The organism is Hylemonella sp. GW821-FHT10B10, assembly GCF_059415585.1.
The window spans coordinates 221,356-277,852 of the sequence record NZ_JBWKNN010000003.1; the positions used below are offsets into that span (position 1 = coordinate 221,356).

Consider the following 56,497-nt stretch of genomic DNA (forward strand, 5'->3'; position numbering starts at 1 on the left):
CACCTTCTTCGCCGCTGCCTTTTTGGCGGCGGGCCCGGTCGTCTTGGCGGCTGCGCCGGTCGCAGTTTTGGCCGCGGTCTTGCGTGGCGGGAACTTGGACGGAGCGAACTCGAAGGCGACCTTGTTCTCCTCCGCGCTCCAGGCCAGGAAGGCCTTGAAGGGGCGGCGCGTGCGCATGGAGACAAACTTGTCGAGCAGATCGGTCTTGCCCGTGCTCAGCAGCTTGACCATCTGTTCGCGTTCGATGGGCTGTTGCAGGATGATTTGACCGCTCTTGAAGTCGCAGCTCGGCGTGGGCTGGGCCAGGGTAGGCACGGTCTTTTCACAGACGTAGTTCTTGCCATGCTCGTAAACAGCGCCGCCGCATTTGGGACAGGCGCCCAGAGATTCCTTGCCGGAGAAGTCCACCAGCTCGCCGGTTTCTTCGGCGTTGTCATTGCCGAAGTCGAACTCGAGCTTGTAGTTCTTGGTTTCTTCGTCGAACTTGATGACCATCTCGGCCGTGAAAGGCCAGCCCGCTTTGGAGCGGAAGCCGTCCAGCGGACCGATGCGCTTGTCGCGCAAAAACTGCTCGACTTCCGCGACCTCGAAGGTGCGGCCAGCCGGCGTCTTGCCGAAAGAGAAACCACAGCCTTCCGTGGCACCGCTCTTGCCGACGCAGGCATAACGGCGGTAGTTTTCCTTGACCACACCGCCACAGTTCGGGCAGGGCGTCGTCAGCGTCGCGTAGTCACCCGGGATGGTGTCCCGGTCGTATTCCTTGGCTTTCTTGACGATGTGCTCGGTCATGGCCGCAATCTCGCGCATGAACTCGGCGCGCGAAAGGCGACCATGCTCCATTTCCGAGAGCTTGTATTCCCACTCACCGGTCAGCTCGGGCTTGGAGAGTTCTTCCACACCCAGACCGCGCAGCAGCGTCATGAGCTGGAAGGCCTTGGCGGTTGGGATCAGCTCGCGGCCCTCGCGCAGCATGTACTTCTCGTTCAGCAGGCCTTCGATGATGGCCGCGCGTGTGGCCGGTGTGCCCAGACCTTTCTCGTTCATGGCCTCGCGCAGCTCGTCGTCCTCGATCAGCTTGCCCGCACCTTCCATGGCGGACAGCAGCGTGGCTTCCGAATAGCGGGCCGGTGGGCGGGTTTTGAGTCCCTTGGGATCGACCGCTTGAGTCTTCACATTTTCGCCGGCTTGCACAGGCACCAGGGTCTTGCTGCTGCCCTCACCCGGTGCCATCTCGTCATCGGCTTCCTTACCGTAGATGGCCAGCCAACCTGGCTTGACCAGCACCTTGCCCTCGCTCTTGAAATTGTGACCGGCGGCTGCGGTGATGCGGGTGGTGATCTGGTACTCGGCGCTGGGGAAAAAGATCGCCATGAAACGGCGTGCCACCAGGTCGTAAAGCTTCTGCTCGGCTTCGCTCAGGCCGCTGGGCGCCTGCAACGTGGGGATGATGGCAAAGTGGTCGCTGACCTTGGCGTTGTCGAAGATACGTTTGTTGGGCTTGACGTAGCCGCCTTTGAGCGCCGTGGCCGCGTGCGGGGCCAGGTGCTTCATGCCGGAATCGGCCAGCATGCCGAAGGTCTCCTTGGCCACGGCGAGGTAGTCCTCGGGCAGGTGGCGTGAATCGGTTCGCGGGTAGGTCAGGGCCTTGTGGCGCTCGTACAGGCTTTGCGCGATGGACAGCGTGGTTTTGGCGGAGAAGCCGAACTTGCCGTTGGCCTCGCGTTGCAGGCTGGTTAGGTCGAACAGCATGGGCGAGGCCTGGTTGCTGGGCTTGCTTTCTTCGCTCACCGTGGCGGTCTGGCCGCGCACGGCATCGGCAATGGCGGTGGCTTCCTTTTCGCTCCAGACGCGGTCGGCCCGCTTCTCGGCGTCGTCCTCGGTTTTTTTCCACTTGGGATCGAACCACTTGCCCGCGTACTCACCGGCCTGGGCACCGAAGCTGGCATGCACCTCCCAGTAGTTGCGGCTGATGAACTTGCGGATCTGCTCCTCGCGCTCAACGACCACGGCCAGGGTCGGCGTCTGCACGCGGCCCACGGTGGTGAGGAAGAAGCCGCCGTCGCGCGAGTTGAAGGCGGTCATGGCGCGCGTGCCGTTGATGCCCACCAGCCAGTCGGCCTCGGAGCGGCTGCGCGCGGCGTCGGCCAGGGGCAGCATCTGCTTGTCGCTGCGCAGCTTGTCGAAACCGTCGCGGATGGCCTGGGGCGTCATGCTTTGCAGCCAAAGGCGCGAGACCGGCTTGCCCAGGGGCTTGGCGCCGCCGGCATATTGCTCGATAAGGCGGAAGATCAGTTCACCCTCGCGGCCCGCGTCGCAGGCGTTGATGAGCTTGTCCACATCCTTGCGCTTGGCCAGCTTGACCACGGCGTTCAGGCGGGTCTTGGTCTTGTCGACCGGTTTCAGGTCGAAATGGGGCGGAATCACCGGCAGGTGGGCAAAGCTCCACTTGCCGCGTTTCACGTCGTACTGCTCCGGTGCCTGGATCTCGACCAGGTGGCCGACGGCGCTCGTGACGACATAGCTGTCGCTCTCGAAATGCTCGTCGTGTTTCTCGAACTTGCCGGCGGTGGGCGTGAGTGCCCGCACGATGTCTTGGGCGACCGAAGGCTTTTCTGCAATGACCAGGGTTTTCATCTGACTACAATCCAGTTTCTCGCGCGCGCATACGCGCACGCACACACGGGCACGCGCGCGCGCCCATACGAGTTCACCTTACCAAATTTTTCAGCAGTGTCCAAGAATTCCGTTTCCGAGCCCGGCCGCCGTATCCAAACCCGACGCTCCGGCGTACATGGCAAGGGGGTCTTTGCCGTCCAGGACATCCCCAAGGGCGAGATCATCATCGAGTACGTGGGCGAGATCATCAACTGGAAGGAGGCGCTGCGCCGCCACCCCCACGATCCCAAGGATCCCAACCACACCTTCTACTTTCACGTCGATGAAGACCATGTCATCGACGCCAAGGTCGGCGGCAATTCCTCGCGCTGGATCAACCATTCCTGTGCGCCGAATTGCGAGGCCGACGAGGAAGAAGGCCGGGTCTTCATCAAGTCCCTGCGCAAGATCAAGGCCGGCGAAGAGCTGAACTACGACTATGGCCTGATCATCGACGAACCCTACACCCCGAAACTCAAGGCCGAGTACCCCTGCTGGTGCGGCAGCAAGAACTGCCGCGGTACCCTGCTGGCCCCCAAACGCGGCAAGCGTTGAACCATGCTTCGGTGGCCGGCTGAAGCCATCTGGGAGGGCGTTGCGCCTGCCCTGCCCGGCTTCACAGTCGAGGTGCTGCCGCAGCTGGACTCCACCAACACCGAGCTGATGCGCCGTGCGCGCGCCGGCCGCCTGGAGCCCGTGCTGCTGGTGGCCGAGGAGCAGACCGCGGGTCGCGGCCGTCTGGGGCGGCAGTGGAGCAGCGGTGTGCGGCCCGGGGATGTGCTGATGTTCTCGCTGGGCCTGCCCCTGCAGATGGCCGACTGGTCGGGCCTGTCGCTCGCCGTAGGCCTGAGCGTGGTGCAGAGCCTGCACCCGGACCTGCAACTCAAGTGGCCCAATGATGTCTGGCTGGCCGACCGCAAGCTGGCCGGCATCCTGATCGAAACCACACAGATCCACGACGCACGTTACGCGGTGATCGGCGTGGGGATCAACATCACGCCGCGTGATGGTACCGGCCTGGCCACGCCACCGGCCTGGCTGCAGGAGCTCGAGCCGGGCATGACCGCGCCGCAGGCCCTGCAGCGTGTGGCCGCGGCGCTGGTGGCGGACGTTCAACGCTTTGAGGCCCAGGGCTGGGGGCCTTTCCAGCCAGCCTATGCCGCGCGCGATGCCCTGGCCGGACGCGAGGTGATCCTGAGCGATGGCACGACTGGCCACGCTCGGGGCGTGGACGGCGGCGGCGCCCTGCTGGTGCATACTTCCGGCGGGCTGAAGAAAATCTCCAGCGCCGAAGTCAGCGTCCGCCCCTCGAAGTGAAGCCCCATTCATGTTGCGCCTCCTCGTCCTGCTCCTGGTCCTGCTGAACGCCGCCTATTTCGCCTGGTCGCACGGCATGCTGCGCACTTACGGCTGGGCGCCGGCCGAACAGAGCGAGCCGCAGCGCCTGACCCAGCAGATTCGCCCCGAGGCGATCCGCATCCTGCCGACCGACGAAGGGCGCCGGGCCGAGCAGGTTGCGTTGACACCGCCCAAACCACCGGAATGCCTGCAGGCCGGCCTGTTCGACGAGGTCCAGACCGAAACCGTGCGCAAGGCGTTGGAAGCCTCCTTGCCTGCTGGTGCCTGGTCGCTGGAACTGCTGGTGGAGCCGGCACGCTGGATCGTCTACATGGGCAAGTTTCCCAACGCAGCAGCTCAGGATAAAAAGCGCGCAGAGTTGGAGAAGATGAAACTCAAGCTGCAGTCCCTGGACAACCCGGAATTGCAGCTAGGTCTTTCGTTGGGTCGTTTCGAGACCCAAGCCCAGGCCCAGGCCGAACTGGCGGCGCTGCAAAAGCGCGGCGTGCGGACCGCGCGCGTGGTGCAGGAGCGGCTCGAAATCCGGCAAAGCCAGCTGCGCATTCCCGCGGCCGACGAAGCGCTGCGGCCCAAGTTGGAAGAGCTCAAGTCCGCGCTGGGTGACAAGACGCTGCGCAGCTGCCGCTGAGAAGCACTCTACTCCGGCGTCAGGTCAAAGCGGACCGTGAAGCGTGCCCCGGGAGGGGTCTGGCCGGGACGCGTGTCCTCCACACTGATGCGGGCATGGTGCTGCTGCGCAATTTCCTGCGCGATGGGCAGGCCCAGGCCCGATCCGTCGACGTCATTGCCCAAGGCCCGGTAAAAGGGCTGGAACACCAGCTCGCGTTCCGCCAGCGCAATGCCCGGCCCGGAATCTTCCACCTGCAACACGATGATCTTGCCGAAAGGGTCGGCCAGCACACGCGCCGTGATGACGCCGGGCCTGTCCGCGCTGGAGGGCGTGTAGCTCAAGGCGTTGTCCAGCAGGTTGCGCACCAGTTCCTTGAGCAGGGTGGGATTGCCTTCGAGCATGACGCCGGGCATGCCGGGTTGGGCGCCTTCGTAACCCAGGTCGATGTGCTTGTCCATGGCGCGCGGCACGCAGTCCTGCACGACTTCCATGGTAAGCCGGGCCAGGTCACAGGGCTGACGGCTCATGGCCGTGGTGCCGGCCTCGGCGCGTGCCAGCGCCAGCAGCTGGTTGACGGTGTGGGTGGCGCGAACGCTGGCCCGGCCGATCTGGCGCAGCGAGACCTTGAGCTCCTCGGTGCTGGTGCCCTCGCGCTGGGCCAGGTCAGCCTGCATGCGCAGACCGGCCAGGGGTGTCTTTAGCTGGTGGGCGGCGTCGGCCAGGAAGCGTTTTTGCGCGCCGATCGAATCCTTGAGCCGCAGCAGCAGATCGTTGACCGAGGACACCAGGGGGGCCACTTCCAGCGGCACCGCCTGCGCGTCCAGCGGACTGAGGTCGTCGGGGCGGCGGGCGCGTATGCGTTCTTCCAGTCGGTTGAGCGGCTTGATCGCCTGCACCAGCGCCAGCCAGACCAGCAGCACGGCCAGCGGCAAAGTCACGAACTGGGGCAGCATCACGCCCTTGATGATCTCGGCCGCCAGCACCGAGCGCTTGTCCAGGGTCTCGGCCACCTGGACCAACACCGTGCGCTTGGCCTGCGTGTCCAGCGGCACCCACATATAGGCAACCCGGATGTCCTGGCCGTGAAAGGTGTCGTCCCGCAGGCGCACCTCGCCGGGTGTGACCGGCGCGTCTCCTGGGGGCAGCGGGAAGTCGTGCTCGCCGCTGAGGTATTCGCCGCGCGCGCCCAGGACCTGGTAGTAGACCGTGTCGATGTCGTCGGCGCGCAGCAGTTCCCGTGCCGGCAGAGGCAGGTTGAATTGCACGTGCTGCTGGTTGACCGTGACCAGCTGGGCCAGGGCGTTGACGTTGTATTCGAGCGTGCGGTCGAAAGGCTTGCCGGCGATGCCCTGCGCGACCAGCCAGGTCAGCACCAGGCTGATGGGCCACAGCAGCAGCAGGGGCGTGAGCATCCAGTCCAGGATCTCACCAAAAAGTGAGCGCTGCTCGCGTTGGAAGAGTTTCACGATGCAGCCGCTACTCTGGAAACGTCCCGGTCCGGCAGCTCAGCTGCTCTGGATCTTCTCAAGGCAGTAGCCCAGGCCGCGCACGGTGGCGATACGGATGGGCCCCTTCTCGATCTTCTTGCGCAAGCGATGGATGTAGACCTCGATGGCGTTGTTGCTGACCTCCTCGCCCCATTCGCACAGGCGTTCGACCAGCTGGTCCTTGCTGACCAGGCGGCCGGTACGCTGCAGCAGCACTTCCAGCAGACCGAGTTCGCGCGCGGAGAGTTCGACCATCTTGCCGTCGATGGTGGCCACGCGGCCGGCCTGGTCATAGACCAGGGGACCGTGCTTGATGTGGCTGCTGGCACCGCCCATGCCGCGGCGCACGAGGGCGCGCACGCGGGCTTCCAGCTCCTGCAGCGAAAAAGGCTTGGCCATGTAGTCGTCGGCGCCGTAGTCCAGACCTTTGACGCGCTCTTCCACGCTGTCCGCGGCAGTGAGGATGAGCACCGGCAGGCTGGAACCGCGCGCGCGCAGCTTTTTGAGCACTTCCAGGCCATGCATCTTGGGCAGACCCAGGTCCAGGATCAGCAAGTCGAACTCGGTGTTGGTCATGAGCGCGGCGTCGGCCTCGGTCCCGTTGGCCACGTGGTTTACCGCCGCGCCAGAACTGCGCAGGGTGCGCAACAAGCCGTCGGCCAGCACCTGGTCGTCTTCGGCGATCAATATCCGCATGCGTGTCTCCTGGGGCTTGCCGGCTGTGGGCGCCGGCTCGGCGTGGTGTGTCAGGACGATTCTAGGCGCTGGCGTAGGCCTCCAGGCCCAAGGCAATGACGGCCGCCACCTCGGGACTGACGGCCTGTTTCAACTCGGTTTCCGCCTGCACCACAGCCCGCTGGAAGCCGCGCAGCCAGTCCAGGCCTACCGGGGTGAAGCGCACCAGCCGGGCCCGGCCGTCGCGAGGATCGGCTTCACGTGTGACCAGCCCCCAGGCTTCGCACTGGTCGACCAGCTTGCCCATGGCCTGCTTGCTCATCCCTGCCAATGCCGCCAGTTCCTGGAGTCGGGCGCCATCCAGCGCCAGGTGGCGCGTGATGTGGATGTGGGCCGCGCTGATCTTGCCGCGCGCTGCCAGGTTGGACAGGCTCAGGGGGACTTCGGCGTCCTGTGCCATCAGGTGCAGCACGCGCTCGTCGAAACGCCGCATGGCATGGCCTAGCAGGCGGCCCAGGTGGGTCTGGCGCCAGCCGCCATCAATCGGTGCAGAAAGCGTCGTTGCCGGCATTGGCAGATAGTAAACCAAAATGACTAAATTGAAGCTTTACATGAAAGTACAACACGCATAAAGTACTGGTCAAGCATCCAGCCTGTAGTTAAAAACACTGGATGAAACAGTCAACCCAACAAGGAGAGCATCCATGGACGTATCCGGCAAATCCATCAGCGTCGCCAACAGCGAAAAAGCCAAGGCCCTGCAGGCCGCGCTGGCCCAGATCGAAAAGCAGTTCGGCAAGGGCACCATCATGCGTCTGGGTGAGGGCGAGGCGATCGAGGACATCCAGGTGGTCTCCACCGGCTCCCTGGGCCTGGACATCGCCCTGGGCGTGGGCGGCTTGCCGCGCGGCCGTGTGGTCGAGATCTACGGCCCGGAATCGTCGGGCAAGACCACGCTGACGCTGCAGGTCATTGCCGAGATGCAGAAGATCGGCGGTACCTGCGCCTTCGTGGATGCCGAACACGCCTTGGACGTGCAGTACGCGCAGAAACTGGGCGTCAACCTGCCCGACTTGCTGATCAGCCAGCCAGACACGGGGGAACAGGCCCTGGAGATCGTCGACAGCCTGGTGCGCTCCGGCGCCGTGGACCTGATCGTGATCGACTCGGTGGCGGCCCTGACCCCCAAGGCCGAGATCGAAGGCGAGATGGGTGATTCCCTGCCCGGTCTGCAGGCCCGCCTGATGAGCCAGGCCCTGCGCAAGCTCACTGCCACCATCAAGAAGACCAATTGCATGGTGATCTTCATCAACCAGATCCGCATGAAGATCGGCGTGATGTTCGGCAGCCCCGAAACCACGACAGGCGGTAACGCGCTGAAGTTCTACGCCTCGGTGCGCATTGACATCCGCCGCACCGGCACCATCAAGAAGGGCGAGGAGGCCATTGGTAACGAGACCAAGGTCAAGATCGTCAAGAACAAGGTGGCGCCACCCTTCAAGACCGCCGAATTCGACATCCTGTTCGGCGAGGGCATCAGCCGCGAGGGCGAGATCATCGATATGGGTGTCAACGCCAAGATCATCGAAAAATCCGGCGCCTGGTATGCCTACAACGGCGAAAAAATCGGCCAGGGCCGCGACAACGCACGCGAGTTCCTGCGCGAGAACACGGAGTTGGCGCACGAGATCGAAAACAAGGTGCGCGAGTCGCTGGGCATTCCCTTGCTCAACGAGGCCGCAGAACCCGTCGCTGAATAAAGCCGGCGGCCGGTAAGGAGGCGCGGACCATGGCCACTGCCCGGCGGCTGGCTTTCCAGCCCACGCTCAAAGGACGGGCGCTGCGCCTGCTGAGCCAGCGCGAACATTCGCGCCGCGAGCTCGAACGCAAGCTCCGGCCGTACGAAGAAGAACCCGGTACGCTGGCGCAGGCGCTGGACGAACTGCAGGCCCGTGGCTTCATCAGCGAGGAGCGGGTCGTGGAGTCGGTGTTGAACCGGCGTGCGAGCCGGCTGGGGGCGACACGCATACGCCAGGAGTTGCAGGACAAGGGGCTGGACAGCGAATTGATAGCGAACGCCCTGTCCGGCCTCAAGGACAGCGAACTTGCGCGTGCCCGGGAGGTCTGGCAAAGAAGGTTCGATGTTGCACCGCAGACGGCCCAGGAGCGGGCGCGGCAGACACGTTTTCTGCTCGCGCGCGGGTTTACTGGCGAAATAGTGCGCCGTGTGCTGGGCGGCGATCCCGGAGGCGAAGAGACCTGACTACAGGCCCAGCATCAACCTGAGGTTTTGCACCGCTGCTCCGCTGGCACCCTTGCCCAGATTGTCCAGGCGGGCGACGAGCACGGCTTGCCCCAGGCTGTCGTTTCCGTAGACGCTGAGCTCCATCTCGTTCGTGCCGTTGAGCGCGGTGGGCTCCAGACGACCGCCGGTTGCGGGCGCCACCACACTGACCCATTCGCTGCCGGCGTAATGCGCGCGCAGCGCATCTTCCAGCTGCTGGCTACGGTTGACGCCTTTCATCAGATCGAATTGCAGGCCGATCTGGTCAATCATCCCTGCGTAGAAATTGCCGACTGCGGGGACAAATATAGGCCGGCGGCTCAGGCCGCTGTAGTGTTGCAATTCGGGCAGGTGCTTGTGGGTCAGACTCAGACCATAGACCTCCAGCGGTGGGGCCGATTTCGTGACCTCATAGGCCTCGATCATTTGACGTCCGCCACCGGAATAGCCGGAATAGCCCGACATCACCACCGGATAGTCAGGTGGCAGCAGGCCGGCATCCACAAGCGGACGCAGCAGGGCGATGCCGCCGGTCGGGTAGCAGCCCGGATTGGCGACACGGCGTGCCTGCGCCACGGCCTGTGCCTGGCTGCGTGTGAGTTCCGGAAAGCCATAGACCCAGCCCGGGGCGACCCGGTGCGCGGTCGATGCGTCGATGATCTTGGGGCCAGGCCGGCCGGAGGTCTTTTCCAGCGCGTCGACCAGGGCCACGGTCTCAAGGGCAGCGTCGTCGTGAAGACAAAGGATGACCAGGTCCGTACCGGCCAGTAGTTCGCGCTTGGCGGCCGGGTCTTTGCGCCGGTCGGCGGCAATGCTCAGCAGCTCAATCTGAGGCATGGCTTGCAGGCGTTCGCGAATCTGCAGGCCGGTGGTGCCGGCTTCGCCGTCAATGAAGACTTTGTGTCGTGTCATGGTAAAGGCGGGGCTGATTGATCAACTCAATCAATATGATGGATGTCCAGCAAGTTTTGGTGCAGAGCAACATGATACATTCCAAGGCTGTGCTGAATCCAGCACCAGCCACGGGACACGCCGGTTCCGAGGTCGGACAGAAAATCATTTCCTGAGAGAGCCCTCATGAAGATCCACGAGTACCAAGGCAAGGAAATCTTGCGCCAGTTTGGTGTGCCGGTGCCCCGCGGCATCCCGGCCTTCACAGTCCAGGAGGCGGTTGAGGCCGCCCAGAAGCTTGGCGGTCCCGTCTGGGTCGTCAAGGCGCAAATCCATGCCGGTGGCCGTGGCAAGGGCGGTGGCGTCAAGGTGGCCAAGTCCATCGACGATGTCAAACGCCTGGCCGGTGACATCCTCGGCATGCAGCTCAAGACCCACCAGACCGGCCCCGAGGGCCAGAAGGTGCGTCGCCTCTACATCGAGGACGGTGCCGACATCCAGAAGGAATACTACCTGTCGGTCGTGACCGATCGCGCTACGCAGAAGGTGGCTTTCATCGCTTCCAGCGAAGGCGGCATGGACATCGAGGAAGTGGCTCATTCCACGCCCGAGAAGATCATCACGCTGTTCGTGGATCCGGCCACCGGCCTGACCCAGGCCCAAGGCCAGGAGTTGGCCAAGGGCGTGGGCATGCCCGCCGACTCGCAAGCCCAGTTCATCGACATCTGCCAGAAGCTCTACAAATGCTATATGGAGACCGATGCCTCGCTGGTCGAGATCAACCCCCTGAACCGCGACAGCAAGGGCAACGTCATTGCCCTGGACGCCAAGTTCAATTTCGATTCCAACGCACTGTTCCGTCACCCGGAAATCGTGGCCTACCGTGACTTGGATGAAGAAGATCCGGCAGAAATTGAAGCCTCCAAGTTCGATCTGGCCTATATCTCGCTGGACGGCAACATCGGCTGTCTGGTGAACGGTGCCGGTCTGGCCATGGCCACCATGGACACCATCAAGCTGTTCGGCGCCGAGCCGGCCAACTTCCTGGACGTGGGCGGTGGCGCCACCCCCGAGAAGGTCACGGAAGCCTTCAAGATCATGTTGAAGAACGACAAGGTCAAGGCCATTTTGGTCAATATCTTCGGCGGCATCATGAAGTGCGACACCATTGCCACGGGCGTCATCACTGCCTGCCGTGCCGTGAACCTGAGCGTGCCGCTGGTGGTGCGCATGAAGGGAACCAACGAAGAGTTGGGCAAGAAGATGCTGGCCGAATCCGGCCTGCCCATCATCAGTGCCGACACCATGGCCGAAGCCGCCCAGAAAGTGGTCGCTGCCGTCAAAGCCGCCAAGTAAAGCCAAGGAACAGTCATGTCGATCTACATCAACAAAGACACCAAAGTCATCACCCAGGGCATCACCGGCAAGACCGGCCAGTTCCATACGGAAAAGTGCCAGGAATACGCCAATGGCAAAAACTGCTTCGTGGCGGGCGTGAACCCCAAGAAGGCCGGCGAGTCCATCTTCAATATCCCGATCTACGCCTCCGTCAAGGAAGCGGCCAAGCAGACCGGGGCGACCGTTTCCGTGATCTATGTGCCGCCAGCCGGTGCTGCAGAAGCCATCTGGGAGGCTGTCGAAGCCGATCTGGACCTGGCGATCTGCATCACCGAAGGCATCCCGGTGCGCGACATGCTCATGGTGCGCAACAAGATGAAGGCCAAGGAGGCCGCTGGTGGCAAGAAGACCCTCCTGCTGGGCCCCAATTGCCCTGGCCTGATTACTCCGGACGAAATCAAGATCGGCATCATGCCCGGCCACATCCATCGCAAGGGCCGCATTGGCGTCGTGTCGCGCTCGGGCACCCTGACTTATGAAGCGGTGGCACAGCTGACCGAGATCGGCCTGGGCCAGTCCAGCGCTGTGGGCATCGGTGGCGACCCGATCAACGGTCTGAAGCACATCGACGTGATGCGGGCCTTCAACGACGATCCGGATACGGATGCCGTGATCATGATCGGTGAGATCGGTGGCCCGGACGAGGCGGAAGCAGCGCGCTGGTGCAAGACCAACATGAAGAAGCCCATTGTCGGCTTCATCGCTGGCGTGACGGCACCTCCCGGCAAGCGTATGGGCCATGCGGGCGCCCTGATTTCCGGCGGTGCTGATACAGCGGATGCCAAGCTTGCAGTGATGGAGGAGTGCGGCTTCAAGATCACGCGCAACCCGTCCGAAATGGGCAAGCTGTTGAAAGCATTGCTGTAAGCAAAAATACGAATCGATGAGTACCGGTACCTGCCGGTAAACTGGCCACATAGAAGCTAGGGAGCGCCCCAGACCTGCAGTCTGGGGCGCTTCTTGTTTAACGATAAGTAATAACAGGAGAACTTGGATGGAAATGCTTCAGGATGTCAATTTCTGGATCGGTCTGATGAAGATCATCTGGATCAATATCATTCTCTCGGGTGACAACGCCGTGGTGATTGCCCTGGCTGCCCGCTCACTACCGCCGCACCAGCAGAAGAAAGCCATTCTGTTCGGCTCTGCCGCCGCTGTGATACTGCGCATCATCCTGACCGTGGTGGCTGCTCATCTCCTGCAGCTGTCCTTCCTGCAGGTCGTGGGGGGCGTGTTGCTGCTCTACATCGGCGTGCAATTGCTTAGCGAGGACGATGACGAAGAAGAGGGCCACGGCAAGGAAGGCGGCGGCCTCATGGCTGCCGTGCGCACCATCCTGATTGCGGATCTGGTGATGAGTCTGGACAACGTGATTGCCGTGGCGGCCGCTGCCAAAGGCAACGATGTCCTGTTGCTGCTCGGTCTGGCGATCAGTATTCCACTGGTGATCTTCGGCAGTACCCTGATGATCAAGCTCATGGAACGTTTCCCCATCATCGTGACGCTGGGTGCAGCCCTGATCGGCTGGGTCGGTGGCGAAACCATTGTGAGCGATGTGGCGCTCAAGGAGATTGCCACGGCAAATCCTTGGCTGCATTACGCCGCTGCTGCCGCCGGGGCCGTCTTCGTGGTCTTGCTGGGGCGTGCTTTGCAAAAGCGTGGAAAATCGGCCGAAGGCTGACCTCGTTCCCCGCCGCAGAGCCGGTGTTGGCGTGAGGGCTTCTGCGGTGGTGCCATGGATCTTGAGCCATACTCGGTAAGGGGTGGCTCGGGATTTGCAAAAAAACGACAACTCCCCGTGCATTACTACCTTGTCGGCCGGGGGTTGCTCTGCTAAGGTCGGCAGCTTGTATGGCGTGCTGCTAGGTACGCTGGTTTCATGGTGGGCCACAGAAAACACTGGCATAAGCCCCACGGATCTGAACAGGCACGAATTGGCAACTTCATTCACAAGCAAAAGGCCTCTATCGGAATCGGGGCCCGCCTTTGTCGTGCTTTTGTGGGCAGCCCTGTCAATTGCAGCAAATGGGCGGGGCATGTCTTCATATCCCGTCTTGTCTGAGGCAAACCATTGAGCCATGACGACAGACGCCATGATTTACAGATTTTGTGCCCAAACCGACCCCGGGCTTGCCCGGCAAAACAACGAAGACGCCGTTGGTTTTGACGAGGGTACCGGGGTGGCCGTCCTGGCTGATGGTATGGGCGGCTATAACGCGGGTGAAGTGGCCAGCAGTATGGCCACTTCTATCATCAATACAGAGATGAATCGCTGGCTGGCCGAGGCAGGCGTGGCGGCAACGGTGCAAGACATCCGTCGCGCGCTTGAAATCTGTGTGAGCAACGCCAATTCGGCGGTTTACCAGGCCGCGCGCGCAAACACGCATTACTCCGGCATGGGAACCACGCTGGTGACCGGCGTATTCCGTGGGGCCGATCTGGTGATCGGGCACATAGGCGATTCGCGTTGCTACCGGCTACGGCAGGGGGAGCTGGTGCAGATCACTCGAGACCATTCCCTGCTGCAGGAGCAGATTGACGCCGGCTTGCTGACCCCAGAGCAGGCCGCCCTGTCCATGAACAAGAATTTGGTGACGCGTGCACTGGGTGTCGACGACGCAGTGCTGCTGGAGGTGCACGAACACACTGTCGAGCCAGGCGACGTGTACCTGATGTGTTCGGACGGCCTGTCCGACATGGTCCGGGACCAGGATATTGCCAAAATACTCCAGTTGCCTTTGCCTCCCGAGCAGCGCGCCAAGGCCCTGGTCGACACGGCCAACGCACATGGCGGGCGGGACAATATCACGGTCCTTCTGGTCCAGGGCGAAGCCGAGGCAGAAAAGCGCGGTCTAATGGCGCGTTTGCTGGGAAAATAGCGAAGGTTATATTTATAACGAGCAACAGGAATAGGAGTCGGGCATGCCGAAAATGATCGTATCGATCGACGGTGTTGTCATCAAGGAAGTGCAGCTGACCAAAGAACGCACAACCCTGGGGAGGCGACCATACAACGACGTGGTGATCGACAATCTGGCCGTCAGCGGAGAACATGCCGCACTTCAGATGGCAGGCAACGAGGTCATGCTGGAGGACTTGAACAGTACCAACGGTACGTATGTCAACGGCAAGGCCGTCAAGAAGCAGGCATTGCAAAACGGCGACACCATCGAAGTCGGCAAATACAAGATCAAGTTTGTCAATGAGGTCGAGGCTCCCGGTTTCGACAAGACCATGTTGTTCAAGCCGGGTGAAACGCCTATGGCGGCGGCAGAAGCTGCAGGACTCAACGGCGCGTTGCGTGTGCTTTCTGGCACGGCCTCTGGTCGTGAAGTGCCGTTGACGAAGGCGGTCACGACAGTGGGCAAGCCGGGCGTGGCCGTGGCTTCCATTTCGCGCCGAGCCCACGGCTATGTCGTGGCGCATGTCGAAGGCTCGGGCATTCCGATGCTCAATGGCGCGCCGATAGGCAACGAGCCTGTCGCGCTCAAGAGCGGCGACGTGATCGAGCTGGCGGGCACGAAAATGCAGTTTATCCAGAGTTGAGTCTGCAGCGGGCCCGGTGGGCCTGCTGAATCCTGTGGGCCTGCTGTGGCGGGCAGACAAAGGAGTGGTCATGAAGGTGCGTGTGTTGGGCTGCTCAGGCGCTATCGCCAGGGAGTGCCGTACCACGTCCTTCGTGGTGGATGGCGATGTTCTGGTCGATGCGGGTACGGGTGTCGGAGATCTGACCCTGGATGAGATGCTGAGCATTGACCACGTGCTGCTGACGCATGCGCATCTGGACCATATCGCTGCCCTGCCGCTGATGCTGGATGCCATTGCTGCGCGTCGCAGCAGCCCGGTTCAGGTCTACGCCTTGGCGGGAACGATTTCTGCCCTCAGGACGCATATCTTCAATGACGTGATCTGGCCGGATTTCACGCGGCTTCCGAGCGCTGAGGCGCCGTTCATTCATTTTCAGGAAATCCGGGTTGGGGAGGAACTGCAGGTAGCCGGCAAGCGCATCGAGGTGTTGCCTGCGGTGCATACCGTGCCGGCCGTCGGCTACGCCGTGATGACGCAAGAGGCCTGTTGGGTTTTTTCCGGCGATACCGAGCGCAACCCCGCTTTTTGGAGCAGAGTCAACCAGCTCAACGTGAGCATGCTGGTGATCGAGACCGCTTTCAGTAGCCGCGAAAGCCAGTTGGCTGAAACAAGTCGGCATCTGTCACCAGCCGTGCTGGCCGAAGAGCTCGACTGCATCAGTGCAGGCAGCAACTATCCGATTTACATCACGCATACCAAACCCGCGGAAACCGAGTTGATCATGTCCGAAATTCGCAAGCTGGAAGGCAGTCGTCCCAGTGCCCGGAAGCTGGCGCATGACATACGTTGGTTGCAGGCCGGGCAGGAGTTCGATCTATGAGTGCCGTCATGAAACCTCCGGGCGCAGGCGCGGTTGCTGAACCGGGCTACCGTGATTCGCAGCAACCCACATCAGACAAGCAGGACAAGTCATTTGAAGCCTTGTTTGTACGTCAGCTGAAGCAGGTGGTGCTGCGCATCCACGAGACCGAGAACGTCGAGCAGATCATGCTGGAGGTCAGCCCAGAGATCTGCAAGCTGTTCAATGCAGACCGTCTGACCCTGTATGCGATCAGCGATGATGAAACATCCATCGTCTCCAAGATCAAGACGGGCCTGACCAGCAGCCGCGAACTCAAGCTGCCCATCAGCCCGCAAAGTATTGCGGGCTACGTTGCCTTCAGCCGCAAGTTGTTGAACTTGGCCGATGTCTATGATGAAGATGCGCTCAAGCAGATCCATCCCTCGTTGACTTTCCTGAAGGAGGTCGACAAGCGCTCGGGTTATCGGACGAAACAGATGCTGGTGTCTCCCATCATCGAAGGGGGCAATCTGTATGGGGTGCTCCAGGTCATCAACAACAAGAATGACCAGCCGTTTGGCGAACTGGACGTCAAGGGCGTCATCCAGCTGTGCAAGACACTGGCCACGGCCATACGCCAGCGCCTGCAGAAAGTGGACGAGCCGCAGCGCATCCGAGCCACCAAGTACGACGGCCTGGTCGCCGACGGCCTGCTGAGCGGGGCGCAGCTGCAGGACTGCGTGCAGGAGGCGCGTAACGAAGGGCAACCCGTCGAGCATTTGCTGCTTAGCAAGCATCAAGTCACGCCCGCCCAGGTGGGCCCGTCGTTGGCCAAGTTTTTTGGTGTGCCTTACGAGCCTTTTAATGCGGGGCGCATCCGCTCTGAGATGCTGCACGGCTCGCTCAAGCGTGAGTTTGCCGAAGGCCAGGGCTGGATACCGCTGGAAGAGTCACCCGAGGGCCTGGTCATCATGTGCCTGGATCCCGAGGCCACGCGCGGTGCGCGCGTGGTGCCGCAAGTGTTCTCGCGCATCAACAAGTTTTCCTATCGCGTTACTACGCAGACCGAGTTCGAGCAGACGCTGGAGCAGCTGTTTGGCGCCACGGCCGACGGGACCTCGATCGACCAGTTGCTGGCGGATATGGGTACCCCGCTTGGGGATGACGGGGAAAATGACGACTCGCTGGAATCAGCGGCGGCCGACAACGAGTTGGTCAAGTTCGTCAACAAAGTCATCATTGACGCGTATCAGCAGAAAGTCTCAGATATCCACATTGAGCCCATGCCAGGCAAGCTCAAGACGGGCATCCGCTTCCGGATCGATGGCACTTTGATGCCCTACATCGAAGTCCCTGCGCACTTCCGGCAGGCCATGGTTACACGCCTGAAGATCATGTGCGATCTCGACATTTCCGAGCGCCGCAAGCCGCAAGACGGCAAGATCAAGTTCAAGAAGTATGGCCCGCTGGACATCGAGCTGCGGGTGGCGACCATTCCATCCGCTGGCGGCGTGGAAGACGTGGTCATGCGTATCCTGGCGGCGGGCGAGCCGATACCCCTGGAGAAGCTGGGGCTGACGCCTCACAATCGCGAACGGCTGGAGTCCACGGTCAGCAAACCTTACGGCCTGTTCTACGTCTGCGGCCCGACGGGCTCGGGCAAGACCACCACGCTGCACTCCATCTTGAAGTTTCTCAACACGCCCGACACCAAAATCTGGACGGCCGAGGACCCGGTGGAAATCACGCAAAAGGGCCTGCGACAGGTACAGATCAACAAGAAGGCCGGTATCGACTTTGCGCTGATCATGCGTGCCTTCCTGCGTGCCGATCCGGACATCATCATGGTGGGTGAGTCGCGCGACAAGGAAACTGTGTCCATGGGTGTGGAAGCTTCGCTCACAGGCCACCTGGTGTTCTCCACCTTGCACACCAACTCTGCACCGGAGTCCATCACGCGTTTGCTGGACATGGGCATGGACCCTTTCAATTTCGCCGATGCCCTCCTGGGCATCCTGGCACAGCGTCTGGCCAAGAAACTGTGCGACTGCAAAGAGCCTTACAACCCGGGAACCTCAGAGGTCAACAGCTTCATCTCCGAGTACGCCCAGGAATTGCGCAATACCAAGGCCTGGAAGGCGGACTTCAGTGGCGAAGCCCAGAAGCTCTATGAAGAGTGGGTGGTCAACTACGGTGAGGACGGTAAGCTGCGTTTCTATAAACCTGTGGGCTGCGAGAAGTGCAACAAGACCGGCTACAAGGGCCGATTGGGTTTGCATGAGCTACTCATCGCTGATGACACCATCAAGAAGCTGGTTCAGGAGCGTGCCCGCGTGGCCGAGATATTTGCTGCGGCCGTGGAAAGTGGCATGCGCACCCTGAAAATGGACGGCATGGAGAAGATCATGTTGGGCATGACCGACCTGAAGCAAGTTAGGCAGGTCTGTATCAAGTGACAAGTCTGGCTGGACAAAAATGTCAGTTCGGAAGATGTTGAGACAGAAATGAAGTCGAAATCGACGATATTTACTGGATTTCACCTTAAAACGACACCATAATCCACCATCCCGGCTTGGCACGGAAACTGCTGATCCAAGACCATACAGCACCGCTGTATCCATTTCTTTAACCAAGGAGCTTTACATGAAGCGTTCACTGCAAAAGGGTTTCACCCTGATCGAACTGATGATCGTGGTTGCGATCATCGGTATTCTGGCCGCCGTCGCCCTGCCGGCTTACCAAGACTATACGGTTCGCGCCAAGCTCTCCGAAGTGGTTCTCGCCGCATCGCAATGCCGTACCAGTATCACGGAGTCGGTGCAGTCTTCCAGTTCGACGCTGCCCGCTGCAGGTAACTGGGGTTGCGAGTCGTCCACCTCGACATCCAAATATGTCGCCAAGGTTGAGACCAATGCCAATGGCGCTATTCTGGTTACCGCTCTGAACTTCCCGACCACCCAAATTCCCGCAACAGGCGGCGTGATTCTGGCCCCGGCTGCGGCCCTGGTGGCAGGCAGCACCATTGGTGCGTGGCTGTGCGGTCCTAACTCGACCATGCCGCCCAAGTACCTGCCCGGCTCCTGCCGCGATACGACTGTCAGCACCCAAACTGGCTGGGCAGCGAACTGACCGCGTCGGTGCGCTTTTAAGCGCATCCTGTTCTTGAGAAGACGCCCCGTGAGGGGCGTTTTTTTTTACCCCCCAATGGATGACCCATGGTTGCGATTTCTGCGCTGCTCTTGTGCCTAGCCTGGTGGATGCCACTTCACTTTCTGCCCTGGGTGAGCTGGCACAGCGAAGCACTGGGCTTTTTGACGGCGATGCTGTTGGGATGGTCCGCATGGCTGGCTGCGACAAAAGAAGGTTGGAGGGCCCAAGTGGCTGTACCGGTCATGGTGTGGCCTCTGGCCGGCTTGGGAGTGCTCGTGTTGGTGCAAAGCCTGCGCGGCCAGATTACCTTCGGCGGCGATTCCTTGGTTTTTGGCATTTACTTGTCAGCGGCCATCATTTGCCTGACGGTGGGCTATGCCGGCGGCGCTACGCAAAATGGGCGGGATCAATACATGCCACTTCTGGCGCAAACTCTGCTGGCTGGCGCCTTTGTATCGGCCGTGCTGTCGTTTGCCCAAGTATTTGAGTTGTGGGAAACCGCCAGCTGGATTTCCCTCATGCCCTCGGGAAGACGCCCTGGCGGCAATCTAGGACAGCCCAACCATCTGGGCGTCTTGGTGCTGATGGGGGTTCTCAGTCTCTTGTTTCTGTATGAGCGCAGAAGAATAAACGGGATAGCTGCCGGGCTGCTGTTGGCAACCCTGCTGACCTCGCTCGCCATGACCGAGTCGAGAGCCGGCGCTTTGAATTTTATGGTGCTATCGGGATGGTGGCTATGGCATCGAAAGTCTACCGGATCGACGACGCGTCCCTGGCTTTTTGGTTTCGCCGCGGCTTTCTATCTGAGCGCGCTCTGGTACTGGCCTCAAATCTTGAATTGGATCCTAATCGTCTCTGATGAGGGCGTAACGATCAATACAAAACCAGGTTCACGGCTGATCATCTGGCCCCAGCTGTGGGACGCCGTATGCCTGCACCCCTGGTTCGGCTGGGGTCTGGGGGCAACACCCAAAGCCCACAATTCCGTGGCAAGCCAGTTCGAGATAAGCGAGCCGTTTTCGTATGCGCACAACATCCTGCTTGACCTGGCCTTGGGCATCGGTCTGCCACTGACTTGCCTATTGGTGGGGCTAGTTGCGCTCTGGTTCAACCGGCGACTCAAGGCGGTGCAACACCTCACTCAGTGGTATTCCATGGCGCTAGTGCTTTTGCTCGCGCTTCATTCGTTGTCGGAATTCACGTTTGCGTACAGCTATTTTCTGGTGCCCGTTATGTTGGCACTTGGATATTTTGAGGCAGTGTCTGGGTTCACGGCGCCAATACGCGTTGGCGTCAGGGTAGCCGGGGTGTTCCTGCTAACGGCCAGTATTTTGATGGCGTGGTCAGTGTTTGAGTATGTGCAGATAGAGGAAGACTTCCGCATCGTGCGTTTTGAAGCCATGCGGATAGGACAAACTCCCGATGACTATCAACGACCGAAAGTGGTGATGTTGACGCAGCTCGATGCCTTGTTGAATGGGGGTCGGATTGTTCCCAAACCATCCATGTCATCAGAAGAGATGGAGTTGGCGAAAAATGTGGCCCTGCGCTATCCGTGGACGGCGCTCCAGAATCGGTATGCGTTGGCGCTAGCACTCAACGGTCAGACGGAGGAGGCACTCAGGCAGGTAAAAGTAATGCGCGCCATGCATGGTGAAAAAGATTACGCGCAGATCAAAGCCAATTGGGAAACTCTGGCCAAGGAGAAATACCCGCAACTCGGCCAACTAAAGTTGCCATGAGCCGCACTTCTCGCCCCAGGCCAGGGTGGCGGAAAAGCTCTTCGAGTCCGTCGTCACGCCATGACGAAACGAGGGCGCGCTTCTATCCGGTGCGCTACAAGGTGCCCTGCTCTGCGAGAGTATGCGAGTTAGACCGCCGACCAGTCATCGTTCCGGCAGATGTATCAAGACCTCAAGGCGCGAGATAGCTGCCCGATTTCCCACCGTGCTTTTCCAGCAAATGGATGCTGGTCATGGTCATGCCGCGGTCCACAGCCTTGCACATGTCATAAATGGTCAACAGGGCAACCTGCACGGCAGTCAAGGCCTCCATCTCGACACCGGTCGGCCCAACGGTTTCCACCTGGGCGGTACAGATCACATGCGCTGGTAAAGTTTCCGCAGAAGGGTTGGCCGAAAAGTCGACTGTCACGCGGGTCAATGCCAACGGGTGGCACAAGGGAATCAGGTCACTGGTTTTTTTGGCTGCCTGGATACCCGCGACGCGAGCAATCCCCAGCACATCTCCCTTTTTTGCCGTACCGGCTTGGATAATTGCCAGGGTCGCCGGCTGCATTTCGATGCGTCCGGCGGCAACGGCGATTCGGTGTGAGCTAGCCTTGGCCGCTACGTCCACCATATGGGCCTGGCCGTGTGCATCGAAATGGGTAAGTGAACTCATGGAAAATCTCAACTTTACAAAATCGCTACATAGCTTGAGCATCATACGACCATGAATCACATGAGAGCACTTCATTGGAAAGATCGCTTCAAGGCCAGTTCCATCCACCTGGGTTTGAGCCTTTGCATTGCTGCCCTGGCGGCCCTGTTAGTGTTTGGGCTCTGGTACCCCTATCCTTACCGGGACAGTTCGGGTGGCAGGGAGTTGTTTCTGATCGTTGTCACGGTGGACGTCATACTGGGTCCGCTGATCACTCTGACGGTCTTCAACCGAAGCAAGCCGCGCAGGGAACTGGTGCGGGATCTGTCGACGGTGGGCCTGATCCAGCTGGCTGCCTTGGCCTATGGCTTGTGGACGGTTTTCGTTGCCCGGCCAGTTCATCTTGTGTTTGAATACGATCGCTTTCGTACGGTCCATGCTATTGAGGTTTCCGACGAACTCCTGGGCAAGGCACCGATAGATTTGCAGAGAATGCCGATCACCGGGCCTACGACGCTCGCTCTCAGACCGTTCCGCGATGCCAATGAGGAGAGCACGGCCACGCTCATGGCTTTGCAGGGACTCTCGCTGAGTGCGAATCCCGAGTTATGGCAGGCCTATCCGCAAGCGCGCGCACGTGTTCTGTCAGCCGCCAAGCCGTTGACAGAGTTAAGCACGCGCTTTCCCCAGCAAGCAGCATTGATCAACGCTGGCGTAGTGCGGACTGGCAAAAGTGCAGGGGAATTGGTGTACCTGCCCATGGTTGCACGTCAGACGTTCTGGACGGTATTGCTCGACGCGCAGAGCGCCGAACCGCGTGGCTTTGTGCCGCTGGATTCGTTTTGAAAAAACAGAAAACCGACCGAGCCTGGACCGCACAGCATTGGCTGGCGGGTTTGTTGGCTTTGGCGCAGATCCTCGCTCCAGTCGCTGCCCAGACGACCTTGCCTTCCTTGGGCGATGGCGCGGAGATGAGCACCAGCGCCGAGAGACAACTGGGTGACCGCATTGCACGGGAACTCTACCGCGACCCCGACTATCTCGACGATGCCATCTTGGGTGAATACGTCCAAGACATCTGGGTGCGCCTGATGAATGCTGCCCGCCAGCGCGGCGAGCTGTCACCGGAGCTGGACCAGCGGTTTGCCTGGGAAGTTGTGCTTGGACGCGAACGCAGTGTCAATGCCTTCGCGCTGCCCGGGGGCTATATGGGGGTGCACCTGGGTCTCATCGCCGTGGTGGGCAGTGAAGACGAGCTGGCTTCGGTGTTGGCGCACGAACTCAGTCACGTGACACAGCGGCATATTGCCCGCATCATCAGCCGTCAGAGCAACCAGGCGCCCTGGCTGATCGGTGCCATGATCCTGGGGGCGCTGGCGGCGGCGAGCAACCCAGGCGCCGCCGGCGCCATGATCGTCGGTGGTCAGGCGGCGGCGGTGCAGGGCCAGCTCAATTTCTCGCGCGACATGGAGCGTGAGGCCGATCGTGTGGGTTATGGCGTGATGACGCAGGCTGGCTTCGATGCCCGGGGTTTTGTCGGCATGTTTGAAAAATTGCAGCAGGCCAACCGCTTCAATGACACCGGCGCCTTCCCCTACCTGCGCAGCCATCCCTTGACCACGGAGCGCATCGCCGACATGCAGTCGCGCCAGCAGTTGCTGGAGCGTACCGCCCCGTCACAGCTGACGATGGCACATGCCATGCTGGCAGCACGTGCGCGCATGCTGGCTAATCCGGAAGTTGACAATCTGCGAGCCGCCTTGTTGCAGGCGCAGACGGCAGCGACGATGTCGCCTGCGCAGCAGGCCGGTGTGTACTACGCGGCAGTACTGGGGGCGCACGGCTTGCGCGAGTTCGAGCAGGCACAGCGTTGGCTGGAGCGTTTGCAGGCGGTGAGCCATGCTGATGCGCGGGCAGCTTATCAGGCGCGCCTGCTGGCTGCCGAATTGGCCCTGGCAGTTGCGGATCCGCGTCGCGCCCGTACGCTTTTGGATGCGGGGGCACCTGGCGCAGGCCAGGCTGTGCCCCGTCCCTTCCTGTTCCTGCGCGCCCGGGCCTGGATGCAGAGCGGGCAGGCGCGCGACGCCGCCGAACAGCTGCAAGTCTGGTTGGCTAGCCGGCCTAGGGACGCGCAGGCCTGGCAATTGCTGTCAGCCGCCTATGCCGCCCAAGGGCAGACCCTGCGTGCCGTGCGGGCCGAGGCGGAGGTGCATGCCGCTCGCCTGGACTATGCCGCTGCCCGTGACCGCCTGCGCGCTGCGCAGGAAATGGCCCGGCAGGGCCCGAACGTGGACCACATCGAGGCGTCGATCATCGACACCCGCAGTCGTGAGATCGAGCTACTTCTGCGGGAACAGGCGCTCGAGCGCTGAGTCGATCACCAGGCTGAACATGGAATACAGCAGCGAGCCCAGCAGGGCCGCGGCGAAGTCACGCACCTGAAAATCCGCCAGCAGGCTGGCTGCCGCCCAGAACAGCAGCGCATTGATGATGAAGAGGAACAGACCCAGGGTGATCAGCGTGACCGGAAGCGTCAGCAGGATGAGCACCGGCCGCAGGAAGATGTTGAACAGGCCGATCACAAAGGCCGCCAGCAACGCCGCAGAGAAGCTGTGTAGTTCGACGCCGCTGTAGAGATGCGCGACCGCCAGCAAGGCGGTCGCGCTCAGCAGCCATTTGACCAGGAGTTTCATGGCGGGCAAGCATAGCAGCACCCGCGCATGAAGTCCCGGGTCGGGGTGTTATTCGCTGGCCAGCACCAGGAAGGCGCCCATACCAGCCACAGCGCCCGGAACGGCCCAGCGTGCATCCTGGCTGGTGGGTTGCTCGGGCGTGACAGGTGCCAGATCCTGGCCGAATTTCGGGCGGCGAGCATCCAGCACGCGCGCCACTCCATGCTTTTCCAGCAGCTCGCGTGTCATCTCGAGCAGCGGTCCTTGGGACAACACAGGCGTGACCTGGTCACCCAGGGCCTGCAATCCGGGGGTGATCTGTGCAAAGAGCTTCTCCGACCATTTGTTGCGCCAGTTTTCACGCGCGGTGTGGTTGACCCATTTGCTGATGTGCCGGGTCATGCGGGGCGGGCAGGCCACCACGATCCAGTGGGTTGCTTGGCGCTGACCAGGCACGCTGCCCTCCATGGGCGCCAGTTGATGCTGCGCGTACTCGGCATCGTCCACATACACAATGATTTTGTCCATGATCTACTCCTTGTTGATTAAGGGACGGGGGAACAGGGGTGCGGCTCTCTCAGGCGGCCTGGCCGGAATGGCCGCTTTGAGTCGATTGGCGACGGGTGTGCCACCATCCAGCGCTCAGGACGCCAGCAACAGCCAGTGCGTAGAGAGCCCAACGCGCGGCGGTGTGCGGATCAAACACCGGGTCGAGCAGCGGTTCGTTGACAATCATCTTGGCCGCGGTGAAGGCCAGAACGGCGGCACCGAGCTGAATGATGACGGGAAAGCGCTGGACCAGCTTGAGAACCATCGTGCTGCCAAACACCACGATGGGCACGCTGATGAGCAGGCCCAGAACCACCAGGTCAAAGGAGCCGTGTGCAGCGCCAGCCACGCCCAGCACGTTGTCCACGCCCATCAGGGCATCGGCCACGATGATGGTCTTCATGGCGCCCCAGAAGGTCTGGGCGACGGGGCCGTGGCTTTCATCCCCGGCATCGTCGGTCAGCAACTTGTAGGCGATCCAGACCAGGCCCAGGCCGCCGACCAGCATGAGGCCCGGAATCTGGAGCAGCCAGACCACACCAATCGTCATCAGGGAACGGACGACGATGGCGCCTACCGTGCCCCAGACGATGGCCTTTTTCTGCAGATGGGATGGCAGGCTACGAGCAGCCAACGCGATCACGATGGCGTTGTCGCCAGCGAGCACGAGGTCAATGAGAATGATGGCCAGCAGCGCCGACCACCATGCAGTGGATAAAAACTCCATGACAAAACTCCGAGTTGTTTCGATCAACAACCTGGAACAGGCAACGTCAATGGAGTCTTGGGGCCGAGACGGACCAAGACGTGCTTCGACGAAACCTGAAACAGGCTCCAATCGAAGGTCTTGCTCGGCATGGTGTCATGCAGATTTTTGCCCAGCAAGCCGGAAGTCATGCTTCGTAATGACGACTTGCTGATACTCGCCGCAACGGTAGTCTTGGTGACCACCTCCCTGTGTCGCAGCAAATGGGAGCTACTCCCCTTCGTGAGAGCATTGAAGCACGGATGATGTCAACCATGCAACTGATGTGGTTTTTGGGATAAGGCACCCCTGCAACGGCCAGGACACAGAAGCTATGATCCCTGTCCCATCCGAAGTGACCATGGCAGGCATACACATCACCGATATCGAAGCGGCTATCAACTACTGGCGCGAGCGCGAACCATCACCTGATGGCGTCACGCTGGCTAAGCCAGTGCGAGCGCTGGCCGAGGTCTACGCCCTGCTGGTCTTTTACCGCGAGCAGGAGGCCGACGAGTTCAGCATGCCGGCGTCGGCCATGCAAGCCTGGTTGGGTTGGTACGACAGCACACCGGATACACCCTGTATTGCGATCTGTTCCACCAGCCAGGGGGATCCTGAGTGCAAGGGTTGTGGCCGGACCTTCGATGAGGTGCAGCTATGGACCGAGATGCGACCCGCCCAAAAGCGGCAGACCTGGCTTCGCATCACCCTGCATGGAGGGGCCTGGCGTTTCAACCGGTATGCCGAGCGTGCGGCTGAAGGTACGTCGGTAGCGGTGGCCGAAGCCTAGTTCGAGGGCCGGCGTTTACTTCCAGCGTTGGGCTTCGATGTCCACTTGGTGCCGGCCATTGCCCAGCATCAAGGTACCCTCCTGGATCGTGGCCTGCAGCTGCATGCTGCGCTCGGCCATGGCGGCCAGTGACTGGGAGGCTTCGGTGGGTACACGCCAGATTTGAAGTTTATCCAGCCGGGTAAGCTTGTTTTCGATGCCGCGCCACCAGACCTCGGCAGCGTGCGCAAAACAATAGACCACCACCGCATCTGATTTGCTGCAGGCCTTGGCCAGAGGCTTGTCCTCGGGCTGACCAACTTCGATCCAAAGCCGGGTCTGACCGGTGTAATCGCGCAGCCAGGCATCAGGTTCGTCAGGGTCCGACAGGCCGGCACCAAAGGCCAGCGTGCCGTCGCCGTTGCACACGGTTTGCAGCTGATGGGCCTGCAACGCCAGTGCGACCAACCGGATCATCATGCGTTCATCGGTCTCGCTGGGGTGCCGGGCGAGCGTCAAGGCATGGTCGGCGTAATACCCGTGGTCAATGTCGGCAATCTGCAGGTTGGCCTTGAAGATGGTGGATTTGATGGCCATGGTGATGCGAAGGGTTATTACGGGGAACGCTGTGGAACAGGCCCCGTCGGGCCACTGGCGTTGTCCCCCTCTCAGGGGGAAGCGGCGCTAGCCGCTCAGAGGGTCACACTCTCTTCGCGAGTTCGGCCGCCTTGCCAATGTAGCTGCCCGGCGTCATGGTCAGCAGGCGCTGCTTGTCGGCCTCGGGGATCGCCAGGCTGCGGATCAGCTGGTGCAGGTCTTCGGCCGTGACCGTCTGGCCGCGTGTGGCTTCCTTGAGCTTCTCGTAGGCACCCTGCACGCCATAACGGCGCATCACGGTCTGAATTGGCTCGGCCAACACTTCCCAGGATGCATCCAGATCGGCAGCCAGCGCTTCGCTGTTGAGCTCGAGTTTGCCCAGGCCGATGGACAGCGACTGGTAGGCCAGCACGGCGTAGCCCACGGCCACGCCCATATTGCGCAGCACCGTGGAGTCGGTCAGATCGCGTTGCCAGCGGCTGATAGGCAGTTTTTCGCTGAGGTGGCGCAGCAAGGCGTTAGCCAAGCCCAGATTGCCCTCGGCGTTCTCGAAGTCGATTGGGTTGACCTTATGTGGCATGGTCGAGGACCCGATTTCGCCAGCCTTGAGCTTCTGTTTGAAGTAGCCCAGCGAAACATAACCCCAGACGTCACGAGAGAAGTCGATCAGGATGGTGTTGGCACGTGCTATAGCATCGAACAACTCGGCCATGTAGTCGTGAGGTTCGATCTGGATGCTGTAGGGCTGGAAGCTCAAGCCCAAGCCCAGGGGTTCGGGCGTCTCAACCACGCGGCGGGCAAAGGCTTCCCAGTCGAATTCGGGCCAGGCGGCCAGGTGCGCGTTGTAATTGCCTACTGCGCCGTTCATCTTGCCCAGAATCTTGACCGCGGCGATGCGGTCGCAGGCCGTCTGCAGGCGTACCACCACATTGGCGATTTCCTTGCCCACGGTGGTGGGGCTGGCCGTCTGGCCGTGGGTGCGGCTCAGCATGGGCACTTCGGCATAGGCCTGGGCCATGTCGCGCAGCTTGAGCAGCAGCTTGTCCAATGCCGGCAAAAGCACGGTGTCGCGCGCACTGCGCAGCTGCAAGGCGTGGCTGGTGTTGTTGATGTCTTCGCTGGTGCAGGCGAAATGCACAAACTCGCTGGCCTTTTCCAGCTCGGGCCGGGCCTCGAAGCGGGACTTGATCCAGTATTCGACGGCCTTGACGTCGTGGTTGGTGGTTTTCTCGATGTCCTTGATGGCGTTGCCATCCGCTTCAGAGAAGTTTTTCACCAGGTTGAGCAGGTAGGTCCGGGCACCGGGTGATAGCGGCGGGAACTCCTGGAAGCCAGCGTCGCTCAGGGTGATGAACCAGGCCACTTCGACCTGGACACGCCGGTGCATATAACCCTGTTCGCTCATCAGCGGGCGCAAGGCGGCGAGCTTGGCGGCATAGCGCCCGTCCAGCGGGGACAGGGCCGAAATGGTGGTGAAAGTCATGCCCGGATTGTAGTTTGGCGGCCTGCGCCGGGGGTGAAAGCCCGAGACCGGGCGCGAATCGTTAGAATCCGCCCCCTGGACTACCAAAAGACCCATGAAACTGATCGGCTCCCATACCAGCCCCTACGTGCGCAAGGTGCGCATCGTGATGGCCGAGAAAAAACTGGAATACACCTTTGTGCTGGAGGATGTGTGGTCCGAACAGACCCGCATCGTGGACGCCAACCCCCTGGGCAAGATCCCTTGCCTGATCATGGAGGGGGGCGAAGCCCTGTTTGACTCGCGCGTGATCGTCGAGTATCTGGACACCCTGTCGCCCGTAGGCAAGCTGATCCCGCCGGTTGGCCGCGAACGTGCCGAGGTCAAAACCTGGGAGGCCCTGGCCGACGGCGTCATGGATGCTGCCCTGCTGGCCCGCATGGAAGCGGTCTGGCCCCAGCGCTCCGAGGCCCAGCGCAGCCCGGCCTGGATCGATCGCCAGCTTGGCAAGATCGCAGCCAGCCTGGACGCCATGAGCCGCGGCCTGGGCGACAAGCCTTTTTGCTCGGGCACCCACTTCAGCCTGGCGGACGTGGCCGTGGGCTCGGCCCTGGGTTATCTGGATTTCCGTTTCCCCCAGATAGGCTGGCGCGACACGCACCCCAGCCTGGTGCGCCTGCAGGACAAGCTCATGCAGCGGCCCAGCTTTGTCGACAGCGTGCCACACTGAGGTCGCGCGGCACCCATTTCCCTGGGTTGGCGTGCGGAAACGACCGCCCGTCAGGCATTTGTCATCGGGCCGCCATAGAATCCTTGCACCATGAAGGAACGCCATGCTTTACCCTGAACTGTTCAAGCAGCTGGAGGCCGTGCGCTGGGACATGGAGAAGGACATTCCATGGGACAAGTTTGATGCCTCCCTGCTCAGTGATGAGCAGGCTCAGACCATCAAGATGAATGCCATCACCGAGTGGGCGGCCTTGCCTGCCACCGAGATGTTTCTGCGCGACAACCGTGATGACAGCGATTTTTCTGCTTTCATGTCGATCTGGTTCTTCGAGGAGCAGAAGCACTCCCTGGTGCTGATGGAATACCTGCGCCGTTTCCGGCCTGAACTCGTGCCCACCGAGCAGGAGCTGCATGACATCCGCTTCGAGTTCGACCCCGCCCCGGCGCTGGAGACGCTGATGCTGCATTTCTGCGGCGAAATCCGTCTCAACCACTGGTACCGGCGTGCCGCCGAATGGCATACCGAGCCCGTCATCAAGCTGATCTACACCACGCTGAGCCAGGACGAGGCGCGTCACGGCGGGGCTTACCTGCGCTATATGAAACGTGCCATCGGGCAGTTTGGTGCCGAAGCCAAGGCCGCTTTTGCCAAGGTGGGCGTGCTCATGGCCAGTGCCCGACGGACTGCGCAGGCCCTGCATCCGACCAATCTGCATGTGAGCAAGGCTTTGTTCCCGAACGATACGATCCAGAGCCGTCTGCCCAACCCCGAGTGGCTCGAACATTGGCTGGACAAGCAGATCAACTTCGACGCCGCATGGGAGAGCAAGGTGGTCGAACGCATCCTGCACAACCTCAGTTTGCTGTTCGGTCGCAGCTTCCAGTCGGTGCAGGAGCTCAACCGCTATCGCAAGGAGCAGATGGCGTCGCTTACCCCGCTGGCCCCTTCAGGCGCGGTCTGAGCCGGTGGCGGTCGTCAGCGCGAGCATGCGCTGCAGGTTGAGCTGAACCTTGACCTCGCGGTGCGGTACGCTGGCCACGATGCGGTAGTCGCGCACGCTGGTGTCGCGTATTACCGGCTCGGCCACCGGGATACCTTCCCGATTGATCAGTACGGCCACGCGCGGCGTGGTGGTGTTTGCGCCGCGCCGGATCACGGCCGCTACCTCGTCGGTATTGAGTCGCACGAAAGAGCCCGGCGAATAGATCCCCACTGCCTTGATCAGTGCCGCGCCGGCCTCGTCGACCTGCCGGTTTTCGTCGAAATAGCTGGCCTGCATGGCCGTGGCAGGGGCTGTGGGGGTGCGCGAAGCACGCGGCGCCAGTCGCGCACCGAACATGTCGGCGCGCTGGATCAGGCGCGCCATGCGTTGCCCTTCCGACTTCGCGGCCAGCGGTCCTGGCGGCACGCTGTGGTGATGGCGCACAGCCTCCAGCCAGCTGGCATCGTTGACGCCCGCCTTCTGCAACAGGGCCACCGAGCGCAGCGCATGCTGGTCGATCTGCTGGCGCTGCTCGGGGGACAGGGGGGTCAGCTGCTGGGCCAGCTTGTCCTGCAGGTCGGTCATGCCCAGGTTCATGGTCAGTGCAGACAGGCATAGAACCTGCTCCTGTTCGGCAGGCCAGTTGAGCACCTCGCGCGCAGCCAAGCCGCACATCACGCTGACCAGCATGGCATGGGTGGCGCTGTACATCCGAATCTCGCTGGCCGAAAGATGAAAAAGCGCGAACAGGGCGCCGTCCGGGTTGCCCATCGAATGCTGGCGCAGCTGCTTTTGCAGGCGTACCAGGCGCGGCAGGAATTGGGGGGCTGTGCTGTCGCGCAGGATGCTGTTGGCCTGTACCTGGTAGTCCAGCCAGTCGGGCGGGCCGTCGGCGAGGTCGGGGTCGTTGCGGCCAGTGTCGATTTCGGCGCGCGACACATGAACGCCCGCGATATGCCCCAGGGTTTTTTCCTTGCGGACCATGTCGTGCAGCATGCCCACATAAGCGCGGTGGTGGGCCTCGGAGTCGGCGACGTCGATATAGAGCGCAACACCGCGCCCGACCAGGGACTGCAGCTCGCTGCGGCTGGCGATCACGTAGCCCTTGCTGGCCAGGAGCGTGCCATCGGCGTCCATCAGCGGAAAAGGCAGGGGCTCACCGATCCGCAGTGAATCCAGGCTGACGGAGACGAGTTTGGTCGACATGGGCTGGGCAATTATGCCCCTGTGACCGCCCTGGTTGGCCTCGGATTGAGGGGTAAAGCGCGGCTGTTTTCACGAATTGCCGCCACTTCGTGCGTCGCTGCTAGGATGCGGGCCATGACACAAGCACCCGTGACCCAGCAGCCCTCCGGCGGCCCCTACCCCTTGCCCGCCTTTCTGGACAAGCTGTGTCCACGTGCCGAGCTGGGCCGGCGCCTGGCTGCCCTGCCCCGGCCCCTGGTGTTTACCAACGGCGTGTTCGACGTCATGCACCGGGGGCACGCCATCTACCTGGCGCAGGCGCGGGCCCTGGGGGCCAGCCTGGTCGTGGCCTTGAACACGGACGCGTCGGCGCGCCGCCTGGGCAAGGGACCGGACCGCCCGCTCAACAAGGAAGAGGATCGCGCGGCGCTGATGGCCGCCCTGGGCGCGGTCGACCTGGTGACCTGGTTTGACGAGGACACGCCCCAGGCCCTGATCGCCGAAATCCGTCCCGACATCCTGGTCAAGGGCGGCGACTACGACATGCGCAAGCTGCCTGAGACAGCCCTGGTCGAGTCCTGGGGCGGGCGTTCATTGGCCCTGCCCTTTGTCAATGGCTATTCGACGACCGCGTTGGTGCACAAGATCCGCAGCACGGGTTGAAGATCAGGCCGGATCGAACACGGCCTTCCACAGGGCCAGCACGGCGCCGCGTTCGCTGGAGATGGACTCCGCCGCGACCTGGGTCGGTTCCTCGTTGAGACGAGCGCGGTGCTGGATGCGCCGTAATTCACGGTAGGCGTCGGCGGCCGCATTGCCCACCCCGGCGGGTAGCAGGCCCACGGTTTCGGCTGTGCGCAGCAGGGCGATGTTGCCGACATTGGCCACCAGTTCCGGGTGGTGTGTCGACTGCGACAAGACCAGATACTGCACGGCAAACTCGGCATCGACCATGCCACCCGGGCTGTGCTTGACGTCGAACTGCTCGCCGCGGACCGGATGCGCCTGACGCACCTTGTCGCGCATGGTCACGATCTCCTGACGCAGGGCCTGCGCATCACGCGGGGCGGCGATCACGGCCTGGCGCACCTGGTCGAAGCGCTGGCGTAGATCGGCGCTGCCCAGCACGAAACGTGCGCGCGTCATGGCCTGGTGTTCCCAGGTCCAGGCGGTATTGCTGCCGCGCTGCTGCTGGTAGTTGGCGTAGGCCTCGAAGGTGGTGATCAGCAGGCCGGAGTTGCCGTTGGGTCGGAGCGCGGTGTCGATCTCGTAGAGATCGCCTTCACAGGTCTTGACGGTCAGCCAGTTGATCAGTTTGCGTACCAGCAGGGCGTAACTCTCGGCGGCGTCCTCGTGTGCATCCTCGTAGACGAAGACGATGTCCAGGTCGCTGCCATAGCCCAGTTCCTTGCCGCCGAGCTTGCCGTAGCCGATGATGGCGAACTGGGGCTCCTCGCGATGCCTCTTCTTCATGCGCGCCCAGCACCAGCGCGTGGTGATGCGCAGCACGGCATCGGCCAGGGCCGAGAGATCGTCGGCCACCTGTTCCACCGTCAGCACGCGTTCCACGTCGCGCGCCAGGGTGCGGAAGACCTCGGCATGGTGGGCCCGACGCAGCAGATTGAGCAGCGACTCCTCATCGTCGTCGCCAGCTGCCTGCAGGGCTTTCTGGCGCGCATCGAGTTCGGTCTCGAAAGCGACCGGGTCGAAACGCTCGTCCATCATGGTGCGGCTGGCCAGCTCGTCGATCACCCCCGGGTGCTGCAGCAGGTAACGTGCAGGCCAGCGTGCCGCGCCCAGCAGGCGCAGCAGGCGTTCGTGCACGGCCGGGCGTTCCAGCAGCATGGCCAGGTAGCTCTCGCGCCGCAGCAGCGGCTCCATCCAGTCCACCAGACGGCAAGCGGCCTCCTCGCTGGCGCGATCCTCGCGCAGCCAGTCGGCCGTGCGTACGACCAGGCGTATCAGGCGGGCGCGGGATTCTTCCCGCAGGGCCAGCACCCGCGGGTGCGTACGCCAGGCGCTGACCCGTTCGCGAAAGAGCGGGGACAACCGTTCCAGCAGGCCATCAAAATCGGGCGCGGCCGGGCCGCCGTTCTTGCCGTTTCCGTTGCCGCAGCCTTTGCATTCCTTTTGCCCGGCGCCACCGAGCAGGATGTCGAACTCTTGCGCCACGACCTCGCGGTAGGCATCGAGCTGGCTCAGGAATTCGCAGGTGCTGGCAAGGCCCATGCTGCGCGCGATCCAGTCCAGATCCTCGTCACGGGTGGGCAGCACATGGGTCTGCTGGTCGTCCAGGTACTGGATGCGGTGTTCCACCCGGCGCAGGAATTCGTAGGCCCGAGCCAGCGCCTCGGCCGTGGCCTGCGGCATGAGCCCGGCCTTGACCAGGCGTTGCAAGGCATCGAGTGTGGGACGGGTGCGCAGTTCGGGGTATTGGCCGCCGCGCACCACCTGCAGCAGCTGCACGGTGAACTCGATCTCCCGGATGCCGCCGCGGGATAGCTTCACATCGTTGCTGCGCTCGGGATGCCCGGCGCTGCGTTTGGCCGCGTGCTCGCGGATCTGCCGGTGCAACACACGCAGCGAGTCGAAGACGTTGTAGTCCAGGTAACGGCGAAAGACGAAGGGGACGACCAAGCTGCGCAGGGCCATGACCGAACCGTCCTGCAACTGGCGTTTGGGCGCCACGATGCGGCTCTTGAGCCAGGCAAAACGCTCCCACTCCCGGCCCTGCACGTGAAAGTACTCCTCCAGCGCGCCCAGCGACACGGCCGGCGGGCCCGAGTTGCCATTGGGGCGCAGCGCCAGATCGACGCGGAACACAAAACCGTGCTCGGTGGTATCACCCAGCAGGTTGTAGATGGCCCGCACCGCCTTGGCGAAGTACTCGTGGTTGGAAATGCGGTTACGTCCCTCGGCATTGCCGGCGGTCTCGCCATCCTGGTCGTAGATGTAGATCAGGTCGATGTCACTGGAGACGTTGAGTTCGCGCGCGCCCAGCTTGCCCATGCCCACCACCCAGAATAGCGCGCGCGCGCCGGCCGGCGTCAGCGGCATGCCGTGGCTGTCGTCCAGGGCCTGCATGACTTCGGTGCAGGCTACGTCGAGCGCGAATTCGGCCAGTTCGGTCATGCTGGCGGTGATGTCCTGCAGAGGGGCCTGTTGTTCGCAGTCCAGAACAACCAGACGTTCCATGACCAGCTGACGGATCGTGCGCAAGGCCGCGCCACTGTCAAGGCCGGCATTTCGCAAACGGGCAAAAAGCGCTTGCAGGGCCTGGGGGTCGGGGCGGCCCGGAGGCAACTGTGCCAGCAGATCGGCATGGCGACGCCGTATGCGCTGGACGAAACGGGAATGGTCGGCGGCAGGGGGGGATGCCGCCAGCGCCTGGGTCGCGCCCTGCATCAGGCCGCATGCATCGTTGCGGGTCATAATTCCTGTCGAGATCTCGTTCTTCAAAATGGACACCCTGCCACGTCGCCCCTCCCTGCCGCTCAAAGTCCTGACGATTTCGACGCGCGCTCTGCTGTGGCTGGTCCTCCTGGCTTGGCTGGTCTTCGGCGCCGCCTGGGCGGCGCTGCACCTCTTCATTGTGCCGCGAATCGGCGAATTGCGTCCGGAGCTCGAAACCCGGGCCAGCCAGGCCCTGGGCGTGCCGGTGCGCATCGGTGCCATCGTGGCCCACGCCGACAGCCTGTTCCCGTCTTTCGAGCTGAATGATGTGCGCCTGCTCGATAGCGAGGGCAAGGCGGCGTTGCAGCTGCCACGCGTAACGGCCACGGTCTCGCCTAGGTCGCTCTGGAACCTCGGCTTCGAGCAGCTGGCCATCGAGCGGCCCGAGCTGGATGTGCGACGCGCAGCCGATGGCCGTATCTTTGTGGCGGGTATTGAAATTCCCCAGCACCAGGAGGGTGACGGCCGCGCGGCCGACTGGGTGTTTTCGCAGACCGAATGGCTCATCCGCGGCGGCCGCGTGCAATGGCGCGATGAACTTCGTGCGGCGCCCCTGCTGCAGCTGCAGGATGTGGACCTGCGTCTGCATAACGGGGCGCGCCTGCATGAGCTGCGACTGGATGCCACGCCAGCGGCCGAACTGGGTGGCCGCTTCAGCCTGCGTGGCAGTTTTCACCAGCCCCTGTTGTTCACGCGGGCCGGCGAGTGGCAGCGCTGGTATGGGCAGTTGTATGCCGTGTTCGAGCGCGTCGATATCGCCCAGCTGCGCCGCCATGTTCCTGTGCAGCTGGACGTGGCGGGTGGCAGCGGCGCCCTGCGCGCCTGGGTGGACGTGGACCAGGGCCGGGTGAGCGGTGTCACGGCGGACGTGGTGCTGTCCAAGCTGGGCCTCAGGCTGGGGCCTGAACTGCCCGCACTCGATTTGGCCCGCCTCAGCGGCCGGCTGGGCGGTCGACGGCTGGAGGGCGGGTTCGAGGCCTATACCCAGGGTCTGAAGTTCGACACGGTCGACGGCCTGCGCTGGCCCGGTGGGGATGTACGCGTCAGCCACACGGACCCGGGGGGCGCTGTGAAGGCGCGCGGCGAGATCCGCGTCAATGGCATCGACCTGGCGACGCTGGCCCAGCTGGCCCAGAGGCTGCCGCTGGGGCCGCGCGTGCATGAGGCTCTGGTGCTGTATGCGCCCAAGGGACAGGTCGAGCAGTTGCAGGCCCGCTGGCAAGGGCCTTGGGAGGCGCCCGAGCGTTTCGATGCGCGTGGCCGGCTGCGCCAACTGGACGTGGCGTCGCGCCCGCAGCTGCAGCCCCTGGCAGAGGGGGTTGCCCCACCCGGCGCGTTGGGCTCGCCCGGTGTGCGCGGACTGACGGTCGATTTCGATCTGACCCAGGACGGCGGCCGCGCTAGCGTGGTGGTGCAGCAGGGTCATCTGGAACTGCCGGGTGTGTTCGAGCAGCCGCGCATCGCGCTCGATCAGCTGGCGGCCGAGCTGCAGTGGAAGTTGCAAGGGAACCAGACCAGCCTGCAGATCAGTAATGCGCGCTTTGCCAATGCCGAAGCGCAGGGCGAATTCCAGCTCAAGTGGCACACGGGCGAGGGAGCCGGCGCCAGCCTACCCGGCGTGCTGGATCTGCAGGGGAGCATGAGCCGGGCCGAGTTGTCGGCCTTGCATCGCTACCTGCCCCAGGCGATCAACGCCGACGTCCGGGATTACCTGCGCAAGGCGCTGCCACAGGGCTGGGCCGGCGGGGCGCGCTTCCGGGTCAGAGGGGATCTGCGCGATTTCCCTTTCAGCAGCCCGGGGCAGGGTGAGTTCCGCATCACGGCCAGTGTGCAGGACACGCGCTTCGTCTATGTGCCAGCGGGCTTGCAGCCGGCCGGGCAAAAGCCTTGGCCGGCCTTGACCGAGGTGCGCGGTGAGCTGCTGATCGATCACGCCAGCCTGCAGCTGCGCAACATCAATGCGAGGCTCGAAGGGGCGCCGCAGCTGCGGATCAGCCAGGGTGAGGCCCGCATTCCGGACATGGGCAACGACGCGCGGGTGCTGACCAGCATGCAACTGGGCGGACCGCTTGACGATTTCCTGCGCGGTTTGATCGTGGCCTCGCCGCTGGACACAATGACGGGCGGCGTGCTGGGGCGGGCCCGGGCCACGGGCAATACCGAGGGGCAGCTGCGCCTCGACCTGCCCTTGCTGCGTCTGGAGGACTCGATGGTGCAAGGCCAGGTGAAGCTGGCGGGCAATGAGCTGCAGATGGCCCCCATGCTGCCGCGCCTGACCCGCGCCCGTGGGCTGGTGCATTTCAGCGAACGTGGTTTTGCGCTGGCCGGTGTCCAGGGGCGTTTGCTGGGCGGGGATCTGCGCGCCGAGGGCGGCACGATACCCCTGCCGGGGACGAACGCCGAGGGGCCTCCACGCCTGCGCGTACAAGGCAGCTTGACGGCGCTGGGCCTGCGACAGGAATCACAGCTCGGTGTGGCGGCCCGTCTGGCGCAGCAAATGAACGGCAGCACCAGCTACACCGCCGAGTTCAGCCTGCGTCATGGCGTGCCGGAGTTCCAGTTTTCTTCCAGTCTGCAGGGCCTGGCGCTGAACCTGCCGGCACCGCTGAGCAAGGCGGCCGATGAAGCCCTGCCCCTGCGTCTGCAGGCGGCCCTGATGGGCGGCGAAGCCGGAGACACCGTTCAGGGCGCGCGCCTGGATCTGCTGCGCCTGGATCTGGGACGAATGCTGTCCATGCGCTATATGCGTGAGCACGGTACGGGCGGGACGCAAGTCCTGCGCGGCACCATCGGTGTGGGTCTGCCTGCTGGCGAGAGCCTGCCCATGCCTGACGGCGGTGTGGTGGCCAGCATCAACTTCGACAATCTGGATCTCGATGCTTGGCGCCAGGCGGCGGCCACGCCCGCTGTGGTGCCCGGTGGCATCGTAGCGCCGGCTGGCGGCCCGCCGGTGCCTGCCGCTCTGCAGGATTACCTGCCCACCAGCCTGATGGTGCAGGGCACGAGCCTGCGGATGGGTGGCCAGAAGTTCAGCCAGCTGGTGGCTGGCGGCACGCGTGAAGGCCAGACCTGGCGCGTGAACCTGGATGCGCGCGAACTCAGTGGCTACCTCGAATACCGCATGCCCTCCAGCGTCGGCGCTGGCAGCGTCTACGCCCGGTTGGCGCGCCTGGTGCTGGCCCAGGAGAACGCAAGCGGCATGGAAAACCTGCTGGACGAGCAGCCGGTCAGCATCCCGGCGCTGGATGTGGTGATCAACAGCCTCGAGCTGCGGGGCAAGAACCTAGGACGTGTGGAGATCGAAGCGGTCAACCGCGGCCTGGCGCAACGCGATACCGGGACGCGGGAGTGGCGTCTGAGCAAGCTCAACATCAGCATGCCGGAAGCCGAGTTCAGCGCCAGCGGCAACTGGGCCGTATACCAGGAGGTGGGCGAGCCGGAGGGCCGCGTGAGCGTGCCGCGTACGGCCCCGGGCGCCGTGCGCACGGAGCGACGCCGTACCGTCATGAATTTCAAGCTCGATATGGCGGACGCCGGCGGCCTGCTGACGCGCCTGGGCATGCCCGGCCTGATCCGCGCAGGCAAGGGCCGCATGGAGGGCCAGGCCAGCTGGATCGGATCACCCCTGGGGCTGGATTACCCGAGCCTGGGGGGCAGCTTCAACGTCAACGTCGAGACCGGTCAGTTCCTCAAGGCAGACCCCGGCATTGCCAAGCTCATGGGCGTGCTCAGCTTGCAGGCGCTGCCGCGACGCCTGGCCCTGGATTTCCGCGATGTGTTCACCGAGGGCTTCGCCTTCGATTTTGTGCGCGGTGACGTCCAGGTCGAGCAGGGCATCGCACGGACCAACAATCTTCAGATGAAGGGCGTCAATGCGGCGGTGCTGATGGACGGTCAGGCCGACCTGGCGCGAGAGACGCAGGATCTGCGTGTGGTGGTGGTGCCCGAGATCAATGCCGGCACCGCTTCGTTGATCGCCACCTGGATCAATCCGGCTGTGGGCCTGGGTACCTTCCTGGCCCAGGTTCTGTTGCGCGGGCCGATGATCGCCGCGACCACGCAGGAATTCCGCATCACCGGCAGCTGGAGCGACCCGCAGATGAACAAGGTCGAGATCCAGGTGCCAGCGCCCGGCAAGCCGGCCGGGAACACACCATGAAGCTGGCGGCCATCCAGATGGTCTCCGGTGTGGAACGCGACGCCAATCTGGCGCGCGCAGGCGCGCTGCTTGAAGCAGCGGCGCGGCAGGGCGCCGAGCTGGCCGTGCTGCCCGAGTACTTCTGCCTGTTGGGTCGCCAGGACAGCGACAAGCTGGCCCTGCGCGAGCCCCTGGGTCAGGGGCCGATCCAGGATTTCCTGGCGCAATCCGCGCGCGAGTTGGGCCTGTGGATCGTCGGCGGTACCCTGCCTGTGGAGGGGGGTACACCGAAGGGTGAAGAGCTTCCACGCGCCTACAACAGCACACTGGTCTACGCGCCAGACGGTGAACGGGTGGCGCATTACGACAAGATTCATCTCTTCCGCTTTGACAACGGGCGCGAGCGTTACGACGAGGCGCGCACTCTGCTGCCAGGGCGCGAGCCGGTCACTTTCGAGCTTCCCTCGCGCGATGGCCATCGCTGGCGCGTGGGCCTGAGCGTCTGCTACGACCTGCGTTTCCCCGAGCTTTACCGCGCCCATGCCCAGGCCGGGGCGGAGCTGCTGCTGGTGCCCAGCGCCTTTACCCACACCACCGGCCAAGCGCATTGGGAGTTGTTGCTGCGCGCGCGCGCCGTTGAGAACCTGGCCTACGTCGCGGCCGCCGCGCAGGGCGGCCTGCATGAGAACGGGCGGCGCACCTGGGGGCACACCATGCAGGTGGACCCTTGGGGGCGTGTGCTGGGGGTGCAAGCGGAAGGCGAGGGGGTAGTGCTGGCCGAGCTCGACGCGGCCCTGTTGCGGCAATGCCGCCAGCAGCTGCCGGCCCTGGAGCACCGCGTGCTGTGAACATCCCTCTGGTCGAATCTCGCAGGGAGCGCTGGCGCGCCCACTGGCGTCGTCGTGTGCTGTGGTCGGCGCTGACGGCGCTGGTGGTGGCCTTGCTGATCACGCTGGTGTGGCTGGCCGGTCGTTACGAAGCCAGCCAGGTGCAAAGCCGCCTGGAGCGTGATGCGGCCGACGCCGTGGGTGACATCCGCGCACGCCTGACACGCAATCTGCAGAGCCTGCAGGCCCTGCAGTTCGGCGAACCCAAACCGGTAGCCTGGACCGCCGAAGCTACCGCTCTGCTGCGCGAGCGGCGCGAGCTTCTGCGCATCGAGTGGCGTGACAGCCAGCACCATGTCCTGGCGCAGGCGGGCACACCCTACCGTCCGCCCGTGTTCGCCCGTCTGGGGCGCGACAGCGTGCAGTCCGAGGTGACCCAGGTCTGCAACGTCGCGCGGCGCATCAGCGGGCCGGCGTATTCGGGCAGCTACTTCGTGCCCATGACCGATGGCCTGGGGCTGGAAGTGATGGAGGTGTGCCTGCCGCTGGCCAGTGCCGGTGTGGTCATGGGGTATCTGGTCGCCACCTATTCGCTGCAGGACTTGCTGGACGATCTCGCACGCCAGCTCACGCGCAGCCAGGAGGTGTCTTTCACCGAAGGCGATGGCACGCGCCTGGCCATGCGCGGTACGGCCCGCCGCACCAGCCGCCTGTTTTCGGCCCAGCAGCTGCTGGACCTGCCAGGCACGACCCTGGTGCTGCGCATGGACAGCTGGCATGGCGCGCCCAATGTCTTTCCCAACGTGCTCACGGCCCTGGTCACGGCCATGTCGATCGCCCTGGTGTCCATCCTCCTCTTGCTGGGCAAGGACATGCGCCGGCGTCTGAAGGCCGAGAGCGATCTGGCGGATGCGCTGGCCTTTCGCAAGGCCATGGAAGACTCGCTGGTCACAGGCCTGCGGGCGCGCGATCTGCAGGGCCGCATCACCTACGTCAACCCGGCCTTTTGCCAGATGGTGGGTTTCAGTGCCGAGGAGCTCACGGGACAGAGCATGAATTTTCCCTACTGGCCGCCCGAGCTGGCCGACGAGTACCAGAAGCGCCAGGAGATCCGGCTGGCCGGCAATGTGCCCCCGCGCGAGGGCTACGAATCGGTCTTCATGCACAAGGACGGCACGCGTTTCCCGGTGCTCATCATCGAGGCGCCGCTGATCAATGCCCAGGGGGCCCAGACCGGCTGGATGAGCGCCTTTCTCGATATCCGCGAACAGCGTCGCGTCGAGGAGCTCTCGCGGGCCAGCCAGGACCGCCTGCAGGCCACGGCCCGCCTGGCCATGGTGGGTGAGATGGCTTCGCTGCTCAGCCATGAACTCAACCAGCCGTTGGCTGCCATTGCGAGCTATGCCACGGGTACACGCAACCTTTTGCAGCAGGGAGCGCACACGCTGGCTGACGTCGAATTGGCCATGCACCGTATCGCCGAGCAGGCCGAGCGTGCCGGCAAGGTCATCAAGAGCGTGCATGACTTCGTGCGCCGGCGCGACCAGGCGCGGGAGTCCGTGGCCCCGCAAATCCTGCTCGACGCCATCCTCCCGCTGGTCAATCTGCAGGCGCGCAAGTTGGGTGTGCAGGTGCAGCTGCATCTGGAACCCGGCTTGCCGCCCGTGCTGTGCGACCGCACCATGGTCGAGCAGGTGCTGCTCAATCTGGCGCGCAATGGCATGCAGGCTATGGACCGGCCCGAGATCCGCCGGCGTGTGCTGCGGCTGGGCGTGAGGCGCCTGCCTTCGGATGCTCGCTGGATCGAGTTTTCCGTCACCGACGTCGGTCTGGGTATTGCGCCCGAGGTGGCGCAGCAACTGTTCACGCCCTTTTTCACCACCAAGGCCGAAGGCATGGGGTTGGGCCTGAGCCTGTGTCGCACCGTGATAGAACAACATGGCGGCACGCTGGCCTTCGAGGCCAATCCGCCCCAGGGTACGGTGTTCAGCTTCACCCTGCCTTCGGGTCCCGAACCGGTCCTGCCTTAACATCACGCCATGCAACCCGTGATCGACGCCTCCGTATACATCGTGGACGATGACGCTAGCGTGCGTGAGGCCTTGGCCTGGCTGCTGCGTTCACGTCGCCTGGGCAGCCAGGTCTTTGACAGCGCCGAGGCCTTTCTCGAAATGATCGAGGGTGCGCCCCTGCCTCTGCGCCCTGCCTGCCTGCTGCTGGATGTGCGCATGCCCGGCATGAGCGGGCTGGCGCTTTTCGAGCGCCTGGTCGAGCGCGGATTGCATCAGGTGCTGCCCGTGATCTTCCTGACCGGCCATGCCGACGTGCCCACGGCGGTCAGCGCCGTCAAGCGCGGCGCGTTTGATTTCTGTGAGAAGCCGTTTTCCGACAATGCCCTGGTGGACCGTGTCGAGCAGGCCCTGGCCCAGTCGGCAGCCATCGTGCAGGCCCAGCAGGTTCGCGCGCGTCTGCGCCAACGCTTGGCGGAACTGACCGATCGCGAGCGCGCGGTGATGCAGCTGGTGGTGGAAGGTCTGCCCAACAAGCGCATCGCGGATCAGCTTGACATCAGCGTGCGCACTGTGGAAGTGCACCGCGCCCGCGTCTTCGACAAGATGGAAGTCAAGTCGGCCGTCGAACTGGCCAACCTCTTGCGTGAAACCTAGTTCGGCTTTTTCGGTTCGCGTTCCGGCGGCCGGGTGGGGTCTTCGTCGCTGCGCCCCAGCGGAGGCAACTCCCCCTTTTTGCGGCCCGAGAACATGGTCCACCACACGATGAGCACCAGCATGAGCAGGGCGCCCAGGGCTTCAAGGAAAATCAGCAACATGACCCGACTCCAACAACTTTATTTTGTCTTCAAGCTGCTGATTGTAGGAACGCTGGCGGGCTGCGGTGCCGTGCCGGTCTCCGAACCGGCGCCGGAGTCCGGCAGCCCCATGATCGCCATCGAGCGGCCGGGGGTTCCAGGTGCTCCCTCTTCCTTTCCTTCCCAGCCGGTCAGCGGCAATGTGTTGCAGCAGCCGCGCAGCCGCTGGACCCCGGTGGCCTGGGCCGAGCTGCCCGGCCTGGGCGAAGACCCCTTGGGTGAGGCCTGGGGTGCCTGGCTGCGCAGTTGTGAGCGCCCCGTTCCGCTGCTCGCACCCCTGTGTACCGATGTACGGCGTCTGGGTCAGGGCAGCGATGAGGAGCGCCGTAACTGGATGATCGAGCGCCTGCAGCCTTACCGCGTCGAGACCTTTCAGAGCGAGCCGGTGGGCCTGCTGACCGGTTATTACGAACCGGTGGTCGAGGCCTCGCGCCTGCCGGATGCACGCTACAACGTGCCTCTGTACCGGCCCCCGGCCCAGCTGCACCTGCGCAAGCCCTGGTACAGCCGCCAGGAGATGGACAGCCTGCCGGAGGCGCAGGCCGCGCTCAAGGGCCGCGAGATCGCCTGGCTGGCCGACCCGGTGGCCGCGCTCAATCTGCAGATCCAGGGCTCGGGCCGACTGCTCGTGAACGAGCCGGATGGCCGCCAGCGCATGGTGCGCATCGGTTACGCCGGCACCAACGACCAGCCCTACCGCAGCGTGGGCGGCTGGCTGCAGCAGCGGCGCGAAATACGCGATGCCTCCTGGCCTTCGATCCGCCAGTGGGTGGCTCAGAACCCGGGCCGGGTGCAGGAGATGCTGTGGGCCAATCCGCGCGTGACCTTCTTCCAGGAGCAAGCCTTGCCCGAGAGCGAGAACGCCGTCGGTCCGCGTGGTGCCCAGGGTGTGCCGTTGACGGCGGGGCGCTCCATCGCCGTCGACCCCGGCAGCATTCCTTATGGCACGCCGGTCTGGCTGGCCTCGGCCGGCCCGCAATTGCAGCTGCAGCGCCTGGTGCTGGCGCAGGACACGGGCAGCGCCATCACGGGTGCGGTGCGTGCCGACTACTTTGTGGGCACGGGTCCCGACGCCTCGTTGATCGCCGGGCGGCTCAAGCAGCCGCTGAGGCTGTGGGTGCTCTGGCCCCGTTGAAACAGGCAGGGCTGCTCTTGCTGGCCTGTCATCAATTCTTCAGGTGACGGTCAATGATGTGTCACATGCGATCTCAAGAATGCGGTGTCTTACAACCGCACTCTTGCAGAGGATCGAATGTCACACCATCTCACCAAGCACCATCCCGAATCGCCGAATGGCGAGGATGACGTTTCCAAGAACCATTCGGGCAACCGCAGCTTCGACACCGTGCTGGAAGCACGTCTGGCGCGCCGCAGCGTGCTCAAGGGCGGCTTTGGTCTGGCCGCCACCGGCTTCATGGGCCTGGGTCTGAGCGCCTGCGGCGGGGGTGGGGGCGGTGGTGATTCCGCTGGCACTTTTAAGCTCGGCTTCACCGCCGTGGCCAAAAACCTGAACGATCTGGTCACTCTGCCTACGGGGTACAGCTACAGCGCCTTGTACCGCCTGGGCGACCCGATCAATAACGCCACCGCTGCCTACGCCAACGACGGCAGCGACACCGCGGCAAGTTTTGAGTTCCGCGCGGGCGACCATCACGACGGCATGGCCTACTTCGGTCTCAATGCCGCCGGTACCGCCAAGGACCTGAGCAATGCGGCCCGTGGCCTGCTGTGCATGAACCACGAGAACATCACGCAGATCTTCCTGCACACCAGCGCTGAGGTCGGTGCCGGCTTCAGTAACACGGCGCGTGTGGCGGCGCAAGTGGACAAGGAAGTCAACGTCCACGGTGTGACTGTGGTCGAAGTACAGAAAAGCAGTACCTTTGCCATCAACAAGGCCTCCTCCTTCAACCGTCGCATCACGGCCGCAACCGAGATGGACCTCAGCGGCCCGGTGAGCGGTGACGATCTGGTCAAGACCAAGTTCTCGACCACCGGCGCCAAGACCCGTGGCACGCTCAACAACTGCGCCAACGGCGTCACCCCCTGGGGAACCTACCTGACATGTGAGGAAAATTGGGCTGGTTACTTCAAACGGCCGGCCAGCGCGGCTACGGCCACCACCAAGGCACAGGCCGTGCAGAACCGCTACATGGGTACGGGTTCGAGTAACGGCAGCTATGGCTGGGCCAACCCCTCGGGCGGCGACACCAGCGGCACGGATCTCTACAACCGCTGGGACATCAACGCCACCGGTGCCACGGCGACCGACGACTTCCGCAACGCGGCCCATACCTTCGGTTGGGTCGTCGAGATCGATCCTTTCGCAGCCACCTCCACGCCGCGCAAGCGCACGGCTCTGGGCCGTTTCGGCCACGAAGGCGCCATGCCGGCCAAGGCGGTGGCCGGCCAGCCCATCGTCTACTACATGGGCGACGACTCGCAGGGTGAGTACATCTACAAGTTCGTCTCGACCCAGAACTGGGATCCGGCCGACGCCAACGGCGGCTTGGCCGCGGGCGACAAATACCTCAATGACGGCAAGCTCTACGTCGCCACCTTCAACGCCAACGGCAGTGGCTCCTGGACCGAACTCAACATCAGCAACACCACGATTGCCGCCGGCTACACGGCTTACGGTTTTGCCTACAGCTTCGCCAATCAGGCCGACGTGCTGGTGAACTGCCGTCTGGCCGCCGACGCCGTGGGTGCCACGCCGATGGACCGCCCCGAGTGGACCGGCGTGCACCCGAGCACGGGCGACATCTACGTCACACTGACCAACAACAGTGGCCGTGGCGCGACGGGCAGCTTCACGAGCGGCAAGGCACGCGGCCTGGACGCGGCCAATCCGCGTTATTACTCGGACGTGAAGGGCGGCGTCACGACCAGCAACGGCAACGTCAACGGGCACATCGTGCGCATGAAGGAGACCGGCAGCAGTCCGTCGGCCACGTCTTTCAACTGGGACATCTACCTCTTCGGTGCGCAGTCCGACGCCGACGGCACCAACGTGAACATCTCGGGCCTCACCGCCGACAACGACTTCTCCAGCCCCGACGGCCTGTGGTTCAGCCAGGCCGTGCCAGGCCTGATGTGGATCCAGACCGACGACGGCGCCTACACCGATGTCACGAACTGCATGATGCTGGCGGCGTTGCCGGGCCAGCAGGGTGACGGGGCGTCTACCCCTGTGGCGAACACCGCGGTGCCGGCCAATGCGGCTGCCAACCAGACCGTGACGACCTACGCCGGCAAGGACGCCACCGCCGCGACGCTACGCCGTTTCCTGGTTGGCCCCAAGGGCTGCGAGATCACCGGCATCACCGAAACCCCGGATGGCAAGACCCTCTTCATCAACATCCAGCACCCGGGGGAGAATTCCACGGCGGCCAATATCAGTATCCCGGCCAACTACGAAAGCCACTGGCCCGATGGCGGCACGGCCCGCCCGCGTTCGTCGACGATCGTCATCACCAAGAACAACGGCGACCAGGTCGGCAGCTGAACGGATTCACAATAAGCGTCTTCTGTCTCAGCGGCCCTTCGAGGCCGCTGTTTTTTGTCCGAGGCTTCAGCGCACGCTGACGCGTACCTGCACACGCAGCGACTGGCTGCTGCTGCGGGTCTCGCGTCCGCCGCCGCCCAGGCCGGCGGCGTTTTGACGGTTGTCCTGCACGTCCTCGCTGTCAGCGACCGTCATCCATTCGTCGAGTGGCAGCATCAACGTGGTGGAGGTGCTGGCCCCCTGTCCCAGGGGCTGGCGGCCCTGGGCGGCAGCCAGTTCCAGGTAGACGGAATCGCCGCCCTCCCAGATGGGCGTGGCCGTGAAGCCGGTGCCCGCCTGCAGCCAGACCGTGCCGGGCACACTGCGGCGCACGCCGCCCTGGGTGATGAACTGGCGCAGGCGCAAAGGCACGGCCTGGCCCAGCCTGATAGCTGCAGGTCGACCGTTGAGCACGAGCACCTGCTGCTGGGCACTGCCGCTGCGTTCGCTCTGGCGGTTGCGCGCATCGATGCTCACATCCACCTCACTGCGGCCCGCTTGGACACGGGCGTTCACGTCGGCGGCAACGCGTTCGCGGCTGTCGCTGCTGCCGTCATCCTGGCGCACTTCGATCAGCAGATTGCGCATGGGCAGTGGCGTTGCTGTCGCAAGCGGACCGGTCTGGGCGTGCACAAGAGCGGGCAAGGCCAGCAGAGCGAGGGTGTAGAGGCGCAGATAGCTCATCGTGATCTCCGTCGGACTTTGCTTGCAGAAGGTGTCGGCGTGGGTGCCGGCATCTGCAGATGGCCCAGGGGCAGTGTAGGGCTGGCCTTGACCTCGCCCAGCGAGAAGCTGGTGTGCAGGTCCTTGACGTTGGGCAGGTTGATCAGGCGCTGCAGGGCGAAGCGGGAGAAGCTGTCCAGGTCCTGTGCCACCACCTGCAGCTCGAAGGTGCCTGTACCGCTGATGTAGTGGCAGGCCACCACCTCGGGCAGGGCGCGCACCGCTTCCTCCAGCACCCGTGTTGCGTCACCCGTGTTGCGCTCTGCGTCCAGGCGCACAAAGGCCAGCACGCCCAGGCCGATCTTGTGGCGGTCGATCTCGGCGTGGTAGCCCTTGATGTAGCCCTGCGTTTCGAGCGAACGCACGCGGCGCCAGCAGGGCGCGGGCGACAGGCCCACGCGGGAGGCCAGTTCGGCATTGGTCAGGCGGGCGTCGGCTTGCAATTCTGCCAGGATGGCCAGATCAAACTTGTCTAGTGTTTCCATTTATTCAATTCTGACGCAATATCCTTTCAAAAACCACCTGTAATCAAGCAAAGAAAGCAAAGACCTATCAGGCCGGCGCGCATACACTGGCCCGACAAATAAGGCCTTACGGAGACAAGCCCCGATGAACGCCCCCCTGCCCGAAGCCATCCGACTGGCCCTGGAAACCGTCACCCTGGACGACAAGTACTCACTGGACCATGGCCGTGCTTTTATGAGCGGGGTCCAAGCCCTGGTCAAGCTGCCCATGCTGCAGCGCCTGCGTGACCAGCAGGCCGGCAAAAACACCGCTGGTTTCATCAGCGGATACCGTGGTTCGCCCCTGGGCAGCTACGACCAGGCCTTGTGGAAGGCCAAGCCTTACCTGCAGGCGCAGAACATCGTGTTCCAGCCCGGGGTGAACGAGGAGCTGGCTGCCACGGCCTTATGGGGCACGCAGCAGCTGGGTTTTGCGCCACCGGGTACGAACCGCTTCGACGGTGTCTTCGGCATCTGGTACGGCAAGGGACCGGGCGTGGACCGGACCTCCGACGTCTTCAAGCATGCCAACAATGCTGGCACTACGCCCTGGGGCGGCGTGATCGCGGTGGCGGGTGATGACCATGTGGCCAAAAGCTCCACGGCCGCGCACCAGAGTGACCACATCTTCAAGGCCTGCGGCCTGCCCGTGTTCTTTCCGGCCTCGGTGCAAGAGATCCTGGACCTTGGCATCCATGCTTTTGCCCTGAGCCGTTACGCCGGCGTCTGGGCCGGCATGAAGACCATCCAGGAGATCGTCGAGTCCAGCGCCAGCGCCATGATCGACCCCGAACGTGTGCAGATCCGGTTGCCCACCGACTTCCAGATGCCGCCCGGCGGTCTGCACATACGCTGGCCCGACCACGCACTGGAGCAGGAAGACCGGCTCTTCCACCACAAGTGGTATGCCGCCCTGGCCTACATCCGCGCCAACCGCCTGAACCACAACGTCATCGAAGGCCCGAACGACCGCTTCGGCCTGATCGCCAGCGGCAAGGCCTACAACGACACGCGCCAGGCCCTGCTGGACCTGGGGCTGGACGATGCCAGCTGCCGCCAACTGGGCATACGCCTGCACAAGGTGGCCGTGGTCTGGCCGCTGGAGGCGCAAAGCGCGCGCGACTTCGCTACCGGCCTGCAGGAGATCCTGGTGGTGGAGGAGAAGCGCCAGCTCATCGAGTACCAGCTCAAGGAAGAGCTCTACAACTGGCGCGACGATGTGCGCCCCAACATCCTGGGCAAGTTCAACGAAGGGGATCGTGCCGGTGGTGAATGGTCGCAGGCCAATCCTTCCAGCAATGAGCTGCTGCGCGCCAACGCCGACCTGACACCGGCCATGATCGCGCGCGCCATCGCTGGGCGTTTGAAGAAGAACGGCATACTGCCCGCCGGCAGCGATATGGCCGCGCGCGTGGACGCGCAGCTGGCCGTGCTGGACGCCAAGGACCGGGCCATGCAGGCCTTGGTGCTGGGCGGCCCGGCCGCCGAGCGCATGCCCTGGTTCTGCTCGGGTTGCCCGCACAACACCAGCACGCGTGTGCCCGAGGGTTCGCGTGCCATGGCCGGCATCGGCTGCCACTTCATGGCGACCTGGATGGACCGCAGCACCATTGGCTTCACGCAGATGGGTGGCGAGGGTGTGCCCTGGGTGGGGCAGCAGCCCTTCAGCAGCGAGCAGCATGTGTTTGCCAACCTCGGTGACGGCACCTACTTCCACAGCGGCATCCTGGCCGTGCGCCAGAGCATCGCCGCTGGCGTCAACATCACCTACAAGATTCTCTACAACGACGCAGTGGCCATGACGGGTGGTCAGCAGGTGGGCGAGCGGCCCGAGGGCCACAGTGTGATCCAGATCGCGCAGAGCATGCGGGCTGAGGGTGCGCAGAAGATCACCATCGTGACCGACGAACCCGAGAAGTACGAGGGGGTGCAGGGGCTGCCGGCAGGTATCGCCATCGAGCATCGCGACGAACTCGACCGCATCCAGCGCGAGTTCCGTGAGCTCAAAGGCTGTACCGTGATCATCTACGACCAGACCTGTGCCACCGAGAAACGCCGCCGCCGCAAGCGCGGCACGCTGGTCACACCCGCCAGACGCGTGGTGATCAACGAGCTGGTCTGCGAAGGGTGCGGCGACTGTGGTGAGCAGAGCAATTGCCTGTCGGTCGAACCGCTGGAAACCGAGTTCGGCCGCAAGCGCACCATCAACCAGAGCAGCTGCAACCAGGATTTCTCCTGCCTCAAGGGCTTCTGTCCCAGCTTCGTGACCGTCGAAGGCGGGCAACTGAAAAAGAAGGCCAAGGGGCAGGCGACGTCCCCGTACGAGCTGGGCGCCTTGCCCGAGCCGGCCCTGCCCGCAGCGGCCACGGCCTATGGCATCGTGGTGGCGGGTGTTGGCGGTACCGGTGTCATCACCATCGGCCAGTTGCTGGGCATGGCTGCCCACATCGAGGGCAAGGGCATTGTCACGCAGGACGCGGCCGGCCTGGCGCAAAAGGGCGGCGCGACCTGGAGCCACGTGCTGATCGCGGACACGCCCGAGGAGATCCGGACCACACGCGTGGGCATGGCGGCAGCCGACCTGATCCTGGGCTGCGACCCCATCGTCACGGCGGGCAAGGAAACTACGCTGCGCATGCGCGAGGGGCGAACGCGTGTGGCGCTCAACAGCCACAGCGCGCCGACCGCGGCCTTTGTGAAGAACGCCAACTGGCAGAACCCGACCGAGCGCTGCGCAGCCGAGATAACACAGGCTGTGGGCACAAACGGCTTGGGCGCATTCGATGCCGATGCCGTGGCCAGCAAGCTGATGGGGGACGCCATTTACGTCAATCCCATGCTCTTGGGCTACGCCTGGCAGAAGGGCTGGATCCCGCTGGGGCTGGCCTCGCTTCTGCGCGCTATCGAGCTCAATGCCGTGGCGGTGGAGGCCAACAAGGCCGCCTTTGAATGGGGCCGCCAGGCGGCGCATGACTGGGCGCGCGTGCAACAGCTGCTTACGCCGGCGCAAGCCATTCAGTTCCTGCCGCGCGAGACCGTCGACAGTCTGGTGACCCGCCGGGTTGAGTTCCTGACCGGCTACCAGAGCGCGGCCTATGCCGAAACATACCGGGCTTTCGTGGCGCGGGTGCAGGCGGCTGAAAGCCGTCTGGGCAAGACCAGCCTGAGCGAGGCGGTGGCACGTTACCTGTTCAAGCTTATGGCCTACAAGGACGAGTACGAGGTGGCGCGCCTGCACAGCGATCCGGCCTTCAAGGCACGCATCGGTGCCATGTTCGAGGGTGAGTACAAGCTCCACTACCACCTGGCGCCGCCCTTGCTCGCCAAGAAGAACGCCAAGGGCGAGCTGGTCAAGCGACCTTTCGGCCCCGCCATGGGGATGGTTTTCCGTCTGCTGGCGCGCTTCAAGGGCCTGCGCGGCACGGTTTTCGATCCCTTCGGCAAAACCGAAGAGCGCCGCGGCGAACGCGCCCTGGTCGCCGAGTACCGGGCCTGTGTCGAGGAACTGCTGGTTGGCTTGAACACGGGCAACCACGCAGCGGCGGTAGAGATCGCGCGCCTGCCTGAGCAGATCCGCGGTTATGGCCACGTCAAGGTCCGGCATCTTGCAGCGGTACGCCCCCTCTGGGATGAGCGGCTGGCGGCCTGGCGAGCTTGCGCGGCCTGATCCACTGCCTCTCTTTTTCTAGCGTGCAGGTCTATTCCGGACAGGCCCGCGGGGCTTGAAACCGGCTTACTCTGGCCCCGTACAATGGGCGGCCGCCTGTTTCGCGGGTGCCTGCCAGGCACCATCCGATGCGGGCATGTCCTGATTTTTGAACCCCTGACGTGGAGTAAGCCGTGTTTATTTCTTCCGCTTTTGCCCAGACCGCCCCTGCTGCTGCCTCCGGTGGCGACATGCAGTCCTCCCTGATGAGCATGCTGCCCATCGTGCTGATGTTCGTGGTGCTGTACTTCATCATGATCCGCCCGCAGATGAAGAAGCAGAAAGAGCACCGCGCCATGGTCGAAGCCCTGGCCAAGGGTGACGAGGTGGTGACGGCCGGTGGCATGCTGGGCCGCGTGAGCAGCCTGAATGAGAACTACGTCGGCGTGGAAATTGCTTCCGGTGTGGAGGTGCAGCTGCAGCGCCAGGCTGTGGTGCAGGTGCTGCCCAAGGGCACGATGAAATAAGAGACCTACAGCCACGCAGACGCGAGAGAACAATGAACCGTTATCCGGTATGGAAGTACGCGATCATCGTGATCGCGCTGCTGGTGGGGGCGTTGTACACCGCCCCGAATTTTTTCGGCGAGGCGCCCGCCGTCCAGGTGTCGGCCGCCAAGGCCGTCTTCAAGGTGGATGCCAACACGCAATCGCGTGTGGAAGCGGCGCTGAAAGAGGCCGGTATCGCGCCCGAGACCGTCAGCCTGGAGGGAGCTTCCCTGCGTGTGCGGGTCGATTCCACCGATACCCAGCTCAAGGCCAAGGACGCCATCCAGCGCGCACTGGTCAAGGACGCTGCCGATCCCGACTACATCGTGGCGCTCAACCTGCTGCCGCGCACGCCGGCCTGGCTGTCCGCGTTGCGCGCCGCGCCTATGTACCTGGGCCTGGATCTGCGTGGGGGCGTGCACTTCATGTTGCAGGTCGACATGCAGGCTGCCCTGAGCAAGAAGGCCGAATCACTGGCGGGTGATCTGCGCACCGTGCTGCGTGAGAAGAACGTGCGCCACGGCGGTATCAATCGCAACGGCCAGGCCATCGAGCTGCGTTTGCGCGATGCGGCCACGGTGGACGCCGCCAAGCGCGTGCTGCTGGACCAGTTTGCCGATCTGCAGACCACGGAAACGCAGGAAGGCAGCGATACCAGGCTGAACGCCACCATCAAGCCCCAGGCGGCACGCCTGGTGCAGGAGCAGGCGCTCAAGCAGAACATCACCACCCTGCACAACCGGATCAACGAGCTCGGCGTGGCTGAGCCGGTGATTCAGCAACAGGGGCTGGACCGCATCGTCGTGCAGCTGCCTGGTGTGCAGGACACGGCCAAGGCCAAGGACATCTTGGGGCGTACGGCCACGCTGGAAGTGCGTATGGTGGACGAAAGCGTCGAAGGGCGTTCCGCCGAAGCCGGTTCCGGCCCGGTACCCTTTGGCACCGAACGCTATCCGGACCGCAATGGCCAAGCCGTCATCGTCAAGAAGCAGGTCGTTCTGACCGGCGACAACCTGACCGATGCCCAGCCGGGCTTCGACAGCCAGACCCAGGAACCGACCGTCAACCTGTCGCTGGATGCCAAGGGCTCGCGCATCTTCAAGGACGTGACGCGCGAGAACGTGGGTAAGCGCATGGCCATCATCCTGTTCGAAAAGGGCAAGGGCGAGGTGGTCACGGCGCCGGTGATCCGCAGCGAAATCGGCGGCGGTCGGGTGCAGATCTCGGGCCGCATGACCTCGGTGGAGGCGGCCGACACGGCGCTGTTGCTGCGCGCCGGTGCGTTGGCTGCGCCCATGGAGATCATTGAGGAACGCACCATCGGACCCAGCCTGGGGGCCGAGAACATCGACAAGGGTTTCGCCAGTGTGACCTGGGGTTTCCTGGCCGTGACGGCTTTCATGTGTGTCTATTACATGCTGTTCGGTGTGATTTCCAGCGTGGCACTGGCCGTCAACCTGCTGCTGCTGGTGGCCGTGCTGTCCATGCTGCAGGCCACGCTGACCCTGCCGGGCATGGCGGCCATGGCCCTGGTGCTGGGCATGGCCATCGACGCCAACGTGCTGATCAACGAGCGGGTGCGCGAAGAACTGCGCAACGGGGCCTCTCCGCAAGCGGCCATCCTGACTGGTTATGACCGGGCCTGGGCCACCATCCTGGACTCCAACGTCACCACCTTGATCGCTGGCCTGGCGCTGCTGGCCTTCGGTTCCGGCCCGGTGCGGGGTTTCGCCGTGGTGCATTGCCTGGGCATCCTGACCAGCATGTTCTCGGCGGTTTTCTTCTCGCGCGGACTGGTAAATTTGTGGTACGGTAGCCGTAAAAAGCTGAAGTCGGTGTCGATCGGCACGGTCTGGCGCCCGGACGGGCAGGCGCCGGCGAAGGTGGATTGAGGGAAGAACAAGATGGAATTTTTCAAAATCCGGCGCGATATCCCGTTCATGCGGCATGCGCTGGTGCTCAATGCCATTTCGGTTGTCACTTTCCTGGCGGCCGTCTTCTTTCTCTTTTCCCGTGGCCTGCATCTTTCGGTCGAGTTCACCGGCGGTACGCTGATAGAGGTCAGTTATTCCCAGGCGGCCGATCTGGAAGCGGTGCGCGGCGGCATTGCCAAGCTGGGTTATGCCGATGTCCAGGTTCAGAACTTCGGCACCGCGCGGGACGTGCTGATCCGCATGCCGGCGGCCAAGGGTGTCAGTTCAGGCCAGCAAAGCGAGCAGGTCATGGCCACGCTCAAGGCAGCCGACGCCAGTGCCACCCTGCGCCGCAGCGAGTTCGTCGGTCCGCAGGTTGGTGACGAGCTGGCGCTGGATGGCCTCAAGGCCCTGGCCTTTGTGGTGGTGGGCATCATGGTCTATCTGGCCGTGCGCTTTGAGTGGAAGTTCGCCGTGGCGGCGATCATTGCCAACCTGCACGACGTGGTCATCATCCTGGGCTTTTTCGCCTTCTTCCAGTGGGAGTTCTCGCTACCCGTGCTGGCGGCGGTGCTGGCCGTGCTGGGCTATTCGGTCAACGAGTCGGTCGTGATCTTCGACCGCATCCGCGAGAATTTCCGTCGCCTGCGCAAGCTGGAAACGATGGCCATCATCGACAATGCCATTACTTCCACCATCAGCCGCACCATCATCACGCACGGCAGCACGCAGCTCATGGTGCTGTCCATGCTCCTGTTCGGCGGCCCGACGCTGCACTACTTTGCCCTGGCCCTGACCATCGGCATCTGCTTCGGCATCTATTCCTCGGTCTTCGTGGCCGCAGCCATCGCCATGTGGCTGGGCGTCAAGCGCGAAGACCTGATCAAGGGTGGCGGTGCCAAGCGCGGAGAAACCGACCCCAACGACCCGAACGCGGGCGCCGTCGTCTGATACCTGGGCAGTACCACCATGGCGACCCCACTCTCCTATATGCAGCGCATGCAGCTGGCGGAGAAGGTGCGCCAGCGCTTCCTTGGAGATGCGGAGAAGATCCTGTTCGAATTGGGCGGATTGGTCCAGGACCGGTTGACCACGCTGCTGAATGAAAAGGGTACGACCCGGGACATGCAGAACCGGCGTGATGCCTGGATGCTGTTCCAGAAACAGCGCGGGCCCTGGATCGACGGCACCATCAAGATCTGGCAGGAATCGCTCAAGTCCCCGGCCAGCAAGAAAGCTGAGAAGAAAAAAGACGAACTCTCGCTCGAGGGCGATGGCGGCTTCTCCCTGGTGGGCACCGATGCGGTCGAAAACAAGATCCTGGCCTCCCGCCTGGTGCTGGCTGTGGTGGAGAAGTTGGGCAGCGATCTCGACGATCTGCGCGTGCGCGTCAAGACGCTGGAAAATCGCGACGATCTCGAAGGGCACGACATCTTGCGGCCCGAAGTCCTGATCCTGTTGATGATTGAGCAGTGGACCACCAGCGGCATGACGCGCGAATCGTGGCCCATGGTTAGCGACGTGGTGCAGAAGAACCTCATCGAAAAACTGAAGACGGCCTACGGCAACGCCAATGAATTCCTGATCCAGCAGGGTGTCATGCCTACCATCGACCTGAAGGACCGTGTCAAGCGGACCGCAGTTGGCAGGCGACCCCCTGCAGCGCCAGGTGCGGCCCCCACCGAGCCCCAGCAGCCAGACTCGCAGCTGGGCGAGGGGGGTAGTGACCCGTCCTGGGCCGCCTCGAGTGGAGCGTATGGACAGCCTCATTCGAGTCATCCGCCGGTGTCGGCCCCTGCGCCTTTGAGCAGTGGTATGCCGATGGCGCGTGCGTCGCGAGGGATGCCACCAGGGCCTGCGGGTTACCCCAGTCAGCCGGTCCAGGGAGCAGGCATGCATGCCGGTGGTGCGCCTTCCTATTCTGGTCAACCGTCTTCAGGGCGCGTGCCGGGCGGTACTGCTCCGGCGGGGCAGCCGCCTGGCGGGCCTGCTGGGCGCGGTGCTGGCAATCTATTTGGCGGCCGTCTCGGCTGGGAAGATGCAGGCGGCTCTGTCGGCCAAGGCCGGCATGCCTCGGCTCCACCGCCTGGTGCAGGAGGTGGTACGCCTTCGTCGCCTGCCGCATTGGGACGGACTCCCGCGCAGATGCACCAAGCCTTGGCCGCGCAGGGTACACCTTCCGGTTATGGCAGTGCGCATGAAGAGACGCGCCTAATGACGCAGACCACGCCGCTGGCGCGCACGCGCAGCCGTGCGCAGGGCATGTTCGGCCAGCTCAAGCGCCTGCTGGTGGGTCAGGGCGGCGGGGATTTCACCGCGACCTCGTCCCAGCCGCCCTCGCCCGCGCTGATGGCTGCCATGGCGGAGCGGCCGCAGTATGTAGGCAGCGGTGGTGGTACAGGCACGGTCTACGAGGACTACAGCCCGGCGGGTGTGGTCAAGGTGGCTGAGAAGCTGCGCGAGAGGACCGACGAACTCAAGAAAAAGGCCGAGACCAAGAGCGAAAAAGCCATCATTGAAATGGTGGCGCTGATGTTCCAGGCCATCCTGGCCGAGGAACGTATTCCCACGACGATCCGCGTCTGGTTTGCCCGGCTGCAGATGCCGGTTCTGCGCGTGGCGCTGTCCGATACCGAGTTCTTCGGCTCCATCAACCACCCGGCGCGCCAGCTGATCGACCGCATGGGCTCCTGTGTCATGGGTTTCGAGGCGAGCAGCATCTCCGGTGGTGCACTCGAAGCCGAGATCAAGCGCATCGTGCAGGTCATCGAGCAGTACCCCGAAACAGGTAAACGCGTTTTCCAGATCGTCTATGACGAGTTTCAGAAATTCCTCGCCAAGTTCCTGACGGGTAAGGAGAAGACACAGAAGGTGGTGAGCGTCGCGCAGCAGGTCGAACAGAAAGAGACACTGGCGATCCAGTACACGATCGAGCTGCGCAATATGCTCAAGGACATTCCGGTGCGCGATGAGATTCGCACTTTCCTGTTCAAGGTCTGGGCCGAGGTGCTGGCTGTGTCGGCCGTGCGCAAGGGCCCCAAGGACGCCGAAACCGTGGCGCTCAAAAAAGCGGCGGCCGATCTGGTCTGGTCGGCCAGCGCCAAGCCCAATCGCAATGACCGCGCCCGCGTGATCCAGGACCTGCCGCAGCTGCTGCAGCGCCTACGTTCGGGTATGTCCCTGCTGGGCATGCCCCAGGCCGACCAGGACGCGCACATCAAGATCGTCAGCGATACCATGGCCGACGCCTTCATGTCCAAGACGCAGGCCATTCCACAGGCCCAGATCGATGCCATGACACAACGCTTGGCCAATCTGGAAGACTTCGTCAGCGAGGATGGCCTGGGCGATCTGCCGCTGGATGCAGAGAGCATCGAGA

The 56,497-nt window shown here is 63.4% G+C and carries 47 protein-coding genes (2 of these 47 running past the window's edge); 31 read left to right on the forward strand and 16 right to left on the reverse strand.

Translation table 11 applies throughout. The annotated features are described in order from the left end of the window. On the reverse strand, positions 1–2,634 hold the 5' portion of the coding sequence (locus AC07NT_RS14620; protein ID WP_498599394.1) for a DNA topoisomerase III. Its footprint begins 285 nt before the window's first position; the window shows 2,634 of its 2,919 coding nt (coding positions 1–2,634); the start codon lies at positions 2,632–2,634; the stop codon falls past the left edge of the window. 96 nt (positions 2,635–2,730) lie between these two features. Between AC07NT_RS14620 and AC07NT_RS14625 the strand changes: the two genes are divergently transcribed. The 3 genes from AC07NT_RS14625 to AC07NT_RS14635 are packed head-to-tail and all read left to right on the forward strand — an operon-like array spanning position 2,731 to position 4,642. Continuing rightward, positions 2,731–3,210 carry an SET domain-containing protein gene (locus AC07NT_RS14625; protein ID WP_498599393.1) on the forward strand — a complete coding sequence of 160 codons (480 nt, stop codon included), beginning with the start codon at positions 2,731–2,733 and terminating at the stop codon, positions 3,208–3,210. A 3-nt stretch (positions 3,211–3,213) separates the two neighbouring features. Continuing rightward, entirely contained in the window at positions 3,214–3,972 is a 759-nt protein-coding gene (locus AC07NT_RS14630; RefSeq protein ID WP_498599392.1) for a biotin--[acetyl-CoA-carboxylase] ligase, read from the forward strand. 10 nt (positions 3,973–3,982) lie between these two features. Further along, positions 3,983–4,642: an SPOR domain-containing protein gene (locus tag AC07NT_RS14635; RefSeq protein WP_498599391.1), complete on the forward strand. Its 660-nt coding sequence runs from the start codon at positions 3,983–3,985 to the stop codon at positions 4,640–4,642. Positions 4,643–4,650: 8 nt separating this feature from the next. On the opposite strand, the gene AC07NT_RS14640 is transcribed toward AC07NT_RS14635, so the two are convergent. The 3 genes from AC07NT_RS14640 to AC07NT_RS14650 all read right to left on the reverse strand — a co-directional run bounded on the left by AC07NT_RS14640 (position 4,651) and on the right by AC07NT_RS14650 (position 7,357). Further along, on the reverse strand, positions 4,651–6,090 hold the full coding sequence (locus AC07NT_RS14640) for a sensor histidine kinase (protein ID WP_498599390.1): 1,440 nt from the start codon (positions 6,088–6,090) through the stop codon (positions 4,651–4,653). A gap of 39 nt (positions 6,091–6,129) precedes the next feature. Beyond that, positions 6,130–6,807 (reverse strand): response regulator, encoded by a 678-nt coding sequence (locus AC07NT_RS14645; protein WP_498599389.1) that lies wholly within the window; start codon positions 6,805–6,807, stop codon positions 6,130–6,132. A gap of 61 nt (positions 6,808–6,868) precedes the next feature. Then, a complete protein-coding gene (locus AC07NT_RS14650; RefSeq protein WP_498599388.1) occupies positions 6,869–7,357 on the reverse strand; it encodes a MarR family winged helix-turn-helix transcriptional regulator in 489 nt (162 codons plus the stop codon). A gap of 133 nt (positions 7,358–7,490) precedes the next feature. On the opposite strand from AC07NT_RS14650, the gene recA reads away from it, so the two are divergent. Beyond that, positions 7,491–8,546, forward strand: a complete 1,056-nt coding sequence (gene recA / locus AC07NT_RS14655; RefSeq protein WP_498599387.1) for a recombinase RecA — start codon at positions 7,491–7,493, stop codon at positions 8,544–8,546. Between the two features lie 29 nt (positions 8,547–8,575). Further along, entirely contained in the window at positions 8,576–9,049 is a 474-nt protein-coding gene (gene recX, locus AC07NT_RS14660) for a recombination regulator RecX (RefSeq protein WP_498599386.1), read from the forward strand. Here recX and argC read toward each other — a convergent pair whose 3' ends face one another. Further along, positions 9,050–9,982 (reverse strand): N-acetyl-gamma-glutamyl-phosphate reductase, encoded by a 933-nt coding sequence (gene argC / locus AC07NT_RS14665; RefSeq protein WP_498599385.1) that lies wholly within the window; start codon positions 9,980–9,982, stop codon positions 9,050–9,052. 165 nt (positions 9,983–10,147) lie between these two features. On the opposite strand from argC, the gene sucC reads away from it, so the two are divergent. The 9 genes from sucC to AC07NT_RS14710 all read left to right on the forward strand — a co-directional run bounded on the left by sucC (position 10,148) and on the right by AC07NT_RS14710 (position 20,620). Beyond that, complete coding sequence (gene sucC, locus AC07NT_RS14670) at positions 10,148–11,317, forward strand: ADP-forming succinate--CoA ligase subunit beta (protein WP_498599384.1); 1,170 nt, start codon at positions 10,148–10,150, stop codon at positions 11,315–11,317. A gap of 15 nt (positions 11,318–11,332) precedes the next feature. Beyond that, a complete protein-coding gene (sucD, locus tag AC07NT_RS14675; RefSeq protein WP_498599383.1) occupies positions 11,333–12,226 on the forward strand; it encodes a succinate--CoA ligase subunit alpha in 894 nt (297 codons plus the stop codon). Positions 12,227–12,353: 127 nt separating this feature from the next. Then, complete coding sequence (locus tag AC07NT_RS14680; RefSeq protein ID WP_498599382.1) at positions 12,354–13,040, forward strand: TerC family protein; 687 nt, start codon at positions 12,354–12,356, stop codon at positions 13,038–13,040. Positions 13,041–13,452: 412 nt separating this feature from the next. Continuing rightward, complete coding sequence (locus tag AC07NT_RS14685) at positions 13,453–14,238, forward strand: Stp1/IreP family PP2C-type Ser/Thr phosphatase (RefSeq protein WP_498599665.1); 786 nt, start codon at positions 13,453–13,455, stop codon at positions 14,236–14,238. A 43-nt stretch (positions 14,239–14,281) separates the two neighbouring features. After that, positions 14,282–14,905 carry an FHA domain-containing protein gene (locus AC07NT_RS14690; protein WP_498599381.1) on the forward strand — a complete coding sequence of 208 codons (624 nt, stop codon included), beginning with the start codon at positions 14,282–14,284 and terminating at the stop codon, positions 14,903–14,905. 70 nt (positions 14,906–14,975) lie between these two features. Then, a complete protein-coding gene (locus tag AC07NT_RS14695; protein ID WP_498599380.1) occupies positions 14,976–15,767 on the forward strand; it encodes an MBL fold metallo-hydrolase in 792 nt (263 codons plus the stop codon). A gap of 8 nt (positions 15,768–15,775) precedes the next feature. Then, on the forward strand, positions 15,776–18,184 hold the full coding sequence (locus AC07NT_RS14700) for an ATPase, T2SS/T4P/T4SS family (RefSeq protein ID WP_498599379.1): 2,409 nt from the start codon (positions 15,776–15,778) through the stop codon (positions 18,182–18,184). A gap of 187 nt (positions 18,185–18,371) precedes the next feature. After that, complete coding sequence (locus tag AC07NT_RS14705; protein WP_498599378.1) at positions 18,372–18,857, forward strand: pilin; 486 nt, start codon at positions 18,372–18,374, stop codon at positions 18,855–18,857. 86 nt (positions 18,858–18,943) lie between these two features. Continuing rightward, entirely contained in the window at positions 18,944–20,620 is a 1,677-nt protein-coding gene (locus tag AC07NT_RS14710; protein ID WP_498599377.1) for a PglL family O-oligosaccharyltransferase, read from the forward strand. 172 nt (positions 20,621–20,792) lie between these two features. Here the strand turns inward: AC07NT_RS14710 and moaC are convergent, their stop codons facing one another. Further along, positions 20,793–21,281: a cyclic pyranopterin monophosphate synthase MoaC gene (moaC, locus tag AC07NT_RS14715; RefSeq protein WP_498599376.1), complete on the reverse strand. Its 489-nt coding sequence runs from the start codon at positions 21,279–21,281 to the stop codon at positions 20,793–20,795. A 51-nt stretch (positions 21,282–21,332) separates the two neighbouring features. Here moaC and tfpZ point away from each other — a divergent pair, with 51 nt between their 5' ends. Next, a complete protein-coding gene (gene tfpZ / locus AC07NT_RS14720; protein ID WP_498599375.1) occupies positions 21,333–22,106 on the forward strand; it encodes a TfpX/TfpZ family type IV pilin accessory protein in 774 nt (257 codons plus the stop codon). Next, positions 22,103–23,632, forward strand: coding sequence for a M48 family metalloprotease (locus AC07NT_RS14725; protein ID WP_498599374.1), 1,530 nt, complete (start codon positions 22,103–22,105; stop codon positions 23,630–23,632). Before tfpZ ends, AC07NT_RS14725 begins: the two co-directional genes overlap by 4 nt. Here the strand turns inward: AC07NT_RS14725 and AC07NT_RS14730 are convergent. The 3 genes from AC07NT_RS14730 to AC07NT_RS14740 are packed head-to-tail and all read right to left on the reverse strand — an operon-like array spanning position 23,600 to position 25,208. Beyond that, positions 23,600–23,953 carry a phage holin family protein gene (locus AC07NT_RS14730; RefSeq protein WP_498599373.1) on the reverse strand — a complete coding sequence of 118 codons (354 nt, stop codon included), beginning with the start codon at positions 23,951–23,953 and terminating at the stop codon, positions 23,600–23,602. The two genes, AC07NT_RS14725 and AC07NT_RS14730, sit on opposite strands and share 33 nt — an antisense overlap. 48 nt (positions 23,954–24,001) lie before the next feature. Then, complete coding sequence (locus AC07NT_RS14735) at positions 24,002–24,460, reverse strand: hypothetical protein (protein ID WP_498599372.1); 459 nt, start codon at positions 24,458–24,460, stop codon at positions 24,002–24,004. Positions 24,461–24,509: 49 nt separating this feature from the next. Beyond that, complete coding sequence (locus AC07NT_RS14740) at positions 24,510–25,208, reverse strand: TerC family protein (RefSeq protein WP_498599371.1); 699 nt, start codon at positions 25,206–25,208, stop codon at positions 24,510–24,512. A 379-nt stretch (positions 25,209–25,587) separates the two neighbouring features. Between AC07NT_RS14740 and AC07NT_RS14745 the strand changes: the two genes are divergently transcribed. Beyond that, complete coding sequence (locus AC07NT_RS14745) at positions 25,588–26,019, forward strand: DUF3717 domain-containing protein (protein ID WP_498599370.1); 432 nt, start codon at positions 25,588–25,590, stop codon at positions 26,017–26,019. A 15-nt stretch (positions 26,020–26,034) separates the two neighbouring features. On the opposite strand, the gene AC07NT_RS14750 is transcribed toward AC07NT_RS14745, so the two are convergent. Both AC07NT_RS14750 and purB read right to left on the reverse strand, forming a co-directional pair. Next, the gene (locus AC07NT_RS14750) at positions 26,035–26,595 is read right to left on the reverse strand and encodes a YaeQ family protein (RefSeq protein ID WP_498599369.1); all 561 of its coding nucleotides are present in this window, start codon (positions 26,593–26,595) and stop codon (positions 26,035–26,037) included. Positions 26,596–26,698: 103 nt separating this feature from the next. Continuing rightward, positions 26,699–28,078, reverse strand: a complete 1,380-nt coding sequence (gene purB / locus AC07NT_RS14755; RefSeq protein WP_498599368.1) for an adenylosuccinate lyase — start codon at positions 28,076–28,078, stop codon at positions 26,699–26,701. A 94-nt stretch (positions 28,079–28,172) separates the two neighbouring features. On the opposite strand from purB, the gene AC07NT_RS14760 reads away from it, so the two are divergent. Further along, the gene (locus tag AC07NT_RS14760; protein ID WP_498599367.1) at positions 28,173–28,787 is read left to right on the forward strand and encodes a glutathione S-transferase N-terminal domain-containing protein; all 615 of its coding nucleotides are present in this window, start codon (positions 28,173–28,175) and stop codon (positions 28,785–28,787) included. A 103-nt stretch (positions 28,788–28,890) separates the two neighbouring features. Further along, complete coding sequence (locus tag AC07NT_RS14765) at positions 28,891–29,748, forward strand: ferritin-like domain-containing protein (protein ID WP_498599366.1); 858 nt, start codon at positions 28,891–28,893, stop codon at positions 29,746–29,748. On the opposite strand, the gene AC07NT_RS14770 is transcribed toward AC07NT_RS14765, so the two are convergent. Continuing rightward, positions 29,734–30,975 carry an HD-GYP domain-containing protein gene (locus AC07NT_RS14770; RefSeq protein WP_498599365.1) on the reverse strand — a complete coding sequence of 414 codons (1,242 nt, stop codon included), beginning with the start codon at positions 30,973–30,975 and terminating at the stop codon, positions 29,734–29,736. The two genes, AC07NT_RS14765 and AC07NT_RS14770, sit on opposite strands and share 15 nt — an antisense overlap. A 114-nt stretch (positions 30,976–31,089) precedes the next feature. On the opposite strand from AC07NT_RS14770, the gene rfaE2 reads away from it, so the two are divergent. Continuing rightward, a complete protein-coding gene (rfaE2, locus tag AC07NT_RS14775) occupies positions 31,090–31,617 on the forward strand; it encodes a D-glycero-beta-D-manno-heptose 1-phosphate adenylyltransferase (protein WP_498599364.1) in 528 nt (175 codons plus the stop codon). Positions 31,618–31,620: 3 nt separating this feature from the next. Here the strand turns inward: rfaE2 and glnE are convergent, their stop codons facing one another. Further along, the gene (gene glnE, locus AC07NT_RS14780; protein ID WP_498599664.1) at positions 31,621–34,359 is read right to left on the reverse strand and encodes a bifunctional [glutamate--ammonia ligase]-adenylyl-L-tyrosine phosphorylase/[glutamate--ammonia-ligase] adenylyltransferase; all 2,739 of its coding nucleotides are present in this window, start codon (positions 34,357–34,359) and stop codon (positions 31,621–31,623) included. A gap of 55 nt (positions 34,360–34,414) precedes the next feature. On the opposite strand from glnE, the gene AC07NT_RS14785 reads away from it, so the two are divergent. The 4 genes from AC07NT_RS14785 to AC07NT_RS14800 are packed head-to-tail and all read left to right on the forward strand — an operon-like array spanning position 34,415 to position 42,038. Continuing rightward, positions 34,415–38,566 (forward strand): YhdP family protein, encoded by a 4,152-nt coding sequence (locus tag AC07NT_RS14785; protein WP_498599363.1) that lies wholly within the window; start codon positions 34,415–34,417, stop codon positions 38,564–38,566. Next, a complete protein-coding gene (locus tag AC07NT_RS14790) occupies positions 38,563–39,393 on the forward strand; it encodes a carbon-nitrogen hydrolase family protein (protein ID WP_498599362.1) in 831 nt (276 codons plus the stop codon). The genes AC07NT_RS14785 and AC07NT_RS14790 overlap by 4 nt, the downstream gene beginning before the upstream one ends. After that, on the forward strand, positions 39,390–41,402 hold the full coding sequence (locus AC07NT_RS14795; protein WP_498599361.1) for a two-component system sensor histidine kinase NtrB: 2,013 nt from the start codon (positions 39,390–39,392) through the stop codon (positions 41,400–41,402). The genes AC07NT_RS14790 and AC07NT_RS14795 overlap by 4 nt, the downstream gene beginning before the upstream one ends. Before the next feature lie 9 nt (positions 41,403–41,411). Next, positions 41,412–42,038, forward strand: a complete 627-nt coding sequence (locus tag AC07NT_RS14800; protein ID WP_498599360.1) for a response regulator transcription factor — start codon at positions 41,412–41,414, stop codon at positions 42,036–42,038. On the opposite strand, the gene AC07NT_RS14805 is transcribed toward AC07NT_RS14800, so the two are convergent. Continuing rightward, on the reverse strand, positions 42,035–42,199 hold the full coding sequence (locus AC07NT_RS14805) for a hypothetical protein (protein ID WP_498599359.1): 165 nt from the start codon (positions 42,197–42,199) through the stop codon (positions 42,035–42,037). The two genes, AC07NT_RS14800 and AC07NT_RS14805, sit on opposite strands and share 4 nt — an antisense overlap. Here AC07NT_RS14805 and mltA point away from each other — a divergent pair. Together mltA and AC07NT_RS14815 are read left to right on the forward strand one after the other, a co-directional pair. Then, positions 42,132–43,373, forward strand: coding sequence for a murein transglycosylase A (mltA, locus tag AC07NT_RS14810; RefSeq protein ID WP_498599358.1), 1,242 nt, complete (start codon positions 42,132–42,134; stop codon positions 43,371–43,373). The two genes, AC07NT_RS14805 and mltA, sit on opposite strands and share 68 nt — an antisense overlap. 117 nt (positions 43,374–43,490) lie before the next feature. After that, the gene (locus AC07NT_RS14815; RefSeq protein ID WP_498599357.1) at positions 43,491–45,746 is read left to right on the forward strand and encodes a PhoX family protein; all 2,256 of its coding nucleotides are present in this window, start codon (positions 43,491–43,493) and stop codon (positions 45,744–45,746) included. Positions 45,747–45,812: 66 nt separating this feature from the next. On the opposite strand, the gene AC07NT_RS14820 is transcribed toward AC07NT_RS14815, so the two are convergent. Together AC07NT_RS14820 and AC07NT_RS14825 are read right to left on the reverse strand one after the other, a co-directional pair. Next, the gene (locus AC07NT_RS14820; protein ID WP_498599356.1) at positions 45,813–46,469 is read right to left on the reverse strand and encodes a hypothetical protein; all 657 of its coding nucleotides are present in this window, start codon (positions 46,467–46,469) and stop codon (positions 45,813–45,815) included. Next, the gene (locus AC07NT_RS14825; RefSeq protein ID WP_498599355.1) at positions 46,466–46,993 is read right to left on the reverse strand and encodes an Lrp/AsnC family transcriptional regulator; all 528 of its coding nucleotides are present in this window, start codon (positions 46,991–46,993) and stop codon (positions 46,466–46,468) included. Before AC07NT_RS14825 ends, AC07NT_RS14820 begins: the two co-directional genes overlap by 4 nt. A 124-nt stretch (positions 46,994–47,117) precedes the next feature. Here AC07NT_RS14825 and AC07NT_RS14830 point away from each other — a divergent pair, with 124 nt between their 5' ends. The 5 genes from AC07NT_RS14830 to AC07NT_RS14850 all read left to right on the forward strand — a co-directional run. Then, the gene (locus AC07NT_RS14830; protein ID WP_498599354.1) at positions 47,118–50,678 is read left to right on the forward strand and encodes an indolepyruvate ferredoxin oxidoreductase family protein; all 3,561 of its coding nucleotides are present in this window, start codon (positions 47,118–47,120) and stop codon (positions 50,676–50,678) included. Between the two features lie 173 nt (positions 50,679–50,851). Continuing rightward, positions 50,852–51,184 carry a preprotein translocase subunit YajC gene (gene yajC, locus AC07NT_RS14835; protein WP_498599353.1) on the forward strand — a complete coding sequence of 111 codons (333 nt, stop codon included), beginning with the start codon at positions 50,852–50,854 and terminating at the stop codon, positions 51,182–51,184. A 32-nt stretch (positions 51,185–51,216) separates the two neighbouring features. Then, positions 51,217–53,097 carry a protein translocase subunit SecD gene (secD, locus tag AC07NT_RS14840; RefSeq protein WP_498599352.1) on the forward strand — a complete coding sequence of 627 codons (1,881 nt, stop codon included), beginning with the start codon at positions 51,217–51,219 and terminating at the stop codon, positions 53,095–53,097. A gap of 12 nt (positions 53,098–53,109) precedes the next feature. After that, positions 53,110–54,069 carry a protein translocase subunit SecF gene (gene secF / locus AC07NT_RS14845; protein WP_498599351.1) on the forward strand — a complete coding sequence of 320 codons (960 nt, stop codon included), beginning with the start codon at positions 53,110–53,112 and terminating at the stop codon, positions 54,067–54,069. A gap of 18 nt (positions 54,070–54,087) precedes the next feature. After that, positions 54,088–56,497 carry the 5' portion of a DUF1631 family protein gene (locus AC07NT_RS14850; protein WP_498599350.1) on the forward strand. The gene runs 347 nt beyond the window's last position, so only the first 2,410 of its 2,757 coding nucleotides appear in the window; it begins with the start codon at positions 54,088–54,090; its stop codon lies off the right edge, out of view.

What these genes read in the sequence shown, in the direction of transcription:
- secF (WP_498599351.1), top strand. Translation starts at nt 53,110, where the DNA reads ATGGAATTTTTCAAAATCCGGCGCGATATCCCGTTCATGCGGCATGCG.
- AC07NT_RS14690 (WP_498599381.1), top strand. Translation starts at nt 14,282, where the DNA reads ATGCCGAAAATGATCGTATCGATCGACGGTGTTGTCATCAAGGAAGTG.
- argC (WP_498599385.1), bottom strand. Translation starts at nt 9,982, where the DNA reads ATGACACGACACAAAGTCTTCATTGACGGCGAAGCCGGCACCACCGGC.
- recX (WP_498599386.1), top strand. Translation starts at nt 8,576, where the DNA reads ATGGCCACTGCCCGGCGGCTGGCTTTCCAGCCCACGCTCAAAGGACGG.
- AC07NT_RS14730 (WP_498599373.1), bottom strand. Translation starts at nt 23,953, where the DNA reads ATGAAACTCCTGGTCAAATGGCTGCTGAGCGCGACCGCCTTGCTGGCG.
- AC07NT_RS14815 (WP_498599357.1), top strand. Translation starts at nt 43,491, where the DNA reads ATGTCACACCATCTCACCAAGCACCATCCCGAATCGCCGAATGGCGAG.
- moaC (WP_498599376.1), bottom strand. Translation starts at nt 21,281, where the DNA reads ATGAGTTCACTTACCCATTTCGATGCACACGGCCAGGCCCATATGGTG.
- AC07NT_RS14770 (WP_498599365.1), bottom strand. Translation starts at nt 30,975, where the DNA reads ATGTCGACCAAACTCGTCTCCGTCAGCCTGGATTCACTGCGGATCGGT.
- AC07NT_RS14635 (WP_498599391.1), top strand. Translation starts at nt 3,983, where the DNA reads ATGTTGCGCCTCCTCGTCCTGCTCCTGGTCCTGCTGAACGCCGCCTAT.
- AC07NT_RS14700 (WP_498599379.1), top strand. Translation starts at nt 15,776, where the DNA reads ATGAAACCTCCGGGCGCAGGCGCGGTTGCTGAACCGGGCTACCGTGAT.
- tfpZ (WP_498599375.1), top strand. Translation starts at nt 21,333, where the DNA reads ATGAATCACATGAGAGCACTTCATTGGAAAGATCGCTTCAAGGCCAGT.
- glnE (WP_498599664.1), bottom strand. Translation starts at nt 34,359, where the DNA reads ATGCAGGGCGCGACCCAGGCGCTGGCGGCATCCCCCCCTGCCGCCGAC.
- secD (WP_498599352.1), top strand. Translation starts at nt 51,217, where the DNA reads ATGAACCGTTATCCGGTATGGAAGTACGCGATCATCGTGATCGCGCTG.
- sucD (WP_498599383.1), top strand. Translation starts at nt 11,333, where the DNA reads ATGTCGATCTACATCAACAAAGACACCAAAGTCATCACCCAGGGCATC.
- AC07NT_RS14740 (WP_498599371.1), bottom strand. Translation starts at nt 25,208, where the DNA reads ATGGAGTTTTTATCCACTGCATGGTGGTCGGCGCTGCTGGCCATCATT.
- AC07NT_RS14750 (WP_498599369.1), bottom strand. Translation starts at nt 26,595, where the DNA reads ATGGCCATCAAATCCACCATCTTCAAGGCCAACCTGCAGATTGCCGAC.
- AC07NT_RS14710 (WP_498599377.1), top strand. Translation starts at nt 18,944, where the DNA reads ATGGTTGCGATTTCTGCGCTGCTCTTGTGCCTAGCCTGGTGGATGCCA.
- AC07NT_RS14645 (WP_498599389.1), bottom strand. Translation starts at nt 6,807, where the DNA reads ATGCGGATATTGATCGCCGAAGACGACCAGGTGCTGGCCGACGGCTTG.
- AC07NT_RS14820 (WP_498599356.1), bottom strand. Translation starts at nt 46,469, where the DNA reads ATGAGCTATCTGCGCCTCTACACCCTCGCTCTGCTGGCCTTGCCCGCT.
- AC07NT_RS14735 (WP_498599372.1), bottom strand. Translation starts at nt 24,460, where the DNA reads ATGGACAAAATCATTGTGTATGTGGACGATGCCGAGTACGCGCAGCAT.
- AC07NT_RS14630 (WP_498599392.1), top strand. Translation starts at nt 3,214, where the DNA reads ATGCTTCGGTGGCCGGCTGAAGCCATCTGGGAGGGCGTTGCGCCTGCC.
- AC07NT_RS14650 (WP_498599388.1), bottom strand. Translation starts at nt 7,357, where the DNA reads ATGCCGGCAACGACGCTTTCTGCACCGATTGATGGCGGCTGGCGCCAG.
- sucC (WP_498599384.1), top strand. Translation starts at nt 10,148, where the DNA reads ATGAAGATCCACGAGTACCAAGGCAAGGAAATCTTGCGCCAGTTTGGT.
- AC07NT_RS14695 (WP_498599380.1), top strand. Translation starts at nt 14,976, where the DNA reads ATGAAGGTGCGTGTGTTGGGCTGCTCAGGCGCTATCGCCAGGGAGTGC.
- mltA (WP_498599358.1), top strand. Translation starts at nt 42,132, where the DNA reads ATGGTCCACCACACGATGAGCACCAGCATGAGCAGGGCGCCCAGGGCT.
- AC07NT_RS14765 (WP_498599366.1), top strand. Translation starts at nt 28,891, where the DNA reads ATGCTTTACCCTGAACTGTTCAAGCAGCTGGAGGCCGTGCGCTGGGAC.
- recA (WP_498599387.1), top strand. Translation starts at nt 7,491, where the DNA reads ATGGACGTATCCGGCAAATCCATCAGCGTCGCCAACAGCGAAAAAGCC.
- AC07NT_RS14830 (WP_498599354.1), top strand. Translation starts at nt 47,118, where the DNA reads ATGAACGCCCCCCTGCCCGAAGCCATCCGACTGGCCCTGGAAACCGTC.
- AC07NT_RS14705 (WP_498599378.1), top strand. Translation starts at nt 18,372, where the DNA reads ATGAAGCGTTCACTGCAAAAGGGTTTCACCCTGATCGAACTGATGATC.
- AC07NT_RS14785 (WP_498599363.1), top strand. Translation starts at nt 34,415, where the DNA reads ATGGACACCCTGCCACGTCGCCCCTCCCTGCCGCTCAAAGTCCTGACG.
- AC07NT_RS14685 (WP_498599665.1), top strand. Translation starts at nt 13,453, where the DNA reads ATGATTTACAGATTTTGTGCCCAAACCGACCCCGGGCTTGCCCGGCAA.
- AC07NT_RS14680 (WP_498599382.1), top strand. Translation starts at nt 12,354, where the DNA reads ATGGAAATGCTTCAGGATGTCAATTTCTGGATCGGTCTGATGAAGATC.
- AC07NT_RS14760 (WP_498599367.1), top strand. Translation starts at nt 28,173, where the DNA reads ATGAAACTGATCGGCTCCCATACCAGCCCCTACGTGCGCAAGGTGCGC.
- rfaE2 (WP_498599364.1), top strand. Translation starts at nt 31,090, where the DNA reads ATGACACAAGCACCCGTGACCCAGCAGCCCTCCGGCGGCCCCTACCCC.
- AC07NT_RS14800 (WP_498599360.1), top strand. Translation starts at nt 41,412, where the DNA reads ATGCAACCCGTGATCGACGCCTCCGTATACATCGTGGACGATGACGCT.
- AC07NT_RS14825 (WP_498599355.1), bottom strand. Translation starts at nt 46,993, where the DNA reads ATGGAAACACTAGACAAGTTTGATCTGGCCATCCTGGCAGAATTGCAA.
- AC07NT_RS14790 (WP_498599362.1), top strand. Translation starts at nt 38,563, where the DNA reads ATGAAGCTGGCGGCCATCCAGATGGTCTCCGGTGTGGAACGCGACGCC.
- AC07NT_RS14745 (WP_498599370.1), top strand. Translation starts at nt 25,588, where the DNA reads ATGGCAGGCATACACATCACCGATATCGAAGCGGCTATCAACTACTGG.
- purB (WP_498599368.1), bottom strand. Translation starts at nt 28,078, where the DNA reads ATGACTTTCACCACCATTTCGGCCCTGTCCCCGCTGGACGGGCGCTAT.
- AC07NT_RS14805 (WP_498599359.1), bottom strand. Translation starts at nt 42,199, where the DNA reads ATGTTGCTGATTTTCCTTGAAGCCCTGGGCGCCCTGCTCATGCTGGTG.